Here is a 57671-nt window from a genome sequence, read left to right on the forward strand (position 1 = left end):
TTAGAAACTATTTTAAAGCCCACTTACGGCATTATGATTTACCAAGAGCAAATCATACAAACCGCACAAGCAATGGCGGGTTATACGCTAGGAAGTGCAGATTTGCTGCGCAAAGCTATGGGGAAAAAAAATGCAACGGAAATGGCCAAACAGCGTGATATTTTCATAACTGGAGCGGCTCAAAAACATAGCATCCCTAAAGAAAAAGCATTGCATATTTTTGAGATTATGGAAAAGTTTGCACAATATGGTTTTAATCGTTCGCATGCAGCAGCCTATTCCCTAATTGCCTATCAAACGGCTTATCTAAAGGCCCACTACCCTACCGAATATATGGCGGCTGTATTAACCCATAACCAGGGTGATATTGAAAAAATTGCTTTTTTTATGGAAGAAAGTCGCCAGCAAGGACTATCGGTATTGGGCCCTGATATAAATGCCAGTCAAGTCAATTTCAGTGCAGGCCTCCATAAAGAAATAAGATTTGGGCTAGGCGCAATCAAAGGGGCAGGCGAGGCAGCAGTCACTGCTATTATAGCAGCAAGAAGGGAGAAAGGGGCTTTTAAAGATATTTTTGATTTTATCGAATCCATTCATCTTAAAAGCCTCAATAAAAAAACGATGGAATCACTTGCTTTATCAGGTGCTTTTGATAGCTTTAAAGCATTACATAGAAGACAGTATCTCTATGAAGCATCGGGTAGCAGTTTTATAGAAAAATTGATCCAATATCGCAATCGTATACAAAAAGAACAGATAGAAGCTGCGCAGTCGCTTTTTGCAGCTAGTGGCTATAGTCAAGTTAAAAGGCCAGAACCAGTTGACTGTACCCCTTATGATCCATTGGAACAACTGCGTATAGAGAAAGAACTAGTTGGTTTTTATATTTCTGGTCATCCACTAGATCCATTTAAAGTAGATATAAAAAGCTTTTGCAATGTAACTACACAAAATATACTAGCTGCTAGTCGAAAAACTGTCACCATAGCGGGTATACTTACTGCGTCTACTATTAAGCAAAATGGTAAAGGAAATACTTTTGCGTTACTCACATTAGATGATTACCATGGATCGTTACATTTTGCACTTTTTGGGGAAGACTATTTAAAATACAAGCATCTATTAGAAGTTGGGAAATTACTTTTCCTTACTGGACATGTAGCGATACGTTATGGCAACCAAGAGATGCAAAACTTTAAGCCCCGAACGATTAACCTATTAGAAGAGATGCGTGAAAAAATGGCGAAAGGCATTCATTTAAAGCTGATGGAAGAGCATATCAACCAACAGCTGGTGAACGAATTGGAAGCTTGTATCAAACGCTATCCAGGTAAATATTTTATAAAAATATCCATTATAGACCATAAATCCGAAATCACCATTCCAATGCTTTCTACTCTATATCGTATAGCACTCAGCAACGAACTATTTGGATTATTGCATAGCCTCTCTATAAATTTTTATTTATGTACTTAATCAGATATAGGTGATTGATCTATGTCTTGTCTTGCTATTTAAGCTTTAAAGCGTAAATACAAAATATAGATATTTAGAGACCCATTTTTTGTCATCTAATCCATCATTCAAATATATAAACTGCATTTTCGTACTAAAAAACAGCATTCTACTTTTTATTTTAATTAAATGTAGCTTACATTTGCTCGTTAAATGTTTTTTTCTTAATGAGAAATTAACCTGTTTCTTTAAACAGTTGCAAAAGTATGGATACACATACCAACCCTCATAAAGATTTTTCGTTTACCCTATTAGATGGCACTACGTTTCATCTTTGTAGTGGGCAGGTAGTTTTAGTAGTCAATACAGCTTCGCGCTGTGGATTTGCCCGTCAATTCGATGCCTTACAAAGGCTGCATGATCGCTACCATATGCATGGTTTTACAGTGCTTGGGGTATCTTCTCAAAGTTTTGGCAAGCAAGAATTTGAAAAGCCTTGTGATATAGCAACTGCTATACAAAACAAATCAAGTGGCCTTACTTTTCCGATTACGCAGTTAACAGCTGTGCGTGGAAAATCCATTCATCCATTTTATGCATGGGCTGCTACACAAGTTTCTTGGTGTGGACGCCCAAAATGGAACTTTCATAAATACTTGATAGGGAAAGAGGGTCAATGCATTACATGGTTTGCTTCTGCAACAGATCCTTTAGCCCCAAAGGTCATAGAAACGGTAGAGGCTGCACTAGGGAACCACTAGCTTCTAGTTTTTTGAGCCCATTTACCTGACTATTAACTTTCTAACTATTAGATATATCTCGTAATGGCCTTTTTGAACCCTATTTTTAAGTATACATACAAGCATGGGATTGTTTTAGCATAGCTAGAAAATTTGAAATTTTAAATTTTAAATAAAAAAACATATTGTTCTTTTACTAGATGTAGATAAAACAACCCTTAAAAAATTATTAAAAGTAAAAAGATATGACCAACGTACATATAAAAAGCGATAAGACTTGCTTAGGAAATGATAAAGCCACCTATATTCCTAATGATTTTACCTATTCTTTCGCTCAAAATATTTTTTCTCCTTCTTTTTTAATAAAACTGTCCAGAACGCTCCTACTGTGCAGCACAGCATGTAGTTCCAACAGCAAAATCAAACATGTACCTAGTATAGTAGAAACCTTTTCCAAATCCAATAAAAGCGATCTATTTTTCGACCTATTACCCTTAAGCAAGAAAGTAGACCCCCTATCCGCACGGCTATTTCCCCTACAAAGGGACAAGCCATTATATGTAACAAATACGCTTGCTAAGCAGCAACCTGATGGTACCCATCTTACTAATATAGGACTAGCGCAGCCAATCCTTTCGGGAAATGGGCTGAAAAACAAAACATTACCGTTCAAAGAAACTTCAAATAGCCTACCAGTACCTTCGTTATCCCTAGAGCAGAAGGATAACCTACTGATCCCCTTGCCCTTACAAGAAACGCCATCATCACCTGAGAGAAGTGTAGTTGCTAAGGATGATCCTAAAATTACTGACTCTACTAATAATATCGAATCAAAGAAGCTAAATTTATTAGCAGTATCACAACCCGAAGAGACTTGCTCTAGTATTGCTATTGAACCCTTGAATGATTATAATATATGTAATGTAAATGATAATGTAAAGATTCGTAAAAATATTCAATATTGTAATGCTTCTAATACATTTAATATAGATCATAATGTACAAACTGGCCGCGTTAAAACTTTGATAGCAGTTTTTGAACAAAAGCAAAATGAAGGACTTAAGAAAAGTGAATCCTTGAAGAGGCTTAGAAAACAAAAAGTGACAAGCTCCGAACAGACTTGTATTGAACCTTCATATGGTTATAATAGTAATGTTGAATGTCTTGATGAAGATGACAATATGGAATATACTATAAAAATAAAAGAAAAAATAAAAGAAAAAATAAAAAATATCAAAATACGTAGATTACTTAATATACTATTCGACGACATTGAGGAAAGGGTAAAATTGATAAGTGACCTACCAAGCAAATATAGTAAAGTACTGACATTGATAGAAGATATTAAGGGAAGATTAGAAAAAGAAAAAAATCACAACGTTGGCAACAGCCTTATAAAATTAATAGAAGAAGATACAGAAAGTTATGACAACTTTATAAAATTAATAGAAGAAGATACAGAAAGTTATAATAGCTTGATAACATCAATAGAACAAGATACAGAAAGTTATAATAACTTGATAAAATCAATGAAAGAGAAATTGGATAGCTTAGAAAAACTTGTACCTCACATATATTCATCTATTGATGATCAAAAAGCAAGCGTAAATAAAGAATTAGAAACTTTCCAGGAACAAATAAACGAAATAAAAGAATTTATCAAAAATTTATCCACAGATATCCATACTAATTATACGTATATGTTATATATACTAAGTGATTTCCCAGAGATGATTCAAAGTTTTCAACAAAACATAGAAACAATCTTCATCAGTATACCAAATATACCAAGAAATATAAAGAACCCAAACGTTAAAAAATTTCTGGAAGAAACAATAAAAAATAACGATAAGATAAAAAATATGATAACTAATTTAAGATCAGTAAACAGTAATGATGAGTCTGTAGAACTTCTGAAAGAAATAATAAAAGAAAAGTATCAAAGTAACGCTGAGATAGAAGATATGATAACTAATTTAGAATCAATAGAAACTGATATAACAAAACGAGTAAAAAAGAACAAAAAGAACGATATTATAAAACGTATAGAATCATTCATACAAGAGATCATGGAGAAAGAACAGAAAATAGAAGCAAAATTAAACGAAAAAATTGAAGGACTCTTTTCAAAAAAGCAGATCCTAAAGATCGTATAAACAAAAGGATAAATGTACTGGCAGCATCAAGAGTAGATTTCCCTCATGACCATACCATCTAGTCTTTTACGTCCATAAAACTTCCTGATCTGGTTGAAGCGCGATATTATGATAGACTTTTTGGACATCATCGTCATCTTTTAGCGCATCTATAAGCTTTATAAGCTTGGGCAATGTAGCATCACTTACTTGAACAAAAGTATGAGCGATATACTCTAAACCAGCAAAAGTTGGTGCAATAGACTGTGCTTCTAAGTGTTTTTGTATATTTCTAAAATTTTCTACTGCACAAATTACATGGGCAAATGCACCATCGCTTTCTAATGCTTCTGCGCCTGCATCTATTAACCCTAAGGTAAAATCATCATCATCTTTAATATCAACAGAAGGAATGGTAAAGAAGCCTTTGTAATCAAACAAGAAAGTAATGGCACCATTTTTTTCTAAACTGCCTCCATATTTCGCAAAAATAGCCCGCACATTGGCTACTGTTCTAATCACTTTATCGGTCATACAGACCACCATGATGGCCACTCCATCTGGCCCATATCCCTCATAGGTCACTTCATGATAAGTAGCTACATCATGGCTACTTGCCTTACTAATGGCACGTAGTATGGGATCTTTTGGCATGTTAGCCCCCTTGGCATTTTGAATGGCCAAACGCAATCGTGGGTTAAATTCTGGTTCAGCGCCGCCCGTTCTGGCGGCTACGGTTAGCTCTTTAACCAGCTTTGTAAAAATTTTACTTTTTTTTGCATCATTTATAGTCTTTTTACGTTTTATATTAGACCACTTACTATGTCCTGCCATTTTATTACTTGATTATAAATAAAATATCGGGAAAATATTGACCCTATAAATTATTGTACACAACTATCGTTATCCAACCAATCACCCTATACAAATATAGGTAGATCTTGCTACACAATAATGTGCTAAACAAAGGCAAAACGGGCGCTATTTGTCGAAAAGATCAGCGGTATAAGGGAATCCCAAATGCTTATAGGCGGCTTCTGTTGCGACCCTTCCACGTGGCGTGCGTTTGATATACCCTTCTTGAATAAGAAATGGTTCATATACTTCTTCTATGGTTTCTGCTTCCTCTAGACAAGCAGTTGCAATAGTGGTAAGCCCTACGGGACCACCTTTGAATTTTTGAATAATATTGATAAGAATCCGTTTGTCCATTTCATCAAGTCCATTCTCATCTACGTTCAAAGCAGTTAAACTTAATGCAACAATAGCTTGGGTAATGTGTCCATCCCCCTTAATCTGCGCAAAATCTCTGGTACGTTTCAGCAGATTATTGGCTATACGTGGGGTGCCTCTACTGCGTCTGGCAATTTCATAAGCAGCTTCTTGATCAATAGGGCTACCCCATATACTACTGGCGCGCTGAACGATTTTAGTCAGCAATGTGGTATGGTAGTAATCCAATCGCGCATTAATACCAAAACGGGCCCGTAGCGGTGCGGTTAGCAAACCTGAGCGGGTGGTCGCTCCAATTAATGTAAAAGGATTAAGTGCCAATTGTACACTACGTGCATTAGGACCTGCATCCAGCATAATATCTATTTTAAAATCCTCCATGGCAGTGTATAAATACTCTTCTACTATGGGATTTAGACGATGAATCTCATCTATAAAAAGTACATTAGAAGGTTCTAAACTGGTCAAAATGCCAGCTAAATCGCCTGGTTTATCCAATACAGGTCCAGAAGTAACTTTTATATTGGTATTCAGCTCATAGGAAATAATATAGGCCAGTGTTGTCTTACCTAAACCAGGAGGACCATGTAACAACACATGGTCTAAAGCTTCTTTTCTCTGTTTAGCAGCTGCTACAAATATCTGTAGATTTTGGACTAATTTTTCTTGCCCAAAAAAATCATTAAATTGAAGGGGCCGTAGGGCTTTATCAAGCTGCTCTTCTGGTTTTTTGAGCACGCTACAGGGGCCATTGATAAGATCATGCTCCATTTTTTAAACTTTAACTGAATGAAAATATACGTAAAAAATAGCAACAATGTGGTTAAAAATCAGATTACTCAAACGATTAACCCTATTTTGTATAGGACTTTATTTCCCTATTAAGTTTTTTATCCTATGGATTAAGTCAACGAATAAACCTTTATGCCACCATTACACACTTGAGCACTTTATATTCCGCATCATCATTTGTTGCCTTGCTTTTATTTATTATTTATACCTACAACAAAATAAGGGCATAAAAGATAGTATAGTACCCTCTCGCTACAAATTAATGATTGGTACGGTATTATTGCAACTCACAATGACATTTGGCTTACTCTTACTAAGCAGCATTCAAGAAGCATTATGGTATCCTAATGTACAGTCTATACGACATTTTAGTAGTAGCATCGATTTTTTATACCGTGGGATTATAGAAATAAGCTGCCTGGCTGCTATTTTAGAAGAACTACTCTTTCGAGGTATTTTAGAAAAACTACTCTACAAAATCATTTCTACCAGATTATGGATCACACTAACTAGTGCGTTAGCCTTTAGTCTGATGCACGGTAATATGCGCAATAACTTATTGTATTTTGTGATGGGATGCTTTCTGAGCCATCTATACTACCACACCCAAGACATTATTTATCCTATGATCGCCCATGGACTACACAATTTATGCGCAATATCTATCATGTATCTGAAATTAGATGAGCCACTAGATTTAGCCATAAATAGTCTAAGCATTATAACGCGTATCATACTAGCGATTGGCGCTCTCTTAGCAGTGTATCAATATGTAACCTATAGACTGACTCAGCCAAAAACAAAAAATACTATTTAAATCATACAAGTATGCGATTGGTTATACTAGGTGGAGGAGAAAGTGGTACAGGAGCAGCACTACTAGCCAAACAAAAAGGCATAGAGGTATTCGTTTCGGATATAGGTACAATAAAAGGTGAGTATAAAGATTTGCTGAAAATTTATGCCATTCCATTTGAAGAAGGCCACCATACGATAGAAAAAATAAAAGGGACTGATCAGGTAATCAAAAGCCCTGGTATACCCCATGAAACTGCAATCATTCAGCAGCTCCATGCATGCCGTATACCCATTATAGATGAAATAAGCTTTGCAGCACCCTATGCAAAAGGTAGGATCATAGCTATAACGGGTTCAAATGGAAAAAGTACTACAGCACACCTGATTTACCATTTGCTCTATGCGGCAGGATACGATGTAGCTTTGGCTGGGAATATGGGGTATAGTTTTGCAAGGTGTCTTGCAAAAGGTAGTTATGACTACTATGTATTAGAACTTTCCAGCTTTCAACTGGAAAGTCTTAAAAATTTTAAACCAAATATTGCCTGCCTATTAAATATTACACCTGATCACTTGAATAGATACAACTATTCTCTAGAAGTCTATGCGAAAGCTAAATTGAATATATTGCGCAATATGACTCCATTAGACCACTTTATTTACAACAAATCGGATCCAATCACTGCTGCATATCTTCAAGCACAAAATATTTTACCCGAACTGCACCCTATTCATCCATTCTCTATTTGGAATAGCGATGGGCTATGCCATTGTAATGTGGATGGTACCTCTTTTTGTATTAACAGGGAACAAATCGCTTTACCAGGTAGACACAATCAATACAATGCTATGGTTGCCATTACAGCAGCGGCATTAGCAGGGGTAGCACCTGCAAGCATTTATGCTGCTTTACCTAAGTTTCATGGGCTATCCCATCGATTAGAATGGTGTGGTGCCCCACAGGGGATAGACTGTTATAATGATTCAAAATCGACTAATGTAGCCTCTACAAGGGCTGCATTGCTTAGTTTTAACCAACCTATTATCTGGATAGCAGGAGGAGTAGATAAAGGAAACGACTATAGCCTACTATTGCCCATTCTACAAGAGCGGGTAAAAGCAATTATTTGTTTGGGAAAAGACAACCACTTCATTATAAAAGCTTTTGGTCCGCTAGGATTGCCCATACAAGAAACCGATAACCTAGATAACGCTATACATATGGCATTATCGATTGCATCACCTGGAGAAGTAATCCTTTTATCCCCAGCATGTGCTAGCTTTGACTTATTTAAAAATTTTGAAGATAGAGGCAACCAGTTTAAGAAAAAAATAAACAAATTAATTCAAAAGTATCCACCACCCAAAATTTAACAAAAGAGAGAACTATAGAAAATTAGCTACAGATGAAACAAAACCATAATTATTGGGGTAATACCAAACATAGCCACTAATTTGAGCCTGTAAACGATTTTGTGTAAGTACCATTTTTTAAGAAACTCTTCCTTCAAATTCTATAGCGAATCGATTGATAGCGGCTCTCCAATCATGTAGAGCCATAGTCCACTTTTGTGATGCTTTTTGTATAGCTAAATATACCACTTTTAATGCAGATTGGTCATTAGGAAAAAATTTACGGTTATTGATCGATTTTCTAATCACACTATTAAGTGATTCTATCGCATTAGTGGTATAAATAATTTTTCGTATTTCATCAGGATAGTCGAAAATAGTTATAATATTACTCCAATTTTTATGCCATGAACGACTAATGGCTGGATACTTTTTATCCCATTTTTCACTAAAAATAAGAAGCTCTTCTTCCTCTTGATCAATAGAAATAGCCCGATAAATAAGTTTAAGATCCGATGCGACGGACTTCATATCCTTATAGGATACATAACGTAAGGAATTACGAATAAGATGAACAATGCATAACTGGATTTTGGTTTTTGGAAATACTGTATTAATAGCATCTGGAAATCCAGTTAATCCATCAACACAATCAATAAAAATATCCTTAATGCCACGATTACTTAATTCAGTTAATACGGGATAGCCAAAATTTTGCTTCTTCAGTTTCTGCTATCCACAAACCAAGTAATTCTTTTTGGCCTTGACAATTAATGGCTAATGCCAAATAAATTGATTTATTTATTACGCGTTTATCTTCATGAGACTTGATAACGAACTATGTTAATAAGCAAATTTTTTGTTAGAAAAATATTTCGTTTTTAAGTTTTATTTTGATTATAATTATAATTTATATTGATAATCAAATAATAGATTTATAATCTGTTGATTTATGGACTATCATATTTTCTTTCTGACCACACTAAGGGTTAGCCTTGAGTTTAGATAGATGTCCATCTACATAAAAAGTATGGTCTCTCATAATAGCAAATACCTGTCTAATAAGTTTATTAGCTACAGCAATAAGAGCCACTTTACCAGGTTTCCCTCTTTCTTTTAACCTTTCATAAAAGTCTTTACAGGACTTATTAAAGCGTATAGCTGACCAAGAAGCTATATAGAGCAAAGAACGCAATTGCGGGTTCCCATGACGATTAATATGACCTTTTTTTCTTACCGATGAGCCTGAATGCTCATAAATAGGTGCCAAACCGACATATTTAGAGAACTGTTTAGCGCTTTCAAAATGATTACCTCCACCAGTGGAAACGATAAGTTCCATAGTGGTTCTATCGCCAATCCCTTTAATAGAGCTAATGCGTTTATAGAGATCCTGATAAGTTTCCTGTGTAATAGAAAGCATTTGTTGCTCTAATATAACTATTTGTTCTTCCAAATAGGATATAGTTTGTTTGACCATAGTCAAAGATACAGTGTCTGGTTTAGGCAACACACTAAAAGACTCTAGCAAGTTATAACACATTGTCAATTGTTTCTTCAACTGAGCAAAAAGTGTTTTTTGTTGCTTTAAGGCTTGTATACTGGCTAAAGGCATTTTGTAGGGTTTAGGCTCCATCTTTGATCCATACAGAGAAATAAGTTCCGCATCTACCTTGTCAGTTTTCGTTATATGGTTCACTACCTTAGTAAAGTGTTTGATCTGCTTAGGGTTAATAACTGAAACAGATAGGTCAGCTTCTAAAAGCATCTTTACTAATAAACAACCATAGTTGCCAGTCGCCTCTAAAACACAGTGATCTAAGCATTTATCAAGTTTAGACAAAAAGATTGCAATGCCATTTGGATCGTTCTTATACGTAGCCGTAGTATAGCCTTTACCTTTAGGGAAAGCAGCTACAAAACTACTTTTTGCTATATCGATGCCTATGTATTTCATATCATTAGATGTTTGTATTAAATTGATTCATCTCATGAACTATCGTCGCACACACGGGCTTTAATGGCCAGCGAACTATTCAGTTTTTAAGATGAAAAGAGCTGGGGGCTAAACGTTAAGCGCGGTATCTAATACCAGGTACAATGCGACCTTATTCCAGCTCTTTAATAAGATAGTCTTATTTAATACAAACGTACGACGATACAATCTAAATACAGTATGGGGGATATACGCTTTCTAATGGACGATTCTGCCAAATAGTAATCTCCTCAATAACAGATTCAGTTACTTTCGAAATTAAACTGTGTGATACCTCTCTACCATAGAGCTCTTTGAACGTATCTGAAATATCTCGGGTGGTCATCCCTCTGGCATAAAGTGACAGAATTTGTTCATCAAAATCAGTGAACCTAGTTTGACCTTTGCGAACAATTTGAGGATCGAACGTGCTGTTTCGATCTCGTGGCCTATTAATTTCCATTTCGCCAAAATCACCCTTCAAGCGCTTAAGAGAGTAACCATTACGACTATTTCCCGTGTTCCTACCTTCTATAGAATGCTTTGAATAGCCAAGATGATCGTCTAGCTCTGCATCCATAGCACGTTCTACCGTCAGTTTTAATAGTTGCTTGCTCAGAATAGCTAAATCTTTTTCACTCTTAATAGACTTCGATAATTCTTTTAGTAGATTTGGATCTATATTTATTTGTTGTGATTCCATTGATTATGACTTATTTATTACTACCGATTATTTATAACGATAGATTTCTTAATAACAAATAAGCATTTACACAATTTTATTTACAAACTCACTAATTTTTAAATGCAAATAGCAGGATAACATTTATTTAAAATAAAGACGACAGAATCAGCAGAACTTCCCCAATCATCTATATTGTTTACATAATTCTTTTTAGCGATATTTACTTGGTCTATTCAGATTAATAAAAAGTGTTAACGGCTGTTGTAATGCATAACTTATACAAAGTCTATATCAAATGCTATTCTTATCAAATATTATTCTAAAATAATGAGTTGAACTCATGCTATGGGCCAACTGATATAGGAAGACTAGGTCCTATATCTTTAACACACAACGTTCCTATTCTAAAACATTTTGATTACCCATTAACTAGATAACTACAATGCCTAAAGAAATGAATGCCTTACCCAGAAAGCTCTTTCCTTTTATTCTTTTTTTTGTAAAACGGCAATCGGTTCATTTCAGCTTTATGTTCTTTACCATGATATTTTGGCCACTGAATGAATCATTGTGCCCTTACTTTGTTAAAGTATTGATTAATAAGCTTCTATTACTTAGGCCAGCTATAGATGCACCCTTTAACTTACTAGCTTTTCCCCTAATGGGATTGTTTACCTCTTGGTTGCTCATGGAAATTGCCAACAGGTTCTATGGTATGGTATCTATGTATGTTTGGCCAAGGTTTCGAAAGGATATTCGAGAAAGCATCCTTACCTATACACAAGGCCACGCTCATGGCTATTTTTCTGAACATTTTACAGGTGGACTAGCCAATAAAATTGCAGAGTTGCCTCGTGCATGCGCGCACATTTTAGATATTTTTATATCTAACTTTTTCTCTACCATACTTACTTTTTGCATTTCATTGGGACTGGTTCTGCAGATACATGCTCTTTTTGGACTCATTTTATTGGTTTTTGTAGCCATTTTTGTCGCATTAACCATTTTAAACATGCAAGATATAAATTATACAGCTAAAACGCATGCAGAAGCTATCTCTGAACTAGATGGCCAAATCGTAGATAGCTTGGGCGCTATGTTGGCCGTACGTTTATTTGCACGCACGTCTTACGAACTAAAGTATCTGAATAAATATCAAACAGATGAAATAAAAAAATCTGAACAGGCTTCTTGGGCCATTGAAAAAGCTAATTTTTATAAAGGATGGCTTACTTTTATTTTTGTGGTAATTACATTTTCTACATTGGTATATGGATGGAACAACCACTGGATTACCATAGGGGATTGTTCATTGGTTACAATGACCTTCCTTAATCTAATGGGATTAATTTGGCATACTACTTTTCATATCACACAGATTGCGAAAGAAATTGGTATTTCTAATGCTGCACTTTCTATTTTAAGTGCGCCACACGAAATCAAAAATTACCCCAACGCACGTCCCCTACTTATTAACGAAGGAGCTATTTGTTTGAATAGGGTTACCTTTGCTTATAAAGAGAAAACGAATATGTTTAACGAAATTTCTGTTCAGATTAAAGGTGGCGAAAAAGTCGGTTTGGTGGGCCTATCTGGATCAGGAAAAACTACTTTCGTCCATCTAATATTGCGTTTGTATAACCTAAACAGTGGGAAGATATTAATAGATAATCAGGATATTTCAAAAGTATCCCCAGATTCCCTATACGCACAAATTGCCATGATTCCTCAAGATCCGATTCTTTTTCACCGCACGATCTTTGAAAATATCCAATATGGTCGTTTAGATGCCACAGAAAAAGAGGTACTGGAAGCAGCAAAATTAGCACATTGTATTGATTTTATAAAAAATATGAAAAAAGGATTTCAAACGATGGTTGGAGAACGTGGTGTAAAACTCTCTGGAGGTCAGCGCCAACGTATTGCCATTGCGCGTGCTATTTTAAAAAATGCACCCATACTCATTATGGATGAAGCTACTTCTGCATTAGATTCTATTACGGAAAAGTGGATCCAAGAAAATTTAAAAAAAGTAATCCAGCGTGCAACTGCCTTGATTGTTGCACATCGTTTGTCTACTATAAATGATATGGATCGGATTTTAGTTTTTGATAAGGGCATCATTGTTGAAGATGGAACCATACCAGCATTATTAGATAAAAATGGACATTTTGCAAAACTGTGGGAACGACAAGCAAATGGATTTATATCGGAATAAATATTTTTTTATGCTTTCTTAGGCGGCTAGTATAGAAGGTTTTTATAGCAAAGGCTTTTTTACCTAAACAGAGGACCACAGATCTACAAAAAACTATATTTGATTCCTTTTTAGGTTAAATCCACTGCTTCTTGAAATGCTTCATAGCTTCCAGGAAATACCTTGACTTTCTTGTTTTCGATATACCAAATTTTATTGGCTAACTGCTGGATAAAGTTACGGTCATGTGATACAAACAAACAAGTACCTTCATATTGGTGTAGAGCTTGTCCGAGTGTATCAATAGATTGCATATCTAAATGGTTGGTTGGCTCGTCGAGTACTAGAAAGTTTGCTTGAGAAAGCAGTACCGTTGCTAGGGCAATCCGTGCTTTTTCGCCACCAGAAAGGACTGCTATTTTTTTATATACATCATCTTTAGTAAAAAGAAACATACCGGCTATGGCACGTAGCTCTTGTTCAGTGCGTTCATTGCTATTATGGGCATGCAAAGCTTCTATAATGGTATGTTCTATATTCAACGCTTCTAACTGATGCTGCGCATAAAAAGCCATCTCTACATTATTACCAAAACTTCTTTGCTGTTGCTCGGCTAACGCATGACCAGCTATAATACGCAGCAATGTAGTTTTACCCCGTCCATTTGCACCAATTAAGGCGATTTTATCTCCTCTGTCAATTTGTACGGTCGCATCTTTTAGAATATTTACCGCACCATAAGACTTATTTATGTTTTCTATTACAGCAATAATTTTACTTGGATTTTGCTTGATCGTAAATTGGAACTTTATCGTTTTACGATGCATAGTGGGTACTTCTACCTTCTCTACCTTATCCAATGCTTTAATCCTAGACTGGACCAGTTTGGCTTTACTAGCCTTTGCTCTAAAACGGTCTATAAATTCTTGCGCGTGTTTCAGCTGTTTTTGTTGATTGGCATAGGCATTTTCTAGTAACGTACTCCTTTCTGCTTTTTGTATGGCGTAGTCACTGTAGTTGCCTACATAAATGGTAAATTTTTTATCAGAAATCTCTACAATTTTAGCAGTTGTACCATCCAAAAAGCTTCTATCATGCGAAACTACTATAAAAGCACTATCGTAATTCTTTAAATAGGCTTCTACCCACTTAATCGAAACCAAATCTAGATGGTTGGTTGGTTCATCTAATATCAACAAAGAAGGTTCTTGTAAAAGCAATTTGGCAAACATAACCCGCATGCGCCATCCACCTGAAAACTCAGAAAGCGAACGGTCTAAATCCTTGGTCGCAAAACCCATACCCTCTAACATGGCATCTGTTCTTGACTGCATATCATATCCTCCTATTCTTTCAAAGCTTTCTTGAAGATTCGATAGCTGCATCAGCAAATCGTCGGAATAGTTTACCTCCATCTGTTGACACAAAGACTCAATTTTTTTTTGCGTAGTCAATGCTGCACTAAAAGCTTGCATGGCTACATTACGAATGGTATCCTGAGATTGATAAGAAAGTAAGTCCTGATTCAGAAAACCAATGGAACATTCTTTTCTTTTAGTGACTTTACCACTATCTGGTGCAAGTGTACCCGTAATAATCTTTAACAGGGTAGACTTTCCAGCTCCATTAGGACCTATTAGTCCAATTTTATCCTTGGGTTTAATATGTAACGAAGCTGCATCATATAAAGTTCGCTTGCCCAAATGATAGGTAAGATCATTGATTACAATCATTTAATTTTATTTGATTTTTAGCATATTTTATAGAAAAGGTACCGCTTCCAAACAGAAACTATAGGAATAGAAAGGCCATAGCTATACCACTAGCAAGGCCATTAAAAAGTTTGTTCTATCTTATAGCATGCAAATATAAAATAATTTTCGATAATACTATGCGGACTGAATGGATAAGCTAGATGGTATAGCCTATATTGGGGCAAGCAAACTAAATATTGTACAAGTTTTAATATATTGAGCTGCTACAGGCTACCAAGCTTTAAGCTATTTTTTAACCTTTTTCATGAAGCAAAAAACGCCATCGATTACACCCGCCGAACGACCAGATTGGTTGCGGGTTAAGTTACCTATAGGTAAGCACTATACAGCTGTGCGTAACATTGTAGATCGGTATAAGCTACACACTATTTGTACCAGTGGGAACTGTCCCAATATGGGGGAATGTTGGGGAGCGGGTACGGCTACTTTTATGATATTGGGTAATATTTGTACGCGCAGTTGTGCCTTTTGTGCGGTGGCTACTGGACGGCCTACCGATTATGATCGAGAAGAACCAAAACGGGTTGCAGAAGCCATTCATTTGATGGGGGTCAAACATGCGGTTATTACCTCGGTAAATAGAGATGAACTAAAGGATTGTGGGGCAGAAATTTGGTATCAAACGGTTACAACCATCAAAGCCTTGAATCCTACTACCACTATAGAGACATTAATTCCAGATGTAAAGGCGATTTGGTGGGCATTAGAGCGGATGATTAGTGCCGGACAAGAAGTGGTTTCTCATAATATAGAAACGGTAGCACGCCTTTATGAAACCGTTCGTCCTCAGGCTAAGTATGCGCGAAGCTTGGAGCAACTTAGACGGATTAAAGCATATGGTAAACGCTCTAAATCGGGTATTATGCTTGGATTAGGAGAAACGGATGAAGAGGTTTATCAAGTAATGGATGACCTACGGGAGAATGGATTGGATGTTTTAACGCTGGGTCAATATCTGCAACCTACTAAACAACATCTTGCAGTAGCTGCTTTTATACATCCAGATAAATTTGCCCATTTTAAAGAGGAGGCGCTCAATCGGGGCTTTTCCTATGTAGAGTCAGGTCCACTCGTACGCTCCTCATACCATGCAGAACGACACGTTCAAAAATAATGACTCCAACCCATACCAAGCACTTAATCGTTATAGTAGGCCCAACTGCTATAGGAAAGACCGCACTATCCATTCAACTGGCTGAAGCACTGCAAGCAGAGATTATATCTGCTGATGCCAGACAATTTTATCGTGACATGGTGATTGGTACGGCACAACCTACCCAAGCAGAAATGCGGGGTATTCCACACCATTTTTTATCTTTTTTACCCATTCAAGCCAATTATACAGCTGGTCAATTTGCCCAAGAAGCATTACAAACCTTGGATAAACTTTTTATGCATCAAGATGTTGTGATCGCAACGGGTGGCTCTGGGCTCTACCTAAAAGCACTTTGTGAAGGACTAGCCGAAATACCTATCCTGCCATCCAATCTACGTGCCAACTTAAATAATGCCTTAGCAGAAAAAGGACTCCCCTACCTGACCCAACTACTGGCGGAAAAAGATCCCCTATACTATCACACAGTAGATCTTAAAAACCCCCAAAGAGTCATCAGAGCATTAGAAGTTTGCTTGGGTACAGGGATACCTTACTCAACCTTACGCAAACGACAGACACAAGCGATAAGAAAATTTCATATTATAATGATAGGTCTAACCCAACCAAAAGCATTACTGCACGAACGGATCAACCTACGTGTAGATGCTATGATGGAAGAAGGATTGCTGCAAGAAGTTGAAAAACTATATCCTTACAAGGGAACCAATGCCTTGCAAACATTAGGCTATAAAGAATTATTCAACTATATGGAAGGTCAATCGAGCTTAGCAGAAGCCATAGACCACATTAAAATAAACACAAAAAAATATGCAAAAAAACAGATGACTTGGTTTAAAAAAGACAAAAATATACACTGGTTTACAGCCTATGACCTATCTAACCTACAAGCCCATATTGCTTCAATCATAGGCTAGTCAGCACCAGTTGTTACATCTACTGTAGTATTGGACAATGAGTGTTGCACAAAATAATAGATATGTTATTTGTTTAATATATTATTTTACACTAAATTTCAAAAGTTACTTATTTTTATTCTATACTATATAGTAAAAATAGGAAAAAAGGATGCATTTCACCTTCCATATTATTTATGCCAGATCAAAAAGAATTTCAAAAATTTGCAGTTAAAAATGGCTATGCAACTGGTTCACAAATACATAATTACGTATCAGATGTCGAAAACATGACACGCTCTGTTATTGAGCAACGTCCTGGTCACTTTAGAGAAGTAGATGTTTTCTCTAGATTGATTATGGACAGAATTATTTTTCTTGGTACACAAGTAGATGATAATATTGCCAATGTGATTATTGCACAATTACTCTTTTTACAATCGGTCGATACCAAAAAAGACATCTTACTTTATATCAACAGTCCAGGAGGTTCCGTATACCCAGGCTTGGGTATTTACGATACCATGCAATATATTTCGCCTAACGTAGCGACGATTTGTACAGGCCTTGCCGCTTCTATGGCTGCAGTATTATTGGCAGGAGGTGCTAAGAACAAACGGTCTGCTCTGCCACATGCTAGGGTTATGATTCACCAACCTCTAGGAGGCTCGAAAGGCACAGCTGCTGATATGGAAATTACCATGCAGCAAATGATTGAAATTAAAAAAGATATTTATAACATTCTTTCCACCCATACAGGTCAAGATTATGCTTCTGTAGAACGTGATTCAGATAGAGACTATTGGATGCGTGCAGATCAGGCTAAAGCATATGGAATTATTGATTTCGTATTAGAGCAAGAGAAAAAAAATTAACCATATAATTACTATTACTATGAAAACCCATTGTTCTTTTTGTAAAAAAGCTAGTGAGATAGTCAGTATGATGGTAACCGGTCCAGAAGGGCGCATTTGTGACCAATGTGTGACACAAGCTGCACAGATTATTCAACTTCAAAAAGAAGATAATATCATAAATGACATCAAACCAGTAAATCTATTACGACCACAAGAAATTAAAGCCCATTTAGATGAATATGTAATTGGACAAGAAGAAGCTAAAAAAGCATTGTCTATTGCTGTTTACAACCATTATAAGCGTCTGGCTCACCCAGCAAGTATAGAAGATGATGTAGTCATTGAAAAATCCAATATATTATTGGTTGGCGAAACTGGAACAGGAAAAACCTATTTGGTCCGTACTTTAGCACAAATGCTGGAGGTGCCTTTTTGTATTGTAGATGCAACCGTCTTGACAGAAGCAGGTTATGTAGGCGAAGATGTAGAAAGCATCATTAGTCGCTTATTGCATGCGGCTAATTATGAGGTAACGGCAGCTGAAAGAGGGATTGTATATGTAGATGAAATCGATAAAATTGCACGCAAAGGGGACAATCCATCCATCACCCGCGATGTAAGTGGTGAAGGGGTTCAACAATCTTTATTGAAGTTATTAGAGGGCTCAATTGTAAATGCGCCCCCACATGGTGGAAGGAAACATCCAGATCAGAAGCTAACAGCTGTGAATACAGAAAAGATTTTATTTATTTGTGGAGGGGCTTTTGATGGTATTGCTAGAACCATTAGTAATCGCATTAACTTTAATAGCATAGGATTTGAATTTTGTGCAAAACGTACACCTAAAGTGGATGATAAGGATATACTTAAATATGTTTCTTCATCAGATATAAAGGGATATGGTTTGATTCCTGAACTAGTAGGTCGTCTTCCAATTGTAAGAGGGTTTGAACCACTTACCAAATCTGACCTTCGCCGTATTCTCACGGAACCTAAAAATGCATTGGTAAAGCAGTATACTAAGTTGTTCGCAATAGATGGAATTGCTCTAACTTTTACAGAAGAAACACTTGACTTGATTGCTGAGCAGGCTATGTCATTAAAATTAGGAGCCAGGGGGCTGCGTTCTATTTGTGAAAGCATTATGAGTGAAGTAATGTACACCGCTCCATCGCTAAAAGACCAACAAAAATTAGTTATTAATAAAGATTATGCATTGGAGCAACTGGGCAGAACCCAAATAGAATTACTTAAGCAAGTAGAAAAAAATAGGAAAGCATCTGAGCTAAAAAAAATGGCGTAACTGGTATAGGGATGGCTAGCAGATCGTTGTATAAGCTAGCCTATTCGGGAAAACAAAACAGATGCTTGTAAAAAATTACTGGCCCAAAAATAGCTTACAGCGGCTTCTAATCGCACATAAAGTAATATTACCCATTGATCCTAATTTTATCTTCTCGTGGAGAACGCTGTATTAACCCCAATAAAAGTAGCCATATTTTTTGGAGGAATATCGAGAGAACGTGAAATTTCGTTTGCAGGGGGGCGCACTGTTTATGACCATTTAGATCGAAAAAAATTTGAACCACTCCCTATATTTGTAGATAGTTTGGGGAATTTTATTCTACTGCATAAGCAATACCTTTACCAGGGTACCATTCGGGAATTCTATCCATCTGCTACTATAGCTAATTTTTGGGGGATTCCTCTGTACATAGAGTCATTACCCACTACTGAAAGCCACGAGCGATTTATAGAAAAAATAGGAAAAAAAATAGATCCTACTGATTTTTCTAAATACTTTGATATAGCTTTTCTCTGCTTACATGGTCCTTACGGAGAAGATGGCACCATACAAGGACTATTAAGATGGTATCAGATCCCCTATACAGGATCTGATATCCTACCATCTGCACTAGCCATAAACAAAGTATTTCAACAAAAGCTTTTACAGCAATCAGGTTTTCTACTGCCCCATTCTGTCAGTTTAACCCAAAAAGAATGGCTCCGTACAGATGACAAAAAAAAGCTATTCGATCAAATAACCGCTACCCTTGGCTTACCTTTCGTGGTGAAAAGCAGTAGACAAGGCTCCTCTATAGGGGTGACCATTATAGAACACTCTGTACTTGATGCCTTTATCAATGCGGTCCATAAGGCATTTTTTATGGAAGCAATAAGCTATGATCAATGGAAAAGTTATACACGAAAAGAGATAAAAAATTGGTTGGCTAGCCTTATAGATGTACGTGAAGGCATGGGATTTCCCTTACGAATCGATGACCAAATTTTCTATACGCCTTATACCTTACTAGACTACCTAGAACTTTATTTTCAAAAGAAACAACCACCTATCTTATTAATCAGCACACAAGCAGAAACGTCTATAATAATTGAAGCCTTTATTCAAGGAAGAGAATTTTCTTGTATGATACTAGAAGCAGAAAAAGGAAATCCCATTCCACTCCCCCCAACTGAAATGGTCAAGGGAAAGGTTCATTTTGATTATAGAGCAAAATATTTGCCCGGTATAGTACGGAAACAAACCCCTATGGTCTTATCTACTGCCTTACTCAAGCGCATCCGAAAGCAGGCCATTAACCTCTTCCAACTGCTAGATTGTCAAGTGTATGCCCGTATAGATGGCTTTATCACTGATGATAATGAAATCATATTAAATGATCCCAATACTACGGCTGGTATGCATCCCGCTTCCTTTTTATTCCATCAAGCAGCAGAAATTGGCCTCCACCCTACCCAACTGCTTACTTTTATCATCCAACGTTCACTTGAAGTAAGAAAAGATCAAGGATGGCTTATTGCTGAGACCCTTTTGCAAAGGGTCCAAAAATAATGGTCCCAAAGGTTATTCTTCTAAACACAAAGGATATAAATGGTTCCGAAGCTGCCACTAAGCAGTTGCAACTTACTCACTAAGGTCTTAAATTAATCAGCAATAAAAACTATTTTTTCTATTATGCACCACCAACATGGCAAGTGTTAACAAAGTGATAATTTTGGGTAACCTAGGTAAAGCGCCAGAAATACGCCACTTAGAAAATGGGCGCATGCGGGTACAACTGACTGTAGCAACGCATGATAGCTACAAAACAAAAGAAGGTCAAAAAATAAATCATACCGATTGGCATGAAATAGTACTTTGGACGCCTCATGCAGAAGTGGCAGCCCAATATTTAACCAAGGGTCAACAGGTATATATAGAAGGAAAGTTAATACACAGGTGCTATACGGATAAAGAGGGTGGGCAAAAATATATGATACAGATTGTGGGTCAACAGTTGGTATTATTAGGTGGTATAAAATCTAAAGAGCAAGGGGTACATGTTATCAATCATATGCCACAAAATAGACTAGAAGACGATGATGATATGGGGGAGCTGCCCCTATAGCACAACTAAAAATAGTTTATCAAAGCGGTCCCCTTTTGTAAAGAGCATCGGTCAAAAAAATGGCCATTTTTAATAGCTTCCAAGCAAGTATCTATTCTTTAATTATTTGTGTATATTTAAAAAGTCGTAGGAAAAGTCAATCTCCTACCGACCTAAGTCATAAAGCACAATGCATTTATGTGCATTTTAAACCACTACTTAAAGCAACTACTATGCACTATCCTGAATTTGAATTTTTGAGTAGCCAACCATCACCAGTAGCACAAAACTGTTACGCGTTTGGCATTTTTGAAAGCAATGGCGCTTCGGCCGATACGGCTCATCTGGTCCATGAGCCTTTTTACCATGATATTATCGCACCCTTGATAAAAGAATCTAAATTTACAGCCAAACAAGGGGAAGTAGCTACAGCCAACTGTTTTCATACCATAGGGAAAGTAATATTGATTGGGTTAGGAAAACAGGAAGCCATTGGTGATGAATCCATTCGACAAGCTGCAGCCATAGTTTATAGCGCATGTATTAAGCTGCACAGTCCATCTGTAATCATCGATTTTACCACACTACGCAACGATAAAATGCATTTAAAAGCTTTTGCTGAAGGTATTTTATTGGCTGCTTATGTAGACGAACGTTTTAAATCCCAGCAGCATACGAAAACTACCTATTTGAAAAAGGTCTACTTTTTAAATGGCATACCGGATGGCTCAACCATTGAATTGGCAAAAAAAATTGTAAAAGGGGTTAATCTGGCAAAAGACCTGGTAAACGCTCCTGCCAATCATGTTACCCCGTCTAGTTTGGCTAAAACCGCCATTGCATTAGCTGAAAGGCATCACTTCGATATCAATATATTAGAAAAAGAGGATTGCCAACGCTTAGGTATGGGGGCTTATCTTTCCGTTACACAAGGTTCTAGCGCACCACCCAAATTTATTCATCTCTGTTATAAACCTAAATCATTTGATACCCGATCTCCTTTTCAAAAAATTGCCCTTATAGGCAAAGGTGTTACCTTTGACGCCGGTGGGCTTAATCTAAAGATTGGCAATTCGCAAATTGAATTAATGAAATATGATATGGCCGGTGCTGCAGCAGTGCTTGGCACAGCAGATGTTATTGGCGCCATACAACCCAATAAAGAGATTCACTTTATTGTTGCTGCTACAGAAAATATGATTAATGGGCATGCCACCAAGCCTGGAGATATCGTAACTGCTTCTAATGGTAAAACCATTGAAATAGACAATACAGATGCAGAAGGAAGACTTACCCTAGCAGATGCATTGGTGTATGCAGAAGGGCTCGGAGTAGATGCGATTGTAGACCTAGCTACTTTAACAGGCGCTATGGTCGTTGCACTCGGCACACGTATGGCAGGTATATTTGGCAGCGATCAACCATTGATCAACAGCCTGATGGCTGCTGCTCCAAGAACAGGTGAAAAAATTTGGCAAATGCCACTAGAAGACGCTTATTTTGAATATATGCATTCTATTATTGCAGATATGTGCAATTCAGGCAAAAAACCAGGGGGAGGATCTATTACAGCGGCTCTATTTTTAAAACAATTTGTTAAAAAAACAGCTTGGGCACACTTAGATATCGCAGGTACGGTCTGGACTGAAAAAGCATGGGCTTACCATCATGCAGGTGCCACAGGCTTTGGAGTACGTCTACTAGTAGATTGGATTCTAAATAGCTAGACTTTTGTCTATAGGGTCGATATGGTTAAGCCCTGAATGGCTAAAATGGGTTGTAAAAGATATCGTCCGTATCCTATATTAGAAATTTTTTTACGCAATCTTATTAATTTTATTTAACTTATCATGCTGATTTCCAATGCAATTATATGGGATTGCTCTCCAGTGCTGTTTACCAAAGGGTTTTTAACCCTTCGTTGGTATAATTTACTTTTTGGTACCGTTGTGTTGGCAGGCATACCTATTTTACATTATATGTTTGCCAAAGTTGGCAAAGACAGCGCAGAAGCTGAATCACTTCCAAATTATATTGCTTTGGCCGTACTATTTGGGGCCCGTTTAGGCCATGTTATTTTTTATGAATGGGACTACTATCAACACCACCTATTAGAAATATTCTTACCTGTTACCTTCTCCCCTAAATTTGAAATAACAGGGTTTCGGGGGTTGGCAAGTCATGGCGCTGCTATTGGCATTATATTTGCTATTTTTTTATATGTAAAACGGCTTACTGTTTCCCTTTTTCCTCTTCGTATCCATTTAACAAACCGTCGGCCCACTGTAACGTTTTTATGGCTAGCAGACCATTTGGTCATTTTAGGTGCTTTAGGCTGTGCCATCATCCGGATAGGTAATTTTATGAATTCTGAAATTATTGGCCAACCTACGGGATCCAACTATGGCGTAATATTTGTTAGAGATTTGCATGACCATCTATGCAAGAAGTATGACTCGACCATTCAAAATTTAGTGATACGTAAAGCAACCACTGCAAACAGACCACCTATAAAAGGCAACTACCCACCCATTGAATTAGCCATTACCTTTAAAAAGACCATTACAGATGAAATGCGCATTAAAAATTTTCTTCAAAAGGACTTAAAAGATGAGTTGATTCGAATGACTTATTTTAACCCACCATCTCATATATATGAACCGTATGGTAGCCCCCTATCTTACACACTAGAAAAACAAAATGGAAGCTATCAAACCAGTGTATCCACCTGGGCCATTCCAAGGCACCCGGCACAGCTTTATGAAGCATGCTCCTACTTTTTGGTATTTATGATACTATTCTTATTGTGGTATAAAAAAGGTCAAATGTTAGTACCCGGTCGCTTCTTTGGATTTTTTGCAGTAGTCGCTTTTTCACTCCGTTTTTTGAACGAATTTTATAAAGAAAATCAAGTTGCATTTGAAAACAATATGTGGCTTAACATGGGACAATGGCTTAGCATACCGTGGATTATCCTAGGATTATTTTTGATATGCCGTCCGAACAGCACCCCAAAAAATGTAAGCTAAAATGGCCACAAAAATATCGATTCTTTTGATTTGATTTATTGAAAACTTGTTTAGATATTTGTATATTATGTGGTGTCGCATAGCAAAAAAATGCTACCGCAACTAAACACATTCCGTACAACAGACCATAATCAATACTTGGCCATTTGAAAAATACAATAAAAGAAACGCTCAACGTAAATGAGCGCATCACTGCATCAGAAGTTCGTTTGGTTGGGGATAATGTCACTACTGGTGTCTATAGCATCCGTGAAGCTTTAGCCATTGCAGCATCCCAAGCGCTTGACTTAGTAGAAATTACAAAAGCAACTGATTTTCCGGTTTGTAAAGTAATGGATTATGCTAAGTTTAAATACTTGCAAAAAAGAAAGCACAAAGAAATAAAAAATAATGCACAAAAAGTTATCATAAAGGAGATTCGTTTTGGTCCCAATACCAGCGATCATGACTTTGATTTTAAGTTAAGGCATGCCATTAACTTCTTAAAAACTGGTGCTAAAGTGAAAGTTTGTGTTAAATTTGTAGGTAGGGAAATTATGTTTAAAGAAAGAGGTGAATTAATCTTACTGAGGTTTTCCCAAGGGTTAGAAACTTATGGAAAGGTAGAACAACTTCCTAAACTAGAAGGGAAAAAAATGAGTCTAACCATAGCGCCCCTAATACATAAAAAATAAGCTTATTTTTGATAAAATTTTCTTTTTATTTACATCTTTTTCACTATATTTGAGGGTTGTATAGGAATAAGTAGGAAAAGCAGCTGCGATTTGTAATCTGTGCGCAGTAGTCTAAGCACCTGACCAGATGGCTCAGCCATTAGCAGAAAATCATAAGCGCATAGATGGGTTACCATCACTAAGCCATTAAACCTCTGTCATAACCAAAGATATGCCAAAAGTTAAAACACATTCAGGTTCAAAAAAAAGATTTCAAGTAACCGGTACAGGTAAAATCAAACGGAAGCATGCTTTTAAGAACCATTGCTTGGCAAAAAAAATTAAAAGCACCAAGCAAAAAAGGCAACTTACCCATAGCACACTCGTACATGCAGCGAATGCACCAACCATTCGCAAATTGCTAGTCATTTAATGTGCCTTTATGCCGCCACTACAGTATCTATGGTCCTGTAGTTTTATAGATACTATCAACTTCTAAATTAGAATGTACACATGCCAAGATCAGTTAACTCGGTAGCCTCAAAGGCACGTAAAAAGCGGGTATTAAAATTAGCAAAGGGTTATTGGGGCAAAAGAAAAAATGTTTGGACCGTAGCCAAAAACGCAGTTGAAAAAGGGCTCTTATATGCTTATAGAGATCGAAAAACAAAAAAAAGAACCATAAGAAGTTTATGGATACAGCGCATCAACGCAGCAGCTCGTCTACATGGTATGGCGTATGCCCAATTTATGGGTAAGCTTAAGCAAAGTAATATGGATATAAATAGAAAAGTATTGGCCGACTTGGCTATGAACCATCCAAATGCATTTGATGCTATTGTGGAAAAAGTAGCTTAAAGCGTAGTGCATTAAAGTCTATTAAAGCTTGTCGCAAAGCCATTAGCAAGGCAAATTTGTTCAATAGCCTACCGTTTCTTATCTAATGCTACTTATCGCTGATTAGGCCAAACCAAGCTTCTATCAAGTATCTAAAAGTATCTATTAAATACACCTTTTTATACTATACCGACACGGCTAAATGGATGGTGCATAAAATATTTTAACCGAGTACTATAAGCTATATTTGGATTTTCCACCTATCAGGATCATATGATTGAAAAATTAAAATCCATTAAAAAGCGGTTTCTTCAGGTAGAAGCAGCGATTTATCAACCAGAGGCCTTAAATGATATAAAGGCCTATGCAGCACTCAATAAAGAATATAGCAAGCTATCCAAAATTGTCGATTTATACAACCACTATGAACGGGTATTAGAAAATCTAAAAGAAGCAAAAGAGGTATTAAATATTGAAAAAGAAGAAGACTTTCGTGAGATTGCCAAACAAGAATTAACGGCTGCTCTAGACAAAAAAGTCCATTTAGAAGGCCAATTGCGTGAGGCACTTACCCCAAGTGATCCGAATGACAGCAGAAACATTGTTTTGGAAATTCGAGCTGGTATTGGTGGAGATGAAGCCGCCATTTTTACAGGTGATCTTTTTCGAATGTACAAACGTTTCGCGGAAAAAATGAAATGGAACTTTTCGACTGTATATACCATAGAAGGTACAGCTGGTGGATGGAAAGAGATTGTTTGTACTATAGCTGGTGAAGATGTATATGGCCTTATGAAATATGAATCTGGTGTACATCGTGTACAACGAGTGCCTGCTACGGAAACACAAGGCCGTATACATACCTCAGCAGCTAGTGTAGTGGTGTTGCCAGAAGCAGGAGAAGTCGAAATTCACTTAGATTTAAATGACATACGGAAGGATACTTTTTGTTCTTCTGGTCCAGGTGGTCAATCGGTAAACACTACCTATTCAGCCGTTCGCCTGACCCATATACCTACTGGGCTTGTCGTATCCTGTCAAGATGGTAAATCACAAATTAAAAACTATGAAAAAGCCTTAAAGGTATTGCGTTCTCGCCTCTATGATATGGAAGTTAAAAAGCAACAGGAGGCTATTGGTATAGAACGAAGGTCTATGGTTAAGCATGGAGAAAGAGGAGATAAAATCAGAACCTATAATTTCCCCCAAGCCCGTGCAACAGACCATCGGATTGGCTATACTGAACATAATTTAACGGCTATATTAGATGGCACTATATTGGATATGATCAAAGCTCTACGTGTGGCAGATCATGCAGAAAAATTACAAGCAGGAACAGAGACAAACGCCATTACTTCTTATCAATAGATGATACAACGTTTTTTACTGATTTGTTGATCAAATCAATATCCATTCTTTCTCGTACCTTTTATAGGGCCCCATCAAACTGTAACCTACACATATTTGCATAGAAGGGACTAGTCTTTAAGAGCATCTTATGGGGGCCATTGGCAATTATTTTACCGCTATTAAATACCAACAGTCGATCCATTGCCGCCAAAACCGTTAGTCTATGGGCAATCGTAATAACCGTTTTATCGACCATAATGGTAGCAAGACTTTCTTGTATTTCATTTTCAGTAACGGCATCCAATGCAGAAGTGGCCTCATCTAAGATGAAAATAGGGGCGTTTTTTAATATAGCACGTGCAATCGCGATCCGTTGGCGCTGCCCACCTGAAAGGGTTGATCCTCTTTCTCCAACTAAAGTATAGTACCCTTTTGATAGATGGATAATAAACTCATGACACTTTGCTTTTTTAGCAGCATCCATTACTTCATCATCTGTTGCGTCCCTACGCCCATAACGAATATTTTCTAAAATAGACGCATGAAAAAGCGTGGTATCTTGGGGTATAACAGAAATAGCAGCACGCAATGATGCTTGGGTAACGGTGGAGATATCTTGCCCATCAATGGTAATTACACCTTCATCAGGCTCAAAAAATCTGAGTAATAAATGGATAAAAGTAGTTTTTCCGCTACCCGATAAACCTACCAATCCTACTTTTTCACCAGGCGCTATAGCAATGGTTTGATTTTGAAATATAGGGTTATCTGCCCCATAGGAAAAAGAAACATTTTGAAATGCAATAGCAGCTGAGTGACATTTAAGTACAGAGGCGTTGGATGCATCTAGCACAGCATGTTCTTTTTGTAATAATTTTAGAGCTTGTTGACAATAGCCAATTTCTTCAAGAAAATCAGGAAATTCCGCTACAGAGACCCAAACCAAATTACACATATTATTACCAGCATAAAAAATGTAGGTGACATCAGCAATGGAAAGCTTACCCAGTTGCCAATAATAGATCACATAAGCAATCATCCCTATGCCCATAAATCCCATAGAAAGACCACTAATGATAAAATGTAGACGCATAATAAGCCTTAAGGCTTTTTTATGTGCTTCCTTTTCTGCTGCTTGTGGGGCTAATAAATGAGTAATTTCTTGATTTTTAGGTGCAAAAAGTTTTATACTTAATATATTTGTAAAGCCATCTACTATACTACCAGACAATTGGCTTACCTTTTCTGCATGTAATGCTATAACACGGCTGCACTTTTTTGAAGCAAAAAAGTAAGTAGCGGTATGGAGTATCAACCAAACCATTAATACGCCACCAAAAATCGGATGTATATAGGCAAAAGAAATGACACCTACCAACATAGTGCAAAATGTAGGCAAAAATGAAGAAATAATCATCATCATAACTTGACTAATGCCATCAGTTAAATCATTGATCCGTTTTACCAAATCACCAGAAAAATGGGCTGTAAAAAATTGATAGGAATAGCCTTGCAAACGGCGCACAATCCATGTACGTACTTTTGCTTCAAAACCAGGGATAGTTTTGACTTTCATATAGTCAAATAGACGAAATAAAACCTCTATTAGCCCAATGATCCCTAACAAAAGGATCAACGGACCAGCCAGCTTTATCCAGCTATCTGTTCTATTTTTGTCTAATGCGGTAAGTCGTGTGACGAGTATTTTAAAGGCATAGGGGACTACCAAATTATCAAGTACAAAACAGACTCGAAAACAAGCCATGGATATGAAATGCCACTTGAATGGTGCTACAAAATGCAGAATAAAGCTTTTTAGATTTTTAGTAATGGGATGCATGGATGAAAAAGGGTATGGAGGATGTATTGGGTATAATAATATGGGCAGCTATGTGCACAAATAATAGACTATTGCAACGTTGCATGTATAAGATTAAGGACAAAAAAAGACCAATACAATCTTTCATAAAAATAAAGTACCTGAGGAATAGATGAGAACAAGCCCCCTACTAAGGCAAATATTTGTCTAAAGAGGGCTGAATTTGCGTAATAGGGAGATTCCCTACCAAACGATCTACCTGCTGACCTTCATAAAACAACAACATAGTAGGTATGGTACTGATAAAATATCTAGAAGGGGTTTTACTATTTTCACTTATATTAAGCTTGACAACCAATGCTTTACCATTATAAATGGTAGCAATCTGTTCTATCACAGGCGCAAGTTGTAGGCAAGGGCCACACCAAGGCGCCCAAAAATCTACTAAAACAAGTTTATGTTGGCTAATTACTTTATCAAACTGCGCATCTGTAATATCTATTATATTTTGGTCCATAAGTTCAAATAGTCTTAAATTAAAAGGCATTTCCCAGAAGTTATATGCCCCTGGTAGAAATTTAAAAAAATCTCTTATCATACACAAAATTTCATAAGGTATAGATGGCCGATCTATAGCTTAAATAAGGGGTTATTGCAAAACAAGCTCTTATTTCATGGGTTCATGGAGGGCTTTCCTTGCTGCTTGTAATGCAGTTGCTATACCTGTGGGATGATTGCCTTTAGCGGTTGCAAAAAAAGGTTGTCCTCCTCCCTTACCGCCAATCAGAGGGGCTATGGATTGCATCATCTGATGGGCATCGTTGTATGGTAGCAATGGATCGGATACCGATATGACTAGATGGGCTTGTTGTTCAAATGTAGCGGCCAATAGGACAAATATTTTGGGATATTGGGCCTTATAGTGCAAAGCAATCTGTTGCAAAGCATGGGGATGGGGTGGTTGGACGGTTTGAATCAGTAGGTAAAGGTCACCGACTTGTTCCAATTGGTGAGAGAGTTGTTGGATGATTTGTTGAACAGCTTTGGCTTGATAGCGGCTCAACTGTTTCTGGAGCTGCTTTTTTTGATAGAGCAACTTTGCTACTGCTTGTACGAGGTCTTTGGGGTGTTGAAACAGATCTGCTACTGCGGTTAAGGTAGCGGATTGTTGGGTTACAAAATGGTGGGCATTACGGGCGGTTAGGGCTTCTATTCTGCGTATGCCTGTACCTATAGCGGTTTCATGGATGATCTTAAAAAAGCCAATTTGTCCGGTATGGGATACATGGGTACCGCCACAAAGTTCTACAGAATAAGCGGGATCAAAGGTAATAACCCGTACTACTGCACCATATTTTTCACCAAATAGGGCTTGTGCACCCATAGCTTTGGCTTCAGGAAGTGGAAGGCTACGTTGTTCTAGACAGGATATATTGGCCCTGATTTTTTGGTTTACCATCGCTTCAACTGCTTCTATTTGTGTCATAGACAACTTGGTAGGATGGGCAAAATCAAAGCGCAATAGGTTGGGTGTCACCAAGGAACCTTTTTGGACGACATGGGTACCTAATATTTGTTGTAAGGCAGCCTGTAAAAGATGGGTGGCGGTATGGTTGTTAGCGGCCAGGGTACGTTGTATGGGATCTACCTGTGCTACTACAGGTAGTTCCAACTGAGCCGGCAGCTGATCAACAGTATGGACAATTAAACCATGTGCTTTTTGTACATCTACCACTGCAATAGACTGTGTACCCGATCGGATCACGCCTGTATCGGCTACTTGCCCCCCTCCTGCTGGATAAAAAGGGGTAGCGGCTAATACCAATTGATAGACCATACCTGTTTTATTGGTAAAGGTACGCCATTGTACAATAGAGGTCGTGACATCCAATTGATCATAGCCGACAAAAGAAGGTTCAACAGATGGATGGACCACTTGCCAATCGCCTTGGGAGACGGCGGCATCTTTTTTTGCACGTGCTTTCTGGGCTTGGAGTGCTTGTTGGAAACCGGCTTCATCTACTATCAACCCTTTCTCTTTGGCCATCAATAGAGTAAGGTCTAAGGGGAAGCCATAGGTATCATAGAGTTCAAAAGCTACATTGCCTGCTATTACGCCTTGGTGGATCTTGCTTGGATCTAGGTGGTGGAAGAGGCGCAATCCCGCCACCAATGTCTTGAAGAAGGCAGCTTCTTCTGCTTGAATAAGTTGTGCGATATAGCCGGTGGCTAGGTTGGGGTATACACCTTCCATTTGTGCGGCTAAAACAGGGACCAATTGATGGATAAAAGGCTCTTTTATAGCCAAGTGGCTATAGCCATAGCGAATGGCTCTACGCAAAATACGACGTATCACATAACCAGCTTTAGCATGTCCAGGTTCTTGGCCATCGGCAATGGAAAAGGCTACTGCACGGAGGTGGTCTGCAATGACCCGCATGGCTACTGCAATAGTCGTACTTTCGTGGTAGCTTTTACCAGCGATCTGCTCTATTTTTTCGATCAGTGGGGTAAAAATATCGGTATCATAGTTGGATGTTTTGCCTTGTAACACCATGGCCAACCGCTCTAACCCCATACCGGTATCAACATGTTTATGGGGCAGGTCGACCAATTTGCCTGAAGCTTGTCGGTTGTATTGCATAAATACCAGGTTCCAAATCTCTATGACTTGGGGATGTCCTTTATTCACCAATTGGGCAGCGGGTAAGGCCTTACATTCGGAGTCGGAACGGATATCCAGATGGATTTCAGAACAGGGTCCACAAGGGCCTTGTGCACCCATTTCCCAAAAATTATCTTTTTTGGCAAAGGAAAGAATATGGGCAGCAGGGAGGTATTGGCCCCAAATGGCAGCAGCTTCATCATCTTTTGGCAAGCCATCTTCGCGATCTCCTCCAAATATGGTGACATAGATACGCTCCTTAGGTAGGTGATAGACAGCTGTTAGTAGTTCCCATGCCCAGGCAATGGCTTCTTCTTTAAAATAATCCCCAAATGACCAATTCCCCAACATTTCAAAGAGGGTATGGTGGTAAGTATCGACGCCTACTTCTTCAAGGTCATTGTGTTTACCGGAGGCGCGTAAGCAGGGTTGTACCGTAACCACACGAGGGGCAATAATGGGTTGATTACCTAAAAGGATATCCTTAAAGGGATTCATTCCGGCATTTACAAAGAACAAAGAAGGGTCATCTTTATTGACAATAGCCACTGCGGGTTGATGTAGGTGTCTTTTTCGTATAAAAAATTGGAGGAATTTTTGTCTAATGGATTTAGATTGCATGGTTTAACAGAATAAAAAATACAAACCATCTACAATGGGTGGAAAACTGCTGAATAAAACAAATATAAAGACAATATATGAATTATTCTTATTTTAATTGGATTGGATAAAGCGGAAAGACATCGGGGGAAAAGACTATTAAAATTAGGGAGCAGGTTATATAAAAAAATAAAATCTTATTTTTTGAAGGGTAGATATAAAAAAATGGGGAGCTAGCTTTTGTTAGCTCCCCATTGGGAAAATTAAACCTAAAAAAATAGGATCAATAACTAGGCAGCTGGGCCCTAAGCCTTACTTTAACTTTTATTTTTATCTACGTATTTCATCTTTTTTTCATTAATATTCTTAATATTCTCAGATAGTAAATCCTGGTCAGGGAAATAGGTTTTGTAGGTTTTATCTTGTAGTAGTACTGATTCGTTATTCAAGAAAAGAGGCACTTTAGCTGTAAGAATACTTCTTATAGAGCTATAGTCTTTTATCATTCCATCAACAACAACTTTAATCTTAAAACCATTATTAGTTGCTTTGGTAATATCTGCATATTTAATATGTGCATTATCATGCTTTTTCTTCAACCTTGCAGCTGTCTCACGTATCCACGACTGAATTTGGGTAGTTACTGGTGTGGTTTTAAATTTACCATTTTCCTTATAAACAACAGCTTTATCTGCCTCTTTTTTAATAGCATCTCGAATAAATTCTAACAACTTACCAAGTGAACCAGGTTGATTGGAAACAAGTAGCTGTGATTGGCCTTGATCCTTAAACAAGTTAACAATAACCTTAAGAGTGATTTTTTGATCAATATTCGCATCAGATTTCAAAAAATCAGAATATAATTGCTGATCATCTACATATCTTTTACAAGTCTCAAATGTTTCCTTTACACTTATTTGACTGTTACCTAATATTCCTACAACGTTTTGAAGCAATGTAGTAGCATGGGTACCATTCTTAATACTTGATACTTCAAAAGTAGCATTTGCTTCCCCTCCAAGATTAACTATTTCTTCAGAACTGTTAGGTATGTTATTCATGATTTTATTCTGAATATCATTTACATCTATAATGCAAAACAAATCTGTCAATTTAGTATCTTGAGATTCTATGTGCTGACCTAGAGCCTCAGCAAAGTCATGACGATCTGGACCAGTGATGTGAGCTTTTTTTAATACTTGTTGAAATTTTACATCGTCTGCCTTAATGCTAACTAATTCAAGGTTATGCTCGTTTGTATCCTGGCTAGGAATAAAATGAATAAAATCCATTGCTTTGTCACCATTAAACAGTGTAGTAATAAACTGACCGAATGAGAGGGTCACTTGAACAGGAGCATTAACAGAAGGATCATTTGCACTTGTTACTGTTACAGTTTTAGAATTTGGGAAAGGATCAATCTTAGGCATTGGAGCTTTCCCATTCACCTCCCATTCATTACTTATACCAGCTCCCCTTGTTTTTAAATTTTCTATCTTAGCCAAACGCTCTGCGTCGTCAACTGATTTACCTATAATCCACACATCTTTTAGTGTTTCTTGGAGAAGGGCAGGCATTTCATATAAGGCACTTTTGGCTTTTACTTCACGTGGACGTTGTTTATTATCATTAGAAAAAGATTTACTGAATTCCTGATCAGTTAAAAATCTAGCTAACCGTTCCCCATCAAGTAACTTAGAATCCTTTGAATCAACAAATTGGGTACTATCCTTAAGAATTGGGTTGCTAGCTGTACCAATGTTTTTTTTACAATAATCATCTAACTCACCTAACAATTCAGCCATTTTGCTTTCCGAGGCCCCATTATCAATTAGTTTTAGAATCTGATTATAGTAATTAGACAAGTTAACCCACACATCAGATATGCGCTTTAAAGCTGTACCATACGCAAATTTATGCTTAATTCCAACCATTCCTCCACCAGTACGAAATTTAAGGTTCGATATACTTTTAAGTGTCTCTCTCACATCTGGATGATAAACTTCGATATTGGTACCATCTGCAAATTTAGAGCAAAATGTTTGGAGCCTGTCTGCTGCATTTGAAGCTGTAAGGTCGTCCAGGGCAATTGTACTAGGACTGTTTTTCAAACGAGTTATACCTGCAACATCACGCAACAAATATTGATATATATTTTTAAGTGCTTGTATAAAATCTTTAGACAACGGCTTACCCGATTGATCTTTAGGGGTTTGCTCTTCAGCACCTTGCTCCGCATTTCTTGCTGTCTGTTCTCCAGCCGCTTCTTTGTTATCTTTGCTGCAATTACTACCTAGTAATACTCCAGCTAATAATAAACTGGATAAAGAAGGGATTTTGTTTCCAATTTTTTTATAAACCATTTTGACTTAATTTGAATGTTAATTATTTAATTTAACCAATGTGTTAAACACGTAATAGTACGCTGCAATGGACCTATACAGTAAGTATAAGATATAATTATATATTATCCAAATATGCTACTTTAACTTTGGAAAAAAGATTTGCCACCACAATGCTAATACAAAAAAAAATACCATCCAAATATTTGTTACATTTTTTGCTTTAAATAACGGGCGGTATGGTTGTCGTTTTGTTGGATCAATGCTTCGGGCCTACCGGTAAATACGACTTTACCGCCTTGCTGGCCTCCATCGGGGCCTAGGTCAATCAGCCAATCGGCGCTTTTGATTACATCAATATGATGTTCAATGACGAGGGCGGTATGGCCTTGACCGATTAAGGCGTGAATCGCTTGTAAGAATTGGGCTACGTCGTGCATATGGAGTCCGGTGGTGGGCTCATCAAATATAAATAATATGGACTGATCGGTTAATGCTTTTTCTAAATAATAGGCCAACTTAAGCCGCTGGGCTTCTCCTCCACTTAAGGAGCTGGAAGATTGTCCCAATTGGATATAGCCCAACCCTACTTTTTGTAAACCTTTTAGTTTATGGACAATAAGCGGTTGATCGGAAAAAAAAAGCAATGCTTCATCTACGGTCATGCTGAGTACTTGGACAATGGTTTGGCCAAAATAGGTTACTTCAGCTATTTCAGCTTTAAATCGACTTCCTTTACAACGGCCACAGGGTAGGTAAATATCTGCCATAAATTGCATGTCTATCTTCTGCTGGCCTTCTCCTCGACAGTCGGGACATTGCCCTTTTTCGGAATTAAAAGAAAAATGACCTGATTGATAGTGCCGGGAACGGGCGGTGGTGGTTTGGGCAAAAAGATCTCGAATGGGATCATAGAGGGCTAAATAGGTAGCGGGGTTGGAACGGGAGGATTTGCCCAAGGGGTTTTGGTGCACCAGCTCTACGCCCTGAATGGCGGCTAGATCGCCTCCCAATAGGATAGATGGAAGGGCGGACTGGGCTACAAGGGCTGAGGGCTTGGTGAGGTATTGGATTAAAGCAGGATAAAGGACGTCTTTGATTAGGGTAGATTTGCCTGATCCACTGACGCCTGTTACTACGGTTAATACGTTTAGGGGAATGGTGACGCTAACCTGCTGTAGGTTGTGTAGGGTGGCGTTTTGAATATGTACAGCATGGGACCAACTACGTCTGTGGCTGGGTAATGGAATGGTCGCCATGCCATTGAGGTATTGTGCAGTATGGGTGGTCGCTTGCTGCAAGGATTGAAAGGAACCCTGAAAAACCAATGTGCCGCCACCGGAACCTGCTTGAGGCCCTATCTCAATAAGGGTGTCGGCAGCACGCATGACCAATTCTTCATGCTCTACCACTACAACGGTGTTGCCTTGGTTTCTTAAATTTAACAACAAGGCTACCAACTGATCGGTATCACGGGGATGGAGCCCAATGGTGGGTTCATCTAAAATGTACATGGTACCAAAAAGGGGACTACCTAATGCAGTAGCCAATTTAATGCGTTGATGTTCTCCACCAGATAGGGTGGCAATGGGTCTACTCAGGGTTAAATAGGCTAAGCCAACTTGAGCGATATAATGGAGCCTGTTTTTGATTTCTACTACGATTCTTTGGGAAATGGCTGCTTGGCGGGGGGTAAGGGATAATCGATCAAAAAAAGGAATTAAGTCATGAATGGGCATCAACAATAGATCGACCATCGAATGGTTATGGATTTTAATGTAATGGGCATCTGCACGTAGACGACTGCCTTGACAAGCCAAACAGGTGGTCTTCCCGCGGTAACGGGATAGCAAAACCCGATATTGTATTTTATCGGTTTGGGCAGCACAAAACTCAAAAAATCGATCAATACCTATAAAATCGCCATGTCCTTGCCATAGCAGTTTTTGTTGGTCTGGGGTTAAGTGGCTATAAGGGATGTCAATAGGAAAATGAAGGGCTTCATGGGCGGCAAAAAGGGGGGCCAACCACTTACGCATAATGGGACCACTCCAGGGAGCAATGGCACCTTCTACTAGGGAAAGGGCTGGATTGGGTACTACTTTATAGGGGTCTATGCCGATCAATTGCCCAAGACCTGAGCAGCTTTTACAAGCGCCATGGGGAGTATTAAAGCTAAAAAAGGAAACGGTAGGTAGGGTAAAAGTGATGCCGTCTAATTCAAATCGATCTGAAAATTTTTTTTGTTCCCCTCCAATGAGCACTACGACCAGATGGCCTATGCCTTCAAAAAAGGCGATTTGAACAGAATCTGCTATTCTATAGGAATAGGTCTGATCGTCTTTGGTGACTATTATACGGTCTACCAGACCATAAATAGGCTGGTCTAATGAGAGAAAAGTATTCCCTGCCAATAGCTCTTCTATCCAAAAAAGTTGATTCCCTTGCATGACTCTGGTAAATCCTTTGCCTTGTTCGACCTTTAACTTTTTTGTTAAGGTGGCTTGATCGGCTACTAATATGGGATAGAGGATCCATACCTTGGTACCATCTGGCTGTTGTTGAATGTAGTCTACTACATCGGAAACGCTATCTTTTTTGACTGGTCGTCCACTGATCGGAGAATAGGTTGTGCCAATACGACCATAGAGTAAGCCAAGATAGTCACAAAGCTCTGTAAGGGTACCTACGGTAGAACGGGGATTTTTATTAGCAACATTTTGCCGAATGGCAATCGCTGGAGAAAGGCCTTGAATGGCATCGACTGGAGGCTTTTCCATTTTACCTAGAAATTGGCGCGCATAGGCGCTGACGCTTTCTATATACATACGCTGGGCTTCTACAAAAAGGGTATCCAAGACCAAAGAAGATTTACCAGAACCGGATAATCCTGTAACGACTACTAGCTGGTTGCGTGGAATGGCTACATTTACTTTTTTAAGATTATGTGTTTGGGCCCCCTTTATAATAACAAAATCTTTGGGATTGAGGTGGTCTAAGTCTAATGAATGGAACTGCATAAATTGTATATGGTATGGAATAGCCTCTCATCATAGGGTGGAACGATGGGCTGATGGCTATTGGGGTGCTACTATATCCTTATTGGGGAAATGGCTGTAAAGCTACTTTTTAAGCGCATCTCTTATTTCTCTTAAAAGCTTTTCCGTAGACGTATCTGCATTGACTTCTTCGTCCGACTCTTTAAGGCCATAGAGAACTTTTACTAAAATAAAAACGACCAAACTAATGACGAAAAAGTTGAGCAACGCTGCCGCAAAATGGCCAATCTTAATACCTGGACCAATGACTATGGAGGACCAATGTTGATCTGCTTTGGCCAATAGCGGATGGACCATAGGCATAAAAAGATCTTCCACTACTGCAGTAACCATCTTACCAAATGCACCGCCGATAATAACCCCTACGGAAAGGTCTATTACATTGCCTTTAAAGGCAAATCTTTTAAATTCTTTTATAAAAGACATAACTAGATTCGATCTATAGATCATTGGATGATACCAGAAGCTGCCTTAAATATAATCGTATAGCGGGACAGATACAATAGCATGGTCCTACGCGCAATCGATAGAGGCTATTCTGTTTTATGGCTATGACGTTGTTTTATTATTATAAAGCGCTATAAGATCCATGAGTACTTTGGCTGCGCCATCTATTGCTATTTTATCAGCAGTCGGATCAACTTTTAATTCTATCCATGCCTTGTAGGCCTGCTCGAAAGTTTCCATATCCTCAAAATCCAACCACAAAATATTTGTATATATATGGGCTGGCCCTTCTATGATAACCATTTCTTCTATGGCATGTCTAAATACAGATTGCTGAAACCTGGCCGGCCACGCAGGAAAAACCATGGTCATGGTAAATGAATAAGGGTCTTGCTCCGTGGTTAATTTATCTGAATTTCTAAGCAAAATATGTTCTATTAAGTGAAATCCTTCACATGCTTCATTCAATGACCTAAACAATTCTAAGCTTTGTTGTACAATAGCTTCTGCTTGCTCAATCTGGATAATGGGCTTAGCACCGGTGATGAGCTCAATGGTTTGCGTTTTTGCTTTGTCTACATAGAGTAGAATATTGTACAGACCATTGGATTTTTTGACAATATTGTAATGTTTTTCATCGATCGCATAGGACATAACTAAAGATTGTATGTTTTCATATTTCCCTCTAAAGATAAACATATCATCGTTTTCTGTCTGCGCATGGTTGCCTAGGAAAAGATCTAAAGTATGCTGCATAGCCCTTTTTTCTAAGTACATGCTATTTTTAATTACCTGATGAAAAAGACGTTTTTCTAAACTTTTAATGCCTAATTTACGGTAAATACGTCGCTTAAAACCAGATGGTATATAATCGATCCAGCTGTTGAAGGAATTGGCTGTTATATGGGCAGCTCGGTTTCTATCTCTACTGATGGAAATGTAATCTTTTAAAAAAAGTGCTTTATGGGCATTCAATTCATCCAATTGTTTTTCTTCATTTTTAGGATAGTGGAAGAGTGAATAGATGGTAAAGCGTTCTGCAAAATAAGCCAATAAATGGTCTAACATCCTTGACCGTTTATCTAAGCTTCGAATATCGCTTTCCAATGTACTATTTATGTAGGCGCAATAGGCTTTAGCGGTTTCATCAGCCTCTATTTCATCTTCAACAGATGGAGATACTATTTTATTTTTTATATCTAGATACTTTCTTTGTACTACAAAATCAAGATCATTACCTTGATCAGTTGCTTGAGTAGGCTGTTTGATAATGGTGTGCATGCGAGGTATTTCCAAGGGTAATCTGCCATTGGGCTTGTTATAATGTTCGCTATAGATGGCCATAGTGTGCTTGACATTAGACAACCTAACTAAATAGTTGGCAAAAAGTTGGTCAAAAAACATCAAAAAACCTTTTAATTGTTTAGCTTTAGATTGGTTTTCAATTGTTTCAGATGGAGTACACCCTTCATGACCTACATTATAAAGTAAGGGAAAATCTTGCTGTATGGAGACATGGTCTTCTAAATACCTATAGTTTCCTTCTAATACAAAAATATCCTCCTCTTGTACATAGACTTTTGTTAAAGTACCTCTTCCTTTCATATTTTCAAGTATATCAAGAACTTTCCCCCAATTTGTAGTCAAGGGTAGCCCATTATAATGGAGGATAATTTGACTGTGTGCAAGATCCAGTACTAAAGACCGGTCTGGTAAGATAGGTATGGTAATGCTGCTTGTTCTTCCATCTTTTTCATGAATAAAAAGCTCAAAGTTCAATACATTTTTAATATTATCTATTTTAGTGGCTGCTTCTAAGAGTTCGACTGCATAAATTATAGATTTTCTTTTTAGGTAAATTAACTCTTCTTGATCTATAAAACCTTGGTTGAGCAATGGCCCTGTAAAGATTTGATCTATGGTTCTGCCTTTATCTAGCAATTGGCTGATGCTGTAAAAAGGGACACGGGGTGACAAAAATTCTTGAAAAGCAAATAATATCTGAGCAATCATTGTTTCGCCCTCTTCATACCCCAAGCAACAGGCTACTTCAAAGGTTACCTTAACGCTAATAGGCAGTGTTTCCATGGCCTGAATAAGAAAAAAATCTTCACATAGATTTCTTTGCGCATATAATCTTTGCTGAATGACCTGCAATACTTCTTGTTCTTGTGGGGTATGACGGATGCGTTCTTCTACATTTACAAAAATCTTATAACCGCCTTTGATTTCTTTTGGTCCATCACTTAAAAATATGTCTGCGTTTTTTACGCCTGGAACATCTAGCACAATTTTTAAAAAATCCCACTGGGTGAGTGGATTACAGGGCAGAATTTCTTCAGCTTTGTAAAATGGTTGTTCATTGGTGTGGGCTACTGTATCAGGATTTTTGGCCCATATGTCTTCTATATAGAAGTTGGTTCTATATTGTAGATCCATAATCGCAAAGGCCAATACTTCTAAAATGGAGATCCCAGGGTCATGGTCTCCATAGTCTGTCCATTTCTTTCCTGCTAACTGTTTTATATAAGCAATCCCTTGTTCCTTTAAGAAAGGATAATCAATGTCTTGTGGACTATTTTCCATAGTATGTATCTATAAATAATACTGATTTTAAAGTCATAATGAATAAAGTACAGCTAGCAGAACAACTATATGAAGGCTGTTTGTATTGCCGTATACTTAGTTTTTATATACCTGATTTGCTTAATGGTTAACCATCTGTTTACATACTATTTATGGGCAAAATATTATTTATTAAATACAGGATGATAGCCATATTGGATGGTTTCTTCTATATTTAAGTGTTTAACTTTATAATTTATTTGAATATCAATTGTTCCCTCCTCTTCGTTGGAACTGGTCAATTTAATATCAAGAACCTCTACCCTGGGTTCGTGTTCTGTAATGGTTTGCTTGATATTGTTTACCATAAAGGTTTCCAAGTTGAGATTCAATTGTTGAAAAGCAAGTGGGGTCAGGTCACAACCATATTTATGTTCCATAATGCGCTCACCTACCCTAGTCCGCATTAAAATGAATAAACTTTCTCTGATATCATGTAGCCCGCTTACCATTTCTACAGTACTGCTATGGTGGTTAAAAGCAGGTGGAAACTTCCACCCTACCCCCAAAAAATTATGCTCATTTTCCATATACTTCTTTTGTATCGATTGGTATATTTTATCCACCAATTATTACAGTAGGGCACCCTTGCAGTATGGTTCCACCCATACCTGTTGTATCGCCTAAGCGTGCAGCAGGTTTACTACCTATTAAAACCGTTAAAGAGCCTTTGATAATGGTATCGGGATGGGGAGGGGGACCATTACAAAGCATGGTGTCTCCCATTCTTGCTGCAGGGAGTTTGCCTATTAAAACCGTTGGACAACCCAATACAATCATTCCTCCAGTGACATGGGGAACAGGGGGAACGCCTGGTGTGACCATTGGACATATGTGCTTATTTAATAATACAGCTGCAGGTGGCATAGTGTTCTATTATATATGATGTAATGATATATGATCTAATAGTAGAAAATCTACAAAATAATTTTATTAATTGATCAGTACAGTTGTACCTTTTATAATCGTAGCCATACCAGATTTGACTTCGGTACTGGCATTGCCACTTAGGGTAGCCTTCATAGAAGCTTGTGCATTGATGTTCATACTCTTCAATTTTACATTTTGCATACCACTTAGGACAATATCTTTTCCGGCTTGTATGGTGATACTGCCCCTTGCATTTAAATGAATATCTTTACTACTGCTTAGGTTGATCCCAGTATTGCTTAAAACAACTTTATTGCCATTCTGGTCAACTATTTCAATACTTTTTTGCTTATCTGATAGCTGAATAACCCCTTTTTTAGCCGTTTTAATAATGATTTCAGGACCTTCTTTATCATCATGAAAAGTAAATTCTAATTTTTCTCTAGAAACAAAAGATTTAAAACTATTTTTAGGGTCAATGGTCTTAGGTGATGGATGTTTGCTGCTATGGAGCGATCCTAGAATAATGGGGAATCGAATATCATCATTTATAAAACCTACTACTACTTCATCCTCCAATTCTGGAATAAAAAAAGCACCTGATGCTTGGGTGGCATAAAAAGAAGCCAAACGACACCAAATGCCTTCTTTGGGTTTGTCTTGTACCAACGGCAGGTGCACTAAAATTCGATCATGTTTTTGAGGATCTTGTGTAATTTGTTTGACTATACCGAGTTGTAGGCCATGCATAGGGGGCATCATGCCTGCTGCTGGGAGTGGACCAATGTCATGATATTTGTGCATGTAGCGCTGTGCATCTAAGCCTAAGGTTAATAGGCTCTGCCAATTTCCATTGGATATAATATGTTGGATACCCGATACATAGGCATCTCCTGCAAAGTGGGTTGCCCCTTTTTCAATGGTGATCATTCGATCATGACGCAATCCACCATTACCTGAAACGGTCACGTTGCCTTTTATTTTTGCTATTCTACTTCGGCTGAGCAAGCTAGTTGCCAACGTTTTGATCTCCAAAGGATCTCGTACACCACTGTGGGATATAGCAACGCTACCTGTTTGAGTGGCAGCAGTTAATTTTTTATAGGAGATACTGCCCATAGACTGTTCACCTGGATCAGTTGCTTGTTCAGAAACTTTATTGTGCTTGGTACTGTCCCAAGCGTGGGCCGTAACAGCTGACCATGGATCTTTTGCATCTATTTCAGCATCAAAATCAATAAAATCAACGCCATAGGTATAGGTAAAGGCACCTTTACCAGTTGCCTTCGGTTTTTTGATGGAGACTACACCATCATTTACTACAACAATTTGTCCATTGGCTTCGGCTCGAATATTTAAAAAGTCCCAATCGGATATTTCGTGTTGTGAAATATTTTCATGTACAATAGCAGTAGCTTCAATTTTATGACTTAAGCCACTATATCCATTCAAGATCTTTTTAAAAAGATCGCTATCTTTTATTTTTACAAAATGCATTGTTTTGGGTGCAAGGGTAGTCTTATAGGCAACATCTCTACAGGTTACGGTCAACGTAGATAATCCGGTTGACCTAGATTGGATGGCCAATTTAGCTACTACACCTTCAAATAGTTGGGCTAAGCCATCGTCATAGCCAGCTTGTATCACAACAGTGGCACCAATGGTAAAAGTTTTGTCATTGGCTATAGAAAAAGTTTGTGACTGAATGCTACCATCATGCAAAACTATTTTTGCATAAGGAATTTTATTGATCCTTTTATCCACTATTATGGATTGTATAGGGTAACTTGTATCTAGGGTTTTACCGCCTATTTTTATGGAGTACTTAATAAAATCACCTGATATAGAAGCCATGAAGATAAAAAAATAAAGCAAAGAAAATATGGTTGTGCACGCTGCCTATGTAGGTCAAAATATATCCTTAGCGGATTAAGTCATTAGATACCAAATACTCTCCTGACCTTTTATAGGCTTATTTGCTTACCGATCAGAGGGTCAACCTGAAATAGTAGCACAAATAGGGTCTATTGGATCCATCCATTTAATATGAACCTTTTCATCATGCATAGGTAATAAAGTAAATAACAGGAGCATTTCCAAAAAAATAGACTATAAAGATGATTTTGAAATCAAAGGAATTTGAGCCTGCTTGAAAATAATATCTGGCTTTAGCCTTAAGCATAAAAAATCAATGCGCTTTTTAAAAAAGTATTTGTAGCTTTGCATGAGGCACAATCTATAAAGTGTGTGCATGCTATTTTGCAGCCCAAGCGTACCAATATGAAACATTTTAAATGGCTGATATACAACAGCTATTCTACGTTCATTAATTTTTATTTTAATCTTGCAGATCAACGATTTTATAACACTATACAAAAAAAAAGAAGTAGTCACCAAACTTACGGACTACCTAAAAGAAGATCCAAAAAATAAAGCCCTCCATTTACGTGGTATACAAGGTAGCTTAGATGCTGTATTGACTGCCGCACTGCATCAAAGTTCTGGCCATTTACAATTAGTGGTAGTTGAAAACAAAGAAGAAGCAGTGGCTATGTATGGAGACCTAAGCCACCTATTGCCCAGCTGCTCTGTGCTGCGCTTACCCAGTTTAGAAGAAGATAAGCATAAAACGATTCAACAGAAACGATCGGCCATCATACATGCTATAAGCGAAAGCAAAGCTGCGCCATTGGTCGTCACACATATAGCCGCACTGCTGGAAAAGATCTTAGATCCATCGCTAGTGGCCACTATGTCTTACAAGATACAAGTAGCTCAAACCCTGTCGATTCAAAACTTGGAAAACATGCTTAAACAAAAAGGATTTATAAAAGTAGATTTTGTTTACCAGACAAGTCAATTTGCAATACGTGGTGGCATTATTGATATATATCCAGTCAACCAATCGTTTCCTTATCGAATAGAACTATGGGGAGATGAAGTTTCCTCGATCCGTATTTTTGATCCCAAAGACCAAAAATCTTTTAAACAAACCAATGTTGCAACGATTGTACCTAACCCAGAAACGACAACGGAAAAACCATTGCGCTACACTTCCTTTTCAGCTTGTCTACCAGTAGGTAGCTCTATTTGGCTAAAAAACAAAGCAAAAATATTGGCACAACCATCTGGCCTAAATACGGCACCAGCCCCTTCCCATACGCTAGAAACAATAGAAAGTTTTATAGCGTCTATTGTACCCTTTCATCAAATTCTATTTGGATCGGTCCCATCTCTTATGGGAGATAACGATCTTATACTAGACTACGATGCTGAAAAACAACCCCTTTTTCAACAAAATTTTAACCTTCTAGCAGATGACCTCCATAAAAGAAATCAGCAAAACTACGATATATCTATTACAGCCGCCTCTACAGGACAACTTGCACGACTGAAAACTATTTTAGAAAATAGCGCCCCCACAACAACTTTTATACCATTGCTGGTCAGTTTACGCGAAGGGTACATAGATCATACGGCCAAAATAGTCTGCTATAGTGATCATGAAATTTTTAATAGATACTATAGGTACCAACCACCCAAACCCCATACTACAACAGAAGCTTTACTAGCCGATGCATGCAGGAAGCTAGAAATTGGTGATTATGTCGTACATAGTGACTATGGCATTGGCCGATTTTCTGGATTACATTCATTAAACATCCATACACAGAAGCAAGAAGCCATCCGACTGATTTATAAAAACAATGATATGGTCTACGTAAATGTACACGAACTATACAAAATCAGCAAATATACCAGTAAGGATGGCACAACACCCCATATGCATACATTAGGTACTGCTGCCTGGAAACGTAAAAAAAACAGTGTTAAAAAACAGATCAAAGATATTGCCAAAGAACTCATTACACTTTATGCAGAACGAAAAAAAACGAAAGGGTTTGCTTTTGGGCAAGATACTGTACTAGATGCGGCACTAGCCTCTTCTTTCTGCCATGAAGAAACGCCTGATCAAGCCATAGCGATTGATGCAGTGAAGCAAGACATGGAACGCCCCACCCCTATGGATCGACTGGTATGTGGCGATGTAGGATTTGGTAAAACAGAAATAGCCATTCGTGCTGCTTTAAAAGCAGCAGCAGATGGCAAGCAAGTGGCTGTACTAGTGCCCACTACTATTTTAGCACTACAACACTATAACTCTTTTATCAACAGGCTCTCTAATTTACCCGTTCATGTTGGTTACATCAACCGATTTAAAACCAAACAAGAAATTCAACAAACGCTTGCCGATACCGCTTCTGGAAAGGTGGATATTCTTATTGGTACACACAAACTGCTGACGAATAGTGTGCAATTTAAAGATTTAGGGCTATTAATTATCGATGAAGAACAAAAATTTGGTGTAAGTGCCAAAGAAAAATTGAAAAAGATCCGTTTGAATATAGACACACTCACTTTAACGGCTACACCTATCCCACGCAGCCTTCATTTTTCACTGATGGGCGCTAGAGATTTAAGTATACTTACTACCCCTCCCAACCATAGACTGGCCATCCAAACAAAGGTGCACCGATTCGATTTTAAAATCATTCAAGAAGCCATAGAAGAGGAAATGGCTCGTGGAGGACAAATTTTTTTTGTGCACAATAGGGTAAGCAATATCCAGACTATCGCTCAAAATTTATCAGATTTCCTGCCGACCGCACGGATCTGTGTAGCCCATGGTCAAATGGCCGGATCTATGCTAGAAGAAAAAATACTACAATTTATAGTAGGCCGATACGATATACTAGTAGCCACCAATATTATAGAATCTGGAATGGATATACCTAACGTGAATACCATTATCATCAATGATAGCCACCTTTTTGGCCTTGCTGATTTACATCAAATGCGTGGAAGAGTGGGTCGTTCTAATGTGCAAGCTTTTTGCCATTTATTGATTCCAGAAGATACCACTCTTACGCCAGAAGCAAAACTACGCCTAGCTGCATTAGAGGAATGTTCCGGATTAGGAGATGGCTTTAAACTGGCTATGAAGGATCTAGACATACGTGGCGCAGGGGACCTATTGGGTGCAGCACAAAGTGGCTTTATATCAGATATTGGTTTCGATACCTATTGTAAAATATTAGAAGAAACGGTAGAAGAGGTGAAGCATAGTGATTTTAAAACATTGTTTCCCCAAGAAACTAAAAGGGTATATAACGAATGCTCCGTTGAAACAGACTGTGAAGCACTTTTACCACCTGAATATGTCGCTAGTACCACCCAACGAATCACACTTTACACTAGGCTGAATGGGCTTAAAAACATAGATCAATTAACCGAATTTAAAGCAGAGTTAATCGATAGATTTGGTCCATTGCCTAGCGCTACAGAGACCCTATTGGAAACGATACAACTTCGATGGGAAGCAGAACGGATTGGCTTTCAAAAAATTTTATTCAAAGGCCAATGCCTATATTGCTCTTTAGGCGTTGATTTTCAAAAAAATAATTTGAATATGTGGGAAAATATTATGCACTATATACAACAACGTCCAGCTTATTGTCAGTTAAAAAAAATGGGTCAAAACTTGATACTGATGATTACTGCAGATTTGGATAGTGTTCTTTCAGCAAGAAATCTACTGGCCACTATAGCCATCGCTTAAAATTATAGTCTACTGAAAAAAATAAAAATCAATCATTTTATTGTCCTATAATCTGAATGGACTACTTTACACATGGATACAAGAATTTTTAAAGCATGAAAAGCCCTACAACTGATTCAGTCTATCTTCCTTCTGATGCCATTCAGAAAAGAGCCTATATTCCATCATTGGATGCATATCTAAAAATATATAACGGCTCCATTAAAGATCCGGGGAAGTTTTGGGAAAAAATAGCTACAGATTTTTTTTGGAAAACCAAACCGGTGGGTCCATTTCTAAACTATAATTTTGACCTAAACAAGGGAAATATTTTTATAAAATGGATGGAAGGCGCTACTACCAACATTTGTTATAACCTGGTAGACAAACCAATTCAGGATGGCTATGGAGACAAGATTGCCTATTATTGGGAAGGCAATGAGCCAGGTGAACAAAAGCAAATCACCTACCAAGCGCTGCTAAAGGCTATTTGTAAATGTGCCAATGTTTTAAAAGATCTGGGGATAAAAAAGGGAGACCGGGTAGCCATTTATATGCCGAATACCATAGAGGCGATCGTAGCCATGTTAAGTTGTGCGCGGATTGGTGCGATCCACGTTGTTGTTTTTGCAGGATTCTCAGCAAACGCACTAGCAGAACGAATCATAGCAGCACAAGCAAAACTCTTGATAACAGCTGATGGAACATTCCGGGGCACAAAGTTTATTGCCCTCAAATCCATCGCAACCCAAGCATTGATGCAATGTAAGGCAGCTGGTCACCCACTGAACCATTGTATGGTGTTTAATCGCTTGCAGACTACCCAACAAATACCTGAGATTCCTTGGAATGACGCTATAGATTGCGCCTGGGAAAAATTGATGGCGTCTGCATCAGAGCTATGTACACCTGAGTGGGTGGATGGGGAAGATCCGCTATTTATACTTTATACAAGTGGTTCAACTGGCAAACCAAAGGGTGTGCTCCATACAACTGGCGGATACCTGTTATATACTGCAACGGTATTTAAATATGCCTTTGATTACCACCCAGAAGATATATTTTTTTGTTCTGGAGATTTAGGCTGGATTACAGGTCATACTTTTAATGTGTACGGTGCACTGGCCTGTAAAAGCACTTCTGTTATATTTGACGGTATTCCAACCTATCCAGATGGGGGACGCTTCTGGGATTTGATTGATCGGTATAAGGTAACGACATTTTATACAGCGCCTACAGCGATTCGAACCCTTATGCAACTGCCTGCTTCATATGTAACAAAATATAGTAGAGCCTCTTTGCGCATACTGGGTTCAGTGGGAGAACCTATTGATCCTTCATCTTGGCGCTGGTTTTACGAAGTAGTGGGATCAAGTCGCTGTCCCATCATTGATACCTTTTGGCAGACAGAAACAGGCGCGCCCATTATTTGTCCACTTCCTGGATCTACACCATTAAAGCCTGGCTCTGCCACACTTCCCTTTTGGGGGATTGTACCCACAATCGTTGATGAGGATGGTATTGAAGTTATAGGTCCAGGAAAAGGCCACCTTGTGATCAAAAATCCCTGGCCAGGGATGGCAAGGACACTGGACAGAGATCATCAGCGCTTTCAAGCCACCTATTTTGAGCCATACCATGGATATTACTATACAGGAGATGGTGCAGAACGTGATGCAGATGGCTATTTTTGGATAACAGGTAGAACAGATGATATGCTGAATTGCTCCGGTCACTTGATATCAACCGCTGAAATTGAATCCGTACTGATGCAACATCCCTCGGTAGCAGAAGCGGCTGCCGTATCGGCCCTACATGCTATAAAAGGCGAATCCATCCATTGTTTTATTGTATTAAAAGATGGGCAAATATATAATCACACAATTGAATATGAGATCAAATCAATGATCCGAAACCAAATAGGGGCTTTTGCCGTTCCGGACCTGATAGAACCTGTACCGGCGCTGCCTAAAGTTGGCTCTGGAAAAATAATGCGTCGACTGCTCAGAAAAATAGTACGAAAAGAAGGCTATTTAGGTGACACCTCCACACTAGTGGACCCCAATATTATTGACCAGCTCCGCGCACTTACTTTAAATAACACTAAGATGCTGTAAACCACATAAGGGCAATCCTATCTATTTTGTATTTTTATATAGCTTTTAGCAAATTGTCATCTATGCTACTCAAAAGGCTTGCGATAGATTAGTATATTATATAGCAACATGATCCTATGCACATGGAACAAAATACATTGATCTCTACAAATTGTTCTGCCGAAAAAAGCCTATCTAAACCGCTTAGTACGCACCATCCTCAGTTGCCTAGAAAGCTATATATAGAAAGCTACGGCTGTCAAATGAACTTTTCTGATAGTGAGATTGTAGCTTCTATTATGGCCCAACAAGGTTTTGTCTTTACAGATCAGCATCATAAAGCAGACCTTATTCTCATCAACACATGTGCCATTCGGGATAAAGCAGAACAGACCATCCGCAATAGGCTATTGGTTTTTAACCAACAAAAAATAAGCCAACCAGATCTTATTGTAGGTATATTAGGGTGTATGGCAGAACGGCTTAAAACGCAATTACTAGAAGAAGAAAAAGTAGTTGATTTGATAGCAGGTCCAGATGCCTACAGAGATCTTCCCCGACTTATTAGTCAGGTAGATCAAGGGTATAAGGCAGTCAATACTTTTCTATCTAAAGAAGAAACCTATGCCGATATTGCCCCTATTCGATTACACTCCAGTGGGGTAACCGCCTTTATCTCTATTATGAGGGGATGTAACAATATGTGTTCTTTTTGTATTGTTCCCTTTACCAGAGGGCGTGAACGAAGCAGAGATCCCTATTCTATAGTACAAGAAGCCAAAAAATTATTTGAAGCAGGTTATAAAGAAATTACCCTTTTGGGACAAAATGTAGACTCCTATAGCTGGCATCCATCTGTCGCATCAGCTACTCACCCACTATCGAATAAAGCCAATGATCAGGTAATCCACTTTTCCCAATTGCTAGCCATGGTGGCTGAAATTGATCCCACCTTAAGGGTACGTTTTTCTACCTCTCATCCCAAAGATATGACCGATGCAGTGTTGTATACCATGAAACGGTATCCGAATATCTGTAAACATATTCACCTTCCTGTGCAAAGTGGCAATAGCCGCATCTTAGCGCTTATGAATCGCACCTATGATCGAGCATGGTATCTTGAAAGAATTCAGGCCATTAGAACTATTTTAGGTCCATTTTGTGCCATTTCTTCTGATATGATTGCAGGATTCTGCTCCGAAACAGAAGCAGAACATCACGATACACTCTCTTTAATGGATGAGGTGCAATATGATTTCTCTTTTATGTTTTATTATTCCCAGCGGCCAGGTACATTGGCCGCTAGAAAATACCCAGATGATGTACCAGAAACCGTTAAAAAGCGTAGATTAAGTGAAATTATAGCTAAGCAACGTGCACACGCCTTAATGCACAATCAAAAAAGTATAGATCAGGTTCATCAAGTCTTGATTGAAAAACGTTCTAAGAAATCAGAAGCATTTTTGCAAGGTAGAACCAGTCAAAATAAGATTGTTGTCTTCCCTAAAGAGAACTATACAATAGGTCATTACGTAGATGTACACATTACAAATTGCAATGCAGCTACTTTATTTGGCACAGTAGTAGCTTAAAGCCTATAAGATATATGAAAGAGGATCTTCAATACATCAAGCAACGGTTTAATATCATTGGCAATGCACCATTGTTGAATAGAGCAGTTGAGATAGCCATTCAGGTAGCTTCTACTGACTTATCTGTTTTAATTATGGGTGAAAGTGGTACTGGAAAAGAATCTTTTTCAAAAATTATTCATGGACTAAGTCCCTGCCGACATGGTAAATTTATAGCTATTAACTGTGGAGCTATTCCAGAAGGCACAATAGACGCTGAACTTTTTGGCCATGAAAAAGGTGCCTTTACTAGTGCATTAGAAAGCCGAAAAGGCTATTTTGAAGAAGCGAACGGGGGAACCATCTTTTTAGATGAAATAGGTGAAATGCCTTTGGGTACCCAAACCAGACTTTTACGGATATTAGAATATGGAGAATATATAAAAGTAGGTGCCTCTAGTGTACAAAAAACCAAAGTGCGTGTAGTAGCTGCCACCCATGTAGACTTAATCCATGCCATTCAACAGAGTAAATTCCGAGAAGATTTGTATTACAGGCTCAATACCGTTCCAATTAACATACCGCCTTTGCGTGAACGAGGTGCAGACATTATACAATTGTTTCATAAGTTTTCTAGTGATTTCGCCACTAAGTATCGCACCAAACCGCTAGAAATCAGAACAGAATCAAAAGATATTTTATGTACCTATCCATTTCCAGGTAATATCCGCCAATTAAAAAATATTGTAGAACAAATGGCACTTCTTGAAGAGGTAGCAATCGTTACACCACAGGTATTGGAAAAGTATTTACCAAAAGTACAAAACCACACTTTACCCGTACTTTATAAAAAATGGAACAATAATGAGCTACTTGAAAAAGAATATATCTACCCTATTTTATTTGATTTAAAAAGAGATATCGCAGAATTAAAAGCGTTACTATTTAATTTGATGGAATCTGGTACTATAAACCACCCTATTATAAAAGAAGACCCACGCCGATTCAGCACCCATAGTGACCCAAAAAATATAGCCCAACAGATCCATTTATTAGAAACAGCACAATCTTTTAAAGAAGATCAACTAAATTGTATAGGCGCATCCGATAAAACAGAAAATCTATCCATTGAAGCGCAAGAGCAGGCTTTAATCCGTAGGTCTTTGCAAAAAAACCATGGAAATCGTAAAAATGCAGCTGATGACTTAGGGATTTCTGAAAGAACGCTTTATCGAAAAATTAAACAATATGAGATTGAAGAGTTCGATGTTAAACGGTAACCTATACTTTCTCTTTAGCCTATTTTGGCTGCATGGTTGTGGTCTTTTTACTTTCTCAGGGGCTTCACTCCCTGGTGATATACAAACTTTTTCTATTCAGGAGTTTTATACAGAGACATCAGATGGCCCAACAGATTTACCTAAAAAGCTTACTGAAGCACTTGAAGCAAAAATATTACGCCTAACTTCCTTAACCAAACAAGATAAAGATGGTGACATCCAGTACGAAGGGGTGATTAAGTCTTTCTCATATCGTACAACTTTCAGTACCAAAAGTGAGGATAAAGATAATCCTAAAGAAATACAACGGCTAACCATAACCGTAGAAGTTTCTTGCGTGAATGCTTCTGATGAAACATCCTCTTTTAACAAAAAACAATTTTCAGCCAGTGCTGATATGTTTTCTACTGAAAATCAGTATGAAAAAGAAAATCAATTGATTAAAGAAATCTTTCGTCAACTAGTAGATGATATTTGTAACAAATCCATAGATAATTGGTAAACTTGAAATTGTTTTTACCATGCAAGTTCAAAAACTATTAAAATTATTGGCATATCCTGCAACACTCTCACCAGCAGATATACCGGATTTAGAAGCCCTTATACAGGGCTACCCTTACTTTTACTTAGCGCATGCACTGCTTGCCAAAGCAGGCTATACAAAAGAGCAAGATACAGCAAAGTATGTGGTACAAAGGGCTGCTACTTATGCGATTGATCGTATACAGTTGCGCAAATGGTTAGAAAACAAACTTTCTCTACCACCAATAGTCAGAAATGGCAACGATAAGGGTATGCAACAAACTGCTGCCACCGCTAATAACTATTTAGAAATAATTGCTAAAAAATCCCTTAAAAAGAGTACAAATGAAAATAGTATTAAGCAGTTCTCTGTTATTGATACGATTTTAAATAAAAATTTACAATTTGACCCCTTTGTAGAAGTCACACCATTAAAAGAGGAAGGCTGTATAGATCTTTGTGCACAAGCTACTACTTTAGATGATCGTTTTGCAACGGAAACATTAGCTAAAATAATGGTCCAACAAAAAAAATATAAACGTGCCATTGAAATTTATAACCATTTAATGGCAAAACATCCTGAAAAAAAATCGTATATTGAGGATATCATTTCTAGCTTAAAAAATGATCTTTAGCTATGTCTATATTCAATCTGCTTACTATATTTATTATTATCATAGCCATCTTATTGATTGGTGTTATTTTACTGCAAGAACCTAAAGAACGGATCACTCCTTCAGGTGGAAGTGCAGCTTCTATACACCGCATTGGAATCAATCAAAAAGCAGATTTTTTAGAAAAATCTACTTGGGTACTAGTAAGCCTATTGCTTTTTTTAACGCTATTGTCTTCTATTTTTCTAAAAAATGCACCACTATCGAATAAGAGTCCTAATTTAGCCAAAGCGCAAAGGGAAGAAACATTAAATGGTGCCATTTCGTCAAGTGGTATTGATGAAGTAGCTACTACCCACGACGATCAGGAATCTTGATCCAACGCAACACCTTCCTTCCCTTAGCGCTAATGGTAAGGGTATAAAAAGCGGATATTGTTTTTGACAGTAAAAATAGTTATGCAAATAAAAGCAATGAACATAAAAAAATCCATACGAGCCTTTTTTTTTCTAGCCTATATATCGGTAGCATATCCATCAAACGCTGTTGGGTTGGCTACAGGGCCATCTTTGGGCATAGCTGGGTTTTATACTGCCTTTAATTTAAAAAAAGAAAATTTAAAAACTTCTATAGACAATATAGCACTGCATGTAGGATGGTTTGCACAGTTAGATCTTTGGCTTTTATATGCTAAATTAGATGGGTTGTTTGTATTAGATTGGCATACGTTACTGAATGATCGAAATGCCTTCAAATATATTCAAGCACCTTTTACAATTGGCATGCCTGTTTTTAATGTATTCCGCCCTCATATTGGTGTTATTTTTCGAATTCCTTGGGACCAGTTATACGATAGCGAATTCAAGAGTAATCAGCTTATAGAAAGCTATAAGAAAAAGATCAATGGCTATATACTAGGCATGGGAATAGCTTTAGGACATTTTTTAATAGATATTGATTTTGAATTAGGGCGATCAAGCCTAGCCAAAAAGTCTATAAGGGCTGAACTAGCCGATGGAGATAAAGATTACAGACCTAAGCAACTTGCATTAAAGATACATTACAACTTACTGGGCTAATAAAAACCACCATCTAGCATATACCTTTACAAGCCTCCAGCGCTTGGTTGGCTGCCTCTACCAATTCTTCTACGATGTTTGCATGTAAATACTTTTTCCCAAGTTCCATATCTATTGTAAGCGTTTCTTGGACCATATGCTTTACTTCCTCTAAGGAAGCATAGTCTTTGGCATGACGTAAATCATAAAGTCGTTCAGCAAATTTAATGCAAGGCACAAAGAGTTGTTCTCTATTCATCACCCGTTTAAGGCGGTTACCCACATAAAGTCCAGATGGCTCCATATCTTGATGCTTATTGACAGCTATAATATTTTCTATAAAGGAATAAGCGTCTATAGTATAATTGGCTTTAACATAAGGAAGTGGTAATCCTGCATAACGTACTAACCCATAAAGCAAAGTAAAATAAACTGGTTTAGGTTGATAAGGTACCCACTTTGCTACTAATTCAGCAATACCTAATGCACGGACATATAATAGTTGTCCTGATGCATGACGCCTAAAGCCATAACAACGCCTTATTAATAAAAAAAGTTCATCTAATACAGTAGGACGCATATCAGCCATTGTGCAAAGGCTATTATAAGCTTTCTGTAAAAAAGCCATAGATGTCTTGAGTTCCCTGGAGCTAATAGAAGTAGTTGAAGGTATTATACCAGCAATCATTTTATCCCGCACAGCAGCTACGTTACAAGGAAGTACTACAAGCATAGGTTTTTTAGGAGCAGTTGGAAACTGTAAATAACCATAATGGGTACGAACAATCTGCTCTATATTGCGCTTGTCTATATTGGCCCATTTTGATTCTTTTTGTATCCCACTATACCAATTACACTGAGTACCTTCCGAAAGAGTTTGATAACAATTTTTAATTTTAGGTAACGCTTCTTCAGGAATAGCCCCATGACCAATCACTAGGGCTATAGCAGGAAACCGCACATCTGTAATAGATTTGTCTTCAGAAAATGGTGCCAAGTCATATTCTAAATAAGTAGTATAGAATTGAATACTTACAAAGCCATTTTTTGACGTATCTAAACCAGCCATGCTTAATACAATAGGTGTCAATAAGCAAATCACCTGGTTAGCATCACATATGATTTTTTCAGGCAATTGAGCATTTTTATACTTTATTACCAACTTTGGAATAGTACGCTCCTTACATTCCAACTTTAATGCAACTTCTAGTTTTCGAATTAGTTCACCAAGGCTAACTTTAGCTGGTATCAAGATAATATTATTTCTAGACCTAGCTCGTTGCTTTAAAAAAATGTCCCAAATAAAAAAATTATTTATAATCAGATTTAAATCTTCCTTATAAACCGGCCTATTATCTAAATAGGCAATAAATTTTGTCACCTCTTTCATCATTTGATCTATAACAACGTGCGGTTCCTTTGGATGACCACGCATGGTGCCTAGATCAGGGTATAAAGAAAATTCACTTTGTTGTATTTCCTGTTCTTTGATTTGTTTTTCTTTTATTTTTTCCTTTAAATAATTTTCATAATGTATATGATCCGCTAATTTGCGTTTTTGATAAACAATAATCAAAAAAAGTATCAAGCTTAAGCCGACCAACGACATTAGAAAATTAAACGATTCCAATAATAGTAGATTCGTACCTCTACAATATATTGCGTAAACAATCACCAATAACATAAAGGGGACGAGCCGTCCACTTATATACAACGGTAAGATAAATAAAGTGACAGCCAAATGGGCTACAGATAAGGCCAATGTAAAGGCCAATGAAGTGTGCAGCGTCCCCGACCAGTACCAAAGCACATTTACAGGAAGACAAAAAAGTACACTTAGCAACCAAATTTGACCCATTTTGACGGATGATCTTTTTTTCTTGGCATCAACTGCATAACCTATGAACGAAAGAGCTATAATAAATTGCAGTAGATACCAATAGACAAAACCGACACTTATATAAGTTAATATAGTAGTGAGTATAATGTAGCATCCTGTAAATCCTATGATGGCATTATTTGGCTTAATTTTTACCGATTCTTTTTTTTTAAAAGAAGACTTCAATAACAAAAAGATGCATACTAAAATAAAAGGTAGGGTACGAACGAACATTCTAATTTTTAGCTATAAAAAACCATCTAAAATACAAGCATTATACTAAATGGCTCAGATAAAAAAGCTTTGAAAATACTGGATTAAATATACAATAGAATTAAAGGCTAACACTATGAAACAATCTATTAGGTAAAGGTTAATCAAGAGACTGACACACTACTTAAAACATTAATTACTGGTACTAAAAATATACTACTTTTTATTAGCTTATCCAACTTTGTTGGCATAAGAAAGGACATATACTATGCAGGTAAAATACAAAATATAAACAACTATAACAAGCGGATAATTGTTTACTTTATTAAAAGTATATTTCATATATTTGTAGGTGCACATCACACAGCTACTGTCCGGTAGTGTAATGGTAACACGTCTGGTTTTGGTCCAGAAGACTCTAGGTTCGAGTCCTAGCCGGACAGCTCTTAGAACAATCTTTTACAAACTCAAAATAACTAAAATGTTTGGTTTAAATTATAATTGTAGATTAATAAGATTAGGATTTTCTTTTTTTATATCACTAACCTGCTATAATATAGCATTAGCAAATAAGACAAAAGGTAAAAAGAAAGAAGTAGCTGTTGTATCCCCTATTGTACAAAAAAAACCTAACACAAATGGTACTGATGCCGTTAGCAAAACTAATTTGCAGCATGACTTAGAAGCAGAAAATGCACTTAACCGTGCACGGTTAGAAAAAGAACTTTCAACTATTATTGCTCAAATTGAACAACTGCGTCTTAAGAAGGAGCATCAGCGCCTAGACAAGGAAATAGAAAATGAAAATGTGCGCAGTGCACATGACAAAGCCATGCTTTTGTTAAATATGGAGCAAGAAAAGCTTACTATTGAGCTAGGATTAGCGCAAGCTAAGTGTATGAAAAAAATGGAACAGTATCATATCCAGTTAACTGAATTAGATAAAAAAATACAATTAGAAAAAGGACAAGCGCAGCTGCTACAAGAGACCAGCCATCGGTTAAAATCAGAAATAGAGGTTTTAGAAGCGACAAACACCCGGGATAAATACATTCAAAAAAAACCTATTTACTTGAAAGACCCATTGATCAAGAAAATCAATACTTTAGTGCTTTCTGATCGATGTATTGAGTTGAATGGTACCATTAC

42 protein-coding genes, 1 tRNA gene and 2 pseudogenes (2 of these 45 cut by a window edge) are annotated in these 57671 nt (G+C 37.6%); 28 read left to right on the top strand and 17 right to left on the bottom strand.

Annotated features, from left to right (window positions below):
• The 3 genes from dnaE to AL022_RS03355 form a co-directional block, all read left to right on the top strand.
• Positions 1–1476, top strand: the 3' portion of a protein-coding gene (gene dnaE / locus AL022_RS03345; RefSeq protein ID WP_014934873.1) for a DNA polymerase III subunit alpha. 1962 nt of this gene lie to the left of the window's left edge; 1476 of the gene's 3438 nt are visible here — the last part of the coding sequence; its start codon lies off the left edge, out of view; it ends in the stop codon at positions 1474–1476.
• A 245-nt stretch (positions 1477–1721) separates the two neighbouring features.
• Positions 1722–2216, top strand: a complete 495-nt coding sequence (locus AL022_RS03350; RefSeq protein ID WP_014934875.1) for a glutathione peroxidase — start codon at positions 1722–1724, stop codon at positions 2214–2216.
• A 224-nt stretch (positions 2217–2440) separates the two neighbouring features.
• Positions 2441–4351, top strand: a complete 1911-nt coding sequence (locus AL022_RS03355) for a hypothetical protein (protein WP_014934876.1) — start codon at positions 2441–2443, stop codon at positions 4349–4351.
• A 66-nt stretch (positions 4352–4417) separates the two neighbouring features.
• Here AL022_RS03355 and AL022_RS03360 read toward each other — a convergent pair whose 3' ends face one another.
• The gene (locus tag AL022_RS03360; RefSeq protein ID WP_014934877.1) at positions 4418–5164 is read right to left on the bottom strand and encodes a YebC/PmpR family DNA-binding transcriptional regulator; all 747 of its coding nucleotides are present in this window, start codon (positions 5162–5164) and stop codon (positions 4418–4420) included.
• Positions 5165–5311: 147 nt separating this feature from the next.
• A complete protein-coding gene (gene ruvB / locus AL022_RS03365) occupies positions 5312–6334 on the bottom strand; it encodes a Holliday junction branch migration DNA helicase RuvB (RefSeq protein ID WP_014934878.1) in 1023 nt (340 codons plus the stop codon).
• A 46-nt stretch (positions 6335–6380) separates the two neighbouring features.
• Here ruvB and AL022_RS03370 point away from each other — a divergent pair, with 46 nt between their 5' ends.
• Both AL022_RS03370 and murD read left to right on the top strand, forming a co-directional pair.
• Positions 6381–7172, top strand: a complete 792-nt coding sequence (locus tag AL022_RS03370) for a CPBP family intramembrane glutamic endopeptidase (protein ID WP_014934879.1) — start codon at positions 6381–6383, stop codon at positions 7170–7172.
• Positions 7173–7183: 11 nt separating this feature from the next.
• Positions 7184–8527, top strand: a complete 1344-nt coding sequence (gene murD, locus AL022_RS03375; protein WP_014934880.1) for a UDP-N-acetylmuramoyl-L-alanine--D-glutamate ligase — start codon at positions 7184–7186, stop codon at positions 8525–8527.
• Between the two features lie 117 nt (positions 8528–8644).
• Here murD and AL022_RS04330 read toward each other — a convergent pair.
• From AL022_RS04330 to AL022_RS03390, 3 genes and pseudogenes are all read right to left on the bottom strand, one after another.
• Positions 8645–9341 (bottom strand): annotated as a pseudogene (locus AL022_RS04330) (IS256 family transposase); the annotation flags it as partial.
• Positions 9342–9488: 147 nt separating this feature from the next.
• The gene (locus AL022_RS03385) at positions 9489–10463 is read right to left on the bottom strand and encodes an IS110 family RNA-guided transposase (protein WP_014934881.1); all 975 of its coding nucleotides are present in this window, start codon (positions 10461–10463) and stop codon (positions 9489–9491) included.
• Positions 10464–10651: 188 nt separating this feature from the next.
• Positions 10652–11163 (bottom strand): annotated as a pseudogene (locus AL022_RS03390) (transposase); the annotation flags it as partial.
• A 445-nt stretch (positions 11164–11608) separates the two neighbouring features.
• On the opposite strand from AL022_RS03390, the gene AL022_RS03395 reads away from it, so the two are divergent.
• Positions 11609–13384 (top strand): ABC transporter ATP-binding protein, encoded by a 1776-nt coding sequence (locus AL022_RS03395; protein WP_014934882.1) that lies wholly within the window; start codon positions 11609–11611, stop codon positions 13382–13384.
• Positions 13385–13494: 110 nt separating this feature from the next.
• Here the strand turns inward: AL022_RS03395 and AL022_RS03400 are convergent, their stop codons facing one another.
• On the bottom strand, positions 13495–15096 hold the full coding sequence (locus AL022_RS03400; RefSeq protein WP_014934883.1) for an ABC-F family ATP-binding cassette domain-containing protein: 1602 nt from the start codon (positions 15094–15096) through the stop codon (positions 13495–13497).
• A 286-nt stretch (positions 15097–15382) separates the two neighbouring features.
• Between AL022_RS03400 and lipA the strand changes: the two genes are divergently transcribed.
• From lipA to prfA, 12 genes are all read left to right on the top strand, one after another.
• Complete coding sequence (gene lipA, locus AL022_RS03405; RefSeq protein WP_014934884.1) at positions 15383–16252, top strand: lipoyl synthase; 870 nt, start codon at positions 15383–15385, stop codon at positions 16250–16252.
• Positions 16252–17169 carry a tRNA (adenosine(37)-N6)-dimethylallyltransferase MiaA gene (gene miaA, locus AL022_RS03410; protein ID WP_014934885.1) on the top strand — a complete coding sequence of 306 codons (918 nt, stop codon included), beginning with the start codon at positions 16252–16254 and terminating at the stop codon, positions 17167–17169. Before lipA ends, miaA begins: the two co-directional genes overlap by 1 nt.
• 176 nt (positions 17170–17345) lie before the next feature.
• Complete coding sequence (locus tag AL022_RS03415) at positions 17346–18023, top strand: ClpP family protease (RefSeq protein ID WP_014934886.1); 678 nt, start codon at positions 17346–17348, stop codon at positions 18021–18023.
• Positions 18024–18042: 19 nt separating this feature from the next.
• Entirely contained in the window at positions 18043–19308 is a 1266-nt protein-coding gene (gene clpX, locus AL022_RS03420; RefSeq protein ID WP_014934887.1) for an ATP-dependent Clp protease ATP-binding subunit ClpX, read from the top strand.
• Between the two features lie 156 nt (positions 19309–19464).
• On the top strand, positions 19465–20859 hold the full coding sequence (locus tag AL022_RS03425) for a D-alanine--D-alanine ligase family protein (protein ID WP_014934888.1): 1395 nt from the start codon (positions 19465–19467) through the stop codon (positions 20857–20859).
• Between the two features lie 136 nt (positions 20860–20995).
• Positions 20996–21415 carry a single-stranded DNA-binding protein gene (locus AL022_RS03430; RefSeq protein WP_014934889.1) on the top strand — a complete coding sequence of 140 codons (420 nt, stop codon included), beginning with the start codon at positions 20996–20998 and terminating at the stop codon, positions 21413–21415.
• A 59-nt stretch (positions 21416–21474) separates the two neighbouring features.
• Positions 21475–23121 (top strand): leucyl aminopeptidase, encoded by a 1647-nt coding sequence (locus AL022_RS03435; RefSeq protein ID WP_014934890.1) that lies wholly within the window; start codon positions 21475–21477, stop codon positions 23119–23121.
• Positions 23122–23244: 123 nt separating this feature from the next.
• Complete coding sequence (locus tag AL022_RS03440) at positions 23245–24423, top strand: prolipoprotein diacylglyceryl transferase (protein ID WP_014934891.1); 1179 nt, start codon at positions 23245–23247, stop codon at positions 24421–24423.
• Between the two features lie 146 nt (positions 24424–24569).
• Positions 24570–25097 (top strand): translation initiation factor IF-3, encoded by a 528-nt coding sequence (gene infC, locus AL022_RS03445; RefSeq protein WP_014934892.1) that lies wholly within the window; start codon positions 24570–24572, stop codon positions 25095–25097.
• A gap of 211 nt (positions 25098–25308) precedes the next feature.
• Positions 25309–25509 carry a 50S ribosomal protein L35 gene (rpmI, locus tag AL022_RS03450; protein WP_014934893.1) on the top strand — a complete coding sequence of 67 codons (201 nt, stop codon included), beginning with the start codon at positions 25309–25311 and terminating at the stop codon, positions 25507–25509.
• Positions 25510–25589: 80 nt separating this feature from the next.
• Positions 25590–25934, top strand: coding sequence for a 50S ribosomal protein L20 (gene rplT / locus AL022_RS03455; protein WP_014934894.1), 345 nt, complete (start codon positions 25590–25592; stop codon positions 25932–25934).
• Between the two features lie 252 nt (positions 25935–26186).
• Positions 26187–27281: a peptide chain release factor 1 gene (gene prfA, locus AL022_RS03460; protein ID WP_014934895.1), complete on the top strand. Its 1095-nt coding sequence runs from the start codon at positions 26187–26189 to the stop codon at positions 27279–27281.
• A 61-nt stretch (positions 27282–27342) separates the two neighbouring features.
• Here the strand turns inward: prfA and AL022_RS03465 are convergent, their stop codons facing one another.
• From AL022_RS03465 to vgrG, 10 genes are all read right to left on the bottom strand, one after another.
• Positions 27343–29103 (bottom strand): ABC transporter ATP-binding protein, encoded by a 1761-nt coding sequence (locus tag AL022_RS03465; RefSeq protein ID WP_014934896.1) that lies wholly within the window; start codon positions 29101–29103, stop codon positions 27343–27345.
• A 169-nt stretch (positions 29104–29272) separates the two neighbouring features.
• On the bottom strand, positions 29273–29680 hold the full coding sequence (gene trxA, locus AL022_RS03470; protein ID WP_242388178.1) for a thioredoxin: 408 nt from the start codon (positions 29678–29680) through the stop codon (positions 29273–29275).
• A 69-nt stretch (positions 29681–29749) separates the two neighbouring features.
• On the bottom strand, positions 29750–32368 hold the full coding sequence (gene alaS / locus AL022_RS03475) for an alanine--tRNA ligase (RefSeq protein ID WP_014934898.1): 2619 nt from the start codon (positions 32366–32368) through the stop codon (positions 29750–29752).
• A 296-nt stretch (positions 32369–32664) separates the two neighbouring features.
• Positions 32665–34710, bottom strand: coding sequence for a hypothetical protein (locus AL022_RS03480; RefSeq protein WP_014934899.1), 2046 nt, complete (start codon positions 34708–34710; stop codon positions 32665–32667).
• A 188-nt stretch (positions 34711–34898) separates the two neighbouring features.
• Positions 34899–37709 carry an excinuclease ABC subunit UvrA gene (uvrA, locus tag AL022_RS03485; RefSeq protein ID WP_014934900.1) on the bottom strand — a complete coding sequence of 937 codons (2811 nt, stop codon included), beginning with the start codon at positions 37707–37709 and terminating at the stop codon, positions 34899–34901.
• A 102-nt stretch (positions 37710–37811) separates the two neighbouring features.
• Complete coding sequence (gene mscL / locus AL022_RS03490) at positions 37812–38174, bottom strand: large conductance mechanosensitive channel protein MscL (protein WP_014934901.1); 363 nt, start codon at positions 38172–38174, stop codon at positions 37812–37814.
• Positions 38175–38297: 123 nt separating this feature from the next.
• Positions 38298–40781, bottom strand: a complete 2484-nt coding sequence (locus tag AL022_RS03495; protein WP_014934902.1) for a hypothetical protein — start codon at positions 40779–40781, stop codon at positions 38298–38300.
• Positions 40782–40945: 164 nt separating this feature from the next.
• Complete coding sequence (locus AL022_RS03500; RefSeq protein WP_014934903.1) at positions 40946–41350, bottom strand: GPW/gp25 family protein; 405 nt, start codon at positions 41348–41350, stop codon at positions 40946–40948.
• 28 nt (positions 41351–41378) lie between these two features.
• Positions 41379–41687, bottom strand: coding sequence for a PAAR domain-containing protein (locus tag AL022_RS03505; protein ID WP_014934904.1), 309 nt, complete (start codon positions 41685–41687; stop codon positions 41379–41381).
• Between the two features lie 66 nt (positions 41688–41753).
• A complete protein-coding gene (gene vgrG / locus AL022_RS03510) occupies positions 41754–43544 on the bottom strand; it encodes a type VI secretion system tip protein VgrG (protein WP_014934905.1) in 1791 nt (596 codons plus the stop codon).
• A gap of 490 nt (positions 43545–44034) precedes the next feature.
• Between vgrG and mfd the strand changes: the two genes are divergently transcribed.
• From mfd to AL022_RS03555, 8 genes are all read left to right on the top strand, one after another.
• Positions 44035–47310 carry a transcription-repair coupling factor gene (gene mfd / locus AL022_RS03520; protein ID WP_014934906.1) on the top strand — a complete coding sequence of 1092 codons (3276 nt, stop codon included), beginning with the start codon at positions 44035–44037 and terminating at the stop codon, positions 47308–47310.
• A 95-nt stretch (positions 47311–47405) separates the two neighbouring features.
• Positions 47406–49406 (top strand): acetate--CoA ligase, encoded by a 2001-nt coding sequence (acs, locus tag AL022_RS03525; RefSeq protein ID WP_014934907.1) that lies wholly within the window; start codon positions 47406–47408, stop codon positions 49404–49406.
• 116 nt (positions 49407–49522) lie between these two features.
• Positions 49523–50977, top strand: coding sequence for a tRNA (N6-isopentenyl adenosine(37)-C2)-methylthiotransferase MiaB (miaB, locus tag AL022_RS03530; protein WP_014934908.1), 1455 nt, complete (start codon positions 49523–49525; stop codon positions 50975–50977).
• A 14-nt stretch (positions 50978–50991) separates the two neighbouring features.
• Entirely contained in the window at positions 50992–52236 is a 1245-nt protein-coding gene (locus tag AL022_RS03535; RefSeq protein ID WP_014934909.1) for a sigma 54-interacting transcriptional regulator, read from the top strand.
• The gene (gene lptE / locus AL022_RS03540) at positions 52223–52738 is read left to right on the top strand and encodes an LPS assembly lipoprotein LptE (RefSeq protein ID WP_041546141.1); all 516 of its coding nucleotides are present in this window, start codon (positions 52223–52225) and stop codon (positions 52736–52738) included. Before AL022_RS03535 ends, lptE begins: the two co-directional genes overlap by 14 nt.
• 19 nt (positions 52739–52757) lie before the next feature.
• Complete coding sequence (locus tag AL022_RS03545) at positions 52758–53393, top strand: hypothetical protein (RefSeq protein ID WP_014934911.1); 636 nt, start codon at positions 52758–52760, stop codon at positions 53391–53393.
• Between the two features lie 2 nt (positions 53394–53395).
• Positions 53396–53749, top strand: a complete 354-nt coding sequence (secG, locus tag AL022_RS03550) for a preprotein translocase subunit SecG (protein ID WP_014934912.1) — start codon at positions 53396–53398, stop codon at positions 53747–53749.
• A 96-nt stretch (positions 53750–53845) separates the two neighbouring features.
• Entirely contained in the window at positions 53846–54451 is a 606-nt protein-coding gene (locus AL022_RS03555; protein WP_148269057.1) for a hypothetical protein, read from the top strand.
• A 13-nt stretch (positions 54452–54464) separates the two neighbouring features.
• Here the strand turns inward: AL022_RS03555 and AL022_RS03560 are convergent, their stop codons facing one another.
• Positions 54465–56543: a hypothetical protein gene (locus AL022_RS03560; RefSeq protein ID WP_014934914.1), complete on the bottom strand. Its 2079-nt coding sequence runs from the start codon at positions 56541–56543 to the stop codon at positions 54465–54467.
• A 350-nt stretch (positions 56544–56893) separates the two neighbouring features.
• Here AL022_RS03560 and AL022_RS03565 point away from each other — a divergent pair.
• Both AL022_RS03565 and AL022_RS03570 read left to right on the top strand, forming a co-directional pair.
• Positions 56894–56965: transfer RNA gene (locus AL022_RS03565), tRNA-Gln, on the top strand.
• 38 nt (positions 56966–57003) lie between these two features.
• Positions 57004–57671: the beginning of an ATP-dependent Clp protease proteolytic subunit gene (locus tag AL022_RS03570; protein WP_014934916.1), read on the top strand. It continues 682 nt past the right edge of the window; 668 of the gene's 1350 nt are visible here — the first part of the coding sequence; its start codon is at positions 57004–57006; its stop codon lies beyond the right edge, outside the window.

The sequence above is a fragment of the Cardinium endosymbiont cEper1 of Encarsia pergandiella genome, from assembly GCF_000304455.1.
In the GTDB taxonomy this organism is placed as follows: domain Bacteria; phylum Bacteroidota; class Bacteroidia; order Cytophagales; family Amoebophilaceae; genus Cardinium.

What these genes read in the sequence shown, in the direction of transcription:
- AL022_RS03350 (WP_014934875.1), top strand. Translation starts at nt 1,722, where the DNA reads ATGGATACACATACCAACCCTCATAAAGATTTTTCGTTTACCCTATTA.
- AL022_RS03355 (WP_014934876.1), top strand. Translation starts at nt 2,441, where the DNA reads ATGACCAACGTACATATAAAAAGCGATAAGACTTGCTTAGGAAATGAT.
- AL022_RS03360 (WP_014934877.1), bottom strand. Translation starts at nt 5,164, where the DNA reads ATGGCAGGACATAGTAAGTGGTCTAATATAAAACGTAAAAAGACTATA.
- ruvB (WP_014934878.1), bottom strand. Translation starts at nt 6,334, where the DNA reads ATGGAGCATGATCTTATCAATGGCCCCTGTAGCGTGCTCAAAAAACCA.
- AL022_RS03370 (WP_014934879.1), top strand. Translation starts at nt 6,381, where the DNA reads ATGTGGTTAAAAATCAGATTACTCAAACGATTAACCCTATTTTGTATA.
- murD (WP_014934880.1), top strand. Translation starts at nt 7,184, where the DNA reads ATGCGATTGGTTATACTAGGTGGAGGAGAAAGTGGTACAGGAGCAGCA.
- AL022_RS03385 (WP_014934881.1), bottom strand. Translation starts at nt 10,463, where the DNA reads ATGAAATACATAGGCATCGATATAGCAAAAAGTAGTTTTGTAGCTGCT.
- AL022_RS03395 (WP_014934882.1), top strand. Translation starts at nt 11,609, where the DNA reads ATGCCTAAAGAAATGAATGCCTTACCCAGAAAGCTCTTTCCTTTTATT.
- AL022_RS03400 (WP_014934883.1), bottom strand. Translation starts at nt 15,096, where the DNA reads ATGATTGTAATCAATGATCTTACCTATCATTTGGGCAAGCGAACTTTA.
- lipA (WP_014934884.1), top strand. Translation starts at nt 15,383, where the DNA reads ATGAAGCAAAAAACGCCATCGATTACACCCGCCGAACGACCAGATTGG.
- miaA (WP_014934885.1), top strand. Translation starts at nt 16,252, where the DNA reads ATGACTCCAACCCATACCAAGCACTTAATCGTTATAGTAGGCCCAACT.
- AL022_RS03415 (WP_014934886.1), top strand. Translation starts at nt 17,346, where the DNA reads ATGCCAGATCAAAAAGAATTTCAAAAATTTGCAGTTAAAAATGGCTAT.
- clpX (WP_014934887.1), top strand. Translation starts at nt 18,043, where the DNA reads ATGAAAACCCATTGTTCTTTTTGTAAAAAAGCTAGTGAGATAGTCAGT.
- AL022_RS03430 (WP_014934889.1), top strand. Translation starts at nt 20,996, where the DNA reads ATGGCAAGTGTTAACAAAGTGATAATTTTGGGTAACCTAGGTAAAGCG.
- AL022_RS03435 (WP_014934890.1), top strand. Translation starts at nt 21,475, where the DNA reads ATGGCCATTTTTAATAGCTTCCAAGCAAGTATCTATTCTTTAATTATT.
- AL022_RS03440 (WP_014934891.1), top strand. Translation starts at nt 23,245, where the DNA reads ATGCTGATTTCCAATGCAATTATATGGGATTGCTCTCCAGTGCTGTTT.
- rpmI (WP_014934893.1), top strand. Translation starts at nt 25,309, where the DNA reads ATGCCAAAAGTTAAAACACATTCAGGTTCAAAAAAAAGATTTCAAGTA.
- rplT (WP_014934894.1), top strand. Translation starts at nt 25,590, where the DNA reads ATGCCAAGATCAGTTAACTCGGTAGCCTCAAAGGCACGTAAAAAGCGG.
- prfA (WP_014934895.1), top strand. Translation starts at nt 26,187, where the DNA reads ATGATTGAAAAATTAAAATCCATTAAAAAGCGGTTTCTTCAGGTAGAA.
- AL022_RS03465 (WP_014934896.1), bottom strand. Translation starts at nt 29,103, where the DNA reads ATGCATCCCATTACTAAAAATCTAAAAAGCTTTATTCTGCATTTTGTA.
- trxA (WP_242388178.1), bottom strand. Translation starts at nt 29,680, where the DNA reads ATGATAAGAGATTTTTTTAAATTTCTACCAGGGGCATATAACTTCTGG.
- alaS (WP_014934898.1), bottom strand. Translation starts at nt 32,368, where the DNA reads ATGCAATCTAAATCCATTAGACAAAAATTCCTCCAATTTTTTATACGA.
- AL022_RS03480 (WP_014934899.1), bottom strand. Translation starts at nt 34,710, where the DNA reads ATGGTTTATAAAAAAATTGGAAACAAAATCCCTTCTTTATCCAGTTTA.
- uvrA (WP_014934900.1), bottom strand. Translation starts at nt 37,709, where the DNA reads ATGCAGTTCCATTCATTAGACTTAGACCACCTCAATCCCAAAGATTTT.
- mscL (WP_014934901.1), bottom strand. Translation starts at nt 38,174, where the DNA reads ATGTCTTTTATAAAAGAATTTAAAAGATTTGCCTTTAAAGGCAATGTA.
- AL022_RS03495 (WP_014934902.1), bottom strand. Translation starts at nt 40,781, where the DNA reads ATGGAAAATAGTCCACAAGACATTGATTATCCTTTCTTAAAGGAACAA.
- AL022_RS03500 (WP_014934903.1), bottom strand. Translation starts at nt 41,350, where the DNA reads ATGGAAAATGAGCATAATTTTTTGGGGGTAGGGTGGAAGTTTCCACCT.
- AL022_RS03505 (WP_014934904.1), bottom strand. Translation starts at nt 41,687, where the DNA reads ATGCCACCTGCAGCTGTATTATTAAATAAGCACATATGTCCAATGGTC.
- vgrG (WP_014934905.1), bottom strand. Translation starts at nt 43,544, where the DNA reads ATGGCTTCTATATCAGGTGATTTTATTAAGTACTCCATAAAAATAGGC.
- acs (WP_014934907.1), top strand. Translation starts at nt 47,406, where the DNA reads ATGAAAAGCCCTACAACTGATTCAGTCTATCTTCCTTCTGATGCCATT.
- miaB (WP_014934908.1), top strand. Translation starts at nt 49,523, where the DNA reads ATGCACATGGAACAAAATACATTGATCTCTACAAATTGTTCTGCCGAA.
- AL022_RS03535 (WP_014934909.1), top strand. Translation starts at nt 50,992, where the DNA reads ATGAAAGAGGATCTTCAATACATCAAGCAACGGTTTAATATCATTGGC.
- lptE (WP_041546141.1), top strand. Translation starts at nt 52,223, where the DNA reads ATGTTAAACGGTAACCTATACTTTCTCTTTAGCCTATTTTGGCTGCAT.
- AL022_RS03545 (WP_014934911.1), top strand. Translation starts at nt 52,758, where the DNA reads ATGCAAGTTCAAAAACTATTAAAATTATTGGCATATCCTGCAACACTC.
- secG (WP_014934912.1), top strand. Translation starts at nt 53,396, where the DNA reads ATGTCTATATTCAATCTGCTTACTATATTTATTATTATCATAGCCATC.
- AL022_RS03555 (WP_148269057.1), top strand. Translation starts at nt 53,846, where the DNA reads ATGAACATAAAAAAATCCATACGAGCCTTTTTTTTTCTAGCCTATATA.
- AL022_RS03560 (WP_014934914.1), bottom strand. Translation starts at nt 56,543, where the DNA reads ATGTTCGTTCGTACCCTACCTTTTATTTTAGTATGCATCTTTTTGTTA.